This is a genomic window from Staphylococcus caeli (genome assembly GCF_900097965.1).
Lineage (GTDB): Bacteria > Bacillota > Bacilli > Staphylococcales > Staphylococcaceae > Staphylococcus > Staphylococcus caeli.
On record NZ_FMPG01000003.1, the window covers coordinates 1 to 56,845 of the forward strand.

The following is a 56,845-nucleotide window of genomic DNA, read 5'->3' on the forward strand; positions in this document are numbered from 1 at the left end:
GCTCATAAAATACTAATTTGTGTTATCTCTAACACTTGTTTTGAACCAACAATTTAATGTTGCGTTCGGAATTAACGTTGACATATTGCAATTCAGTTTTCAATGTTCATTTTTATAGTTGCTTTAATATTTTATCATTTCGTTAATCTACTGTCAACAAAAACTTAATATATTTAATTAGCAATTAATACTACCTTAATAATATTAAATTATTATTTATATTATTTCAAGTATATTTTTTACACTTTTCAAAATTAATTTCGAATTGTGCTGCCGCCGTTTTTGACGACTTTTATATACTATCAATTCTGCGAAAGAATGTCAATATTTAATTTGATTTCTTTTTTTACTTTGTTAAAAAACTTTATTTCAAATGTTTGCCACAAGAAACTATTCTAACATCATTCTTGAAAATTGCAATAAAAAAATGGATAGAAATTGAATTTATTTCTACCCATTAAAGTTATGATTCTATTTTGTTGTTTTAGCAATGATTTGTTGTGCCATGTTTTGATATATTTCACCTAATCGATCATCTGCCTGATATATAGAAGGTGCAAAATCTTTAGGATTCCATGAAGGCTGCTCAAGTGGTAATTGACCTAATAAATCAGTTTGGAGTTCTTCAGCAAGTTTTTCTCCTCCACCTGTGCCAAATACATATTCTTTATTTCCAGTTTCTTTACTTTGGAAATAAGACATATTTTCAATAACACCTAAAATCGTATGTTCTGTATGTTTAGCCATCGCACCAGCACGTGCTGCAACAAATGCTGCTGTCGGATGAGGCGTTGTAACTATAATTTCTTTACTTGAAGGTAACATTGTATGAACATCTAACGCTATATCCCCTGTACCTGGAGGTAAATCTAAGATTAAGTAATCTAAGTCTCCCCATCTCACTTCTACAAAGAAATTCGTTAACATTTTACCCAGCATAGGGCCTCTCCATATAACTGGCGCATTTTCCTCTACGAAAAATGCCATTGATATAACTTTTACGCCATGACGTTCTACTGGTATGATTTCCTTGCCTTGTACGCCTGGTTTTTCATCGATGCCCATCATATCTGGAACACTAAACCCATATATATCTGCATCAACAAGCCCTACTTTTTTTCCTTCTCTAGCCAAAGAAACTGCAAGATTTACTGCTACCGTGGATTTTCCTACGCCACCTTTACCTGAGGCAATTGCAATAAACTCAACCGGATTATCTTTAGATAATAAACCTTCAATCGTTTGATTTTCATTATCGCTTACGCCACGATATTGTTCTACCACTTCACTAGGTAATTCCTCAAAGCGAATACCTACAGTGTTAGCTCCATTTTCTTTAAGTACTTCTACAATTGCCATTTGTAAATCTAACTGTGGTTGTCCACCTAATTGGGCCATAGCAACTTTAACACTAACATGTTCTTTCTCTTCTTTAATTGAAACTTCAACAATTCCATCCGTTTCTTTTAATGGTACATCTATAATTGGATCTTTTAATTCTCCAACTAGCGCTTTTACTTGCTCTTTCGTTAACACAAAGCGTCCCCCTCTTATTTAAATATCAATATCATTCTAACAAACAAATTTGAAGTTTGCTTTAAATCTTTGTCTATAGTATAAGTTTAATTCTTATAATAAAAAAGCAGTTAGCTCAATTTATTCCCCAAATAGAATAAATGATTAACTGCTTTATTTGACATGCAATTTATATAACTAACTTTTATATTATGAAATTCTGTCATCATCTGTTTTTCTGATTCAAATTTTTGCTATCTGGATAAAAGACTTCTTTGCATATAAATAGCAATCCTATAATTAGTACGATGACCCAAAAATCAATGTTTATATATGCATAATGGATATGCACGATAAAATAAAAAAGCAATGTAGTTACTGTGAATGTTATAAGTTGATATGTTAGCCCTTTAAAATATGGGTTTTCAGGTAGTTTTTTTCTGAAATAATCCATAAGATTTTCAATTATAAATAAATTGAAATATCCCAACACAATATAACTACCATAATAGATGAGATTGTCGTAAAAACTTTTGTTGTAACCAAAGTAAGCTAGGTGAAAGTATATCAATATCCTGCTTAAACCATATAAGCCAAATCCCAAAAAGGTTAAAAATATTGCGCCAGAAATGATAAATACAGAAAGTACAATAAGCGTTGTAAGTAAATATTTTAAATATTTCATTGCTTACTGTCCTCCCTCTTTTTTGGTATTCCACTTTTCACTAATCTCTACCATAATCTAATAGGCATTTTTTATTTTACCATTATAACAACTTACTACCAAATACAGACAATTGATTTGTAAAATTTACATAACAACTATTAAAACTTCACAATATTTAATTTAATGCGAATGTTTTGTTTTATTCTTGAACGCCGAAAACCACAAAATCATTAACAATAGTAAAATGAAAATACTTCCTATAATAACATTATGAATATGCAAATTTGTAAATGTGAAAGTTATAGCATAGATATATCCCATTATAGTCGCACCAATAGAATTACCAAGACTCTTTGTCAAAGTATAAAGTGACATCATGCGTTTCATATTTTTTGGTGAGGTTTCTTCTTGTGTAATCACACTATCTTTTGTATAAACTGTTCCAAAACTAATCCCTGCAAGTAATAAACTAAATGCGATAAACAACGGCGATTGAGTACCTAACATAACTAAAATACCACATAACATTAACGACGCAAACGCACTTATGTATAGCATTTTCCTTGAAAGTTTCGCCTCAATTTTATCTAAAGAAAAGTTAAGTACAAGCCATGCAATTGATATCGGGAAAATTACAAATCCACTTTGTAGCGGAGATAAACCTATGTTTTCTTGTAGGTATATGGGCATATATAAATTATATCCCATTAATATAATTGCATATGCAAAGTCCGTAAAAAATATTAGCACTATAGTTTTATTGAATTCTTCTATTGGAATAAAAGGCGTTTTTAGTTTTTGTTCATATTTAACTAAAAAGACACTTAAAACAATCACCACTAAAATTGCGAATATATTTAAGTATATATGCGTTTTATTCATAACAGCAAAGATCAAACTAAAGACAATACAATAGAATAACGTTAGTCCTTTTACATCTAGTTTTTTAGATGTCGTGGTCTGTTCATGTTCAAAATGGAATGTAAGTATAACGAGTATCACCGCCAAAATCACAATCGGAATATTTACAAAAAATAGCCAATGCCAAGTTGCAAACTCTAAAATACCCCCACCTAATACTGGACCAATAATACTTGAAATACCCCAAACACTTCCTACAACTCCCATTATTTTATATCTAAATGGGATTTCAAAAGCTAGCTTCGGAACAATTTGACTTAATGCCATCATTACACCTGCACCAAGTCCTTGTACAAATCTGGAAATCACAAGCATCGTAAAGGTATTACTAAGCCCTGAAAATAAACTGCCTAACATAAATAACATTAGACCAAATAGCGTAATGTAAATTATTTTAGTACGATCTAACATTTCACCTACGATTGGATTGGCAATCACAATAGCCATAAAATAAACTGCGAAGATGAGTGAAATAGACGTAGTTACATTTAAATTCTCTTTAATTGTCGGCATTGCTAACGACACTATTGACGTTTCTATGGCTGACATAAACATGATTAATATCAGTGCAATGACGATACCTAATGATTTTAAATTCATATCACTTTTCCTACCTTTAATTTTTTCATATCGAATCAATAATAACTTAACCATTATTTTTCTTTAAGTTCAATCATATATCCAAAAATACGACTACTGACCTATTAGTTTTTATAAAAAAACAAAAAATACCGTCAACAAAGTCGATTGACTTTACTGACAGCATTTTCTTTATTACATAAAATACATTATAGCTATGAAATGAAATACTGAAGCAATGACAATGAAGAAATGCCATATCATATGAAAATATGGACGGTTCTTTTGTGCATAAAACCATGCGCCAACAGTATATGAAATTCCACCAAATAATATAAACAACATAAATGTTAGCGAGGAATCAAAGACAATGGTTGGTAAAAACAGAACACCTATCCAACCCATTACTAAGTACATAATTAAACTAAGTTTATGATTCACATTTTTAGCTAATGATTTATATAAAATCCCCCATATCGTAATGCCCCATAATATCACCATTGCAGACCAGCCTAACCATCCACCTACTAGCGTTAGACAAATTGGTGTATATGTACCTGCAATCGCAACATAAATCATACTATGATCTATAATTCTCAAAATAAATTTATGGGAGGAATGGTTTGGCATTGAATGATATACCGTTGAAGAAATAAACATCAAAAATATACTTATCACGTAAATTGATACACTGAATGCGCCTATGACACTAAAGTTCAAGAAACTATGTATCGCTGCATAAGGTAATACGCATAATGCTATAAATGCAGCAACACCATGTGACACTGCATTTCCAATCTCTTCACCAAAAGTTAGTGGAATAATATCTTTAAATGTTTTAGCTACTTTATTATTCTCAGTTTGTACTGAATCAGCCATTCGTGCATCCACCTTCTTATATCATTTTCATTCGTTTCAAATCAGCTGTGGCTGTTTCAACACTATCTTTACCTTCTTTGTTCTTAAGTGGAGAAAATTCCTCATCTCTTAGAACTTGTAATGTCGTAAAGCTATGAGCATATTGGAAAATATCAAAATAAAATAGTTCGAATTTTAACGTAGGTCGCTCTATCACACCAAAATCATCATCCAATTGCTTCAATTGTTTAATTGCCAAATGATATGGTAAGGCGTTATCGACAACATTATTAATAAAAGAAAGTTTAAATGAATGCACGCCTATATTAGCATTGTTAAATTCATTAGCAATTTCCGGCTCTAATTCTGAGTATTCTAACACAGTATCTTTCTGATTCGTATTAACTAATCTACCGACACTTTCTCCAGGCTTAGGTTGTATTGATTTCGTAGTAACATCCACATCATTCTGATATGTGTATCCAGCAAATAATGGATCTAGTACTTTAACAAGTACATTATCGATATTATTTAAAAATATAAATGATACGCCATTATCGGTCATCTCTTTTAAATAACCTGCTTTTTCAAGTGACTTAAATACCCCACCATTACCATTTGGTGTTTCTAAAATATTTCCATCTGTATCTAACACTAATTTACCTTCTTCAGATAATGCCACTATATTATCTTGCATAAAGAAGTGTACACGTTCCTTATCATAGCCAAAGTAATTTTTTGACTCAAAGAAAAGTTGTGTCTCTTTATCATTAATCTTGCTTGTCATAATGTACCAATCGACATATTGTCCAGTTTGTTCTTTAAGTGATAATAACTGTCTCGCTTGAATTTCAAATAAACTTACATCCTCAATTTCAAATGAACCTTTTGGTCCTTTATAACCTAATCTTGTCCCTTGTCCACCAGCCATCAATAGTACTGCGAACTTTCCTTGACGAATTGCATCAAGACCAATTTCTTCATACTGTTCAATAGCTTCGTCTGATAAGGACGCCTTCACATCGTACTTCACTTCATTTACTGAAGAAATATCATCAATCATTTTCTTATTTACATATAAATCATTATATAATTTTTCAATTTCAGCTAAATTCAATTTCGCTAATTTCTCAGATAACTGTTCTTTTTCATTTGTACTCATTAATTTTTCAAATTCAATAAGATGTTCTTGATTAAATTTTTCTAATGTTTTCTTATCTAACATAAACTCTCTCCTCAATATCGCAATGATTAAATAAAAATTATATCTTATTTGAATCTCGGATATATAATTTCACTATATGTACTCTAAATGATTATACTACTTTGTACAACCATGAATGATAACCAATGTGTGAATAATTGATTAAAATATGGTTGAAATAATACATATATAGCACCTATAGATAATGCGCTAGCTAGTGAAATATCCACAAGTCCACCAGTTTTAAAAGTCATAGGAAACCTAACACTGATTGGTATTGGATAAAACAGTTTAACCCCTTTAGGTGTTAACATGTCTAGTATAACATGTGATAGCAAACCAAGAATCATAGTTATTAAATAATGATATGGTGTTTGTATGATATAGAGTAAACATGTAATGATACAAATAAATAACAATGAATGCGTAAATGTCCTGTGTCCAAATAATAATCTGATAAAAAAGCTAATAAGTTTAAATCTTCTACCAATTTTACTATGTGTATGGCAAATATCAGGAAATAAACTTGATATGACTGCCAATGTAATAATTGTAACTGAGGTAAATAAATCAGTATTAAAATATTCAATCGTTAATGAACCGACTAATAAGCCGCATGATGAATGGGTTTTTCCTGTCATTTCTATTTCTCCTTAATCATAAAAATATTTTAGCATATTACCTCACGTTATGCGAACATACTTTCGTAAAACGATTAAGTATGACATATTTTCAAAAAGTATCACATAATTACTTGAAAACGGTTGCAACATGTTGTATGATATAGCTACAAATTATTTAAAGGATGTGTTCTAGTAATGGCAATGACAGTAAAAAAAGATAACAATGAAGTTAGAATTCAATGGAGAGTAGCAGATATTAAGATACCTACAAATGAAATTAAAAACATTACACAAGATCAAAATATCCATGAAGTTCCAAAATTAGATAGAGAAAAAGTTTCAAGAATCGGCTCTACTTTCGGTAAAACAAACCGTGTTATCATCGATACTAATGACCATGAATACATTATCTATACACAAAATGATCAAAAAGTTTATAACGAATTAACTAAATAAATTATCATAAATTTTGACTTTATAGAGCGATAAAGTACACTTACGTACTTTATCGTTTTCTTTTTTTTAATAATAGCTGCATAATTACAAAACACTAATAATTAATAATGGTTATCAATTACTTTTCTTCATTATAGGTGCTATACTAAAATCATAATATAGAAAGTAGGTGTTCCGCATGTACGTTGTGACGAATAGAATAGATGTCAAAAAAGGATTTGCAGAGAAAATGGCACCTAAGTTTACACAAGGTGGCAAAATTCAAGAATTACAAGGCTTTCATAAAATTGAAGTTTGGCTCATTGATGATGAAGAAGATTATGATCAAATGTATATAAATACTTGGTGGCAAACAAAAGAAGACTTTAATGGATGGTTGAATAGCGAGGCATTTAAAGAAGCACATGCTGGTCGCTCTAATTCAAAAAATGAAGAATCACCTGTATTAGGAAATAAAGTAGTAAAAGCAAATATCTTATCAGAACTTTCAAATTAAGTTACTGAATGAACTACAAATCATATTAATTTTTTATAATGCATAATAATAAACCAGAGGTAATTGCGTAAATGCACATTATCTCTGGTTTTAATATTATCTATGAAAAGTTCAACTCATAACAAATTTAAAATTGTATACACACTTTCAACTATAATCTTTAATTATGCATGCTAATTAAAATAAAGATGCGCCATTAAAGCAATAATTGGTAGCGCAATAATAGTTCTGATTAAAAAGATCATAAAGAGTCTAAAAATACTAACCGGTATTTTTGAACCTAAGATTACGCCGCCTACTTCAGATAAGTATATTAATTGCGTAATACTTAATGCTCCAACAACAAATAATGTAATATTGTTACCCACACCTTCTATTAAAATAGATGGTAAGAACATATCAGCAAAACCAATTAAAATTGTTTCAGATGCTTGAGCTGCTTCTGGGATTTGTAATAATTCTAAATATGGAACAAACGGTTTTCCTATGATTGCGAAAAGTGGTGTATAAGTAGCAATGATTGTCGCAAGTGTCCCCACACTCATGACTACCGGTAAAATAACAAACCACATATCGATTACTGTCTTGAATCCAGCTCCAAAAAACGATTTGAATCCAGGTGCTTTGATACCAGTTTCAGTTGCCATATCAAAACCATGCGCCAAAGCTGTTTTATTTTCTGGTAATTTCTCAGTTCTCATTTCTTCTGAAACTTCTTTTGAATATTCATCTTTAATTGACTTTAATGGCCAAATTCTAGGCAATATAAATGCACAAACTAAACATGCAATAATAACCGTTAAGTAAAAATAGAAGAAATGTTTTTGCATATGAACCGTATCTGCAACTACTATCGCAAATGTTAATGAAACAACGCTAAAAGTTGTTGCTATTACAGTAGCTTCACGTCTAGAATAAAACCCTTCCTCATATTGTCTACTGGTAATTAATACACCTACCGTACCATCTCCTATAAATGAAGCGAGGTTATCAACTGTAGATCGACCTGGCAATGTAAATAGCGGTCTCATTATAGGTCTAAATATTGGCCCCAATAATTCCAATAACCCATATTCCATTAACAACGGTAAAAATAATGCTGCAAAGAAAAACACTGTCACTAATGTTGGTAATAAACTTTCAAAGACGAGTCCACCTGTATCTTCAGAATAAATGACTTCTGTTCCCATTTTCAAATACGTCATCCATACAAAGACAACTGCAAGAACCCTTAAGATTAGCCATACCAATTTCACATTAAATGCATTGTACATTAATCCATCAGGTTTTAATTTATTTTTGAAAACTGTAGAACACAAAACAGATAACATACCTGATATTGTAATAATTAAAACGATAATCAGTGGCATTGCATTCCCAATTAAATCTTTTAATAATCCAGCCAAATATGCTACCGGTAAAGAAGTTTGCTTCTCACCGTTTTCAGTCACAGAAATAGGCACTAAAAATAAAATAATACCAATCAAAGACATAATTATAAATTTGAGACGTCCACGCATAATTTGGGATTTGCTATATTTGTTCACAATATTCCCCCCTTAAATATCTAATTTATCAGCACTTTTAAAAATAACAGATATAATTATACCTTAGAGTGTATAATTATGTAAATAAATAATTTACAATTTCCCCCTATGTTTTATTGTAAAAAAAGTAGAATCAATTCCCTTTGCATAGAATTAATTCTACTTTATATGAAAGCGTTTACTTTTGCAATTTTTTTCTGAATTTTCTTTACTTTAATTAAAATAATTTAAATTTTCCGCAATAAAAACAAGAAATATGGTACGCCTATGATTGCTACAATAACACCTACAGGAATATCTATTGGAGGATGAATACCTCGAGCTAAAGCGTCACTGATAGATAGTAGGAGTGCACCAATTAAACCTGACATCATTGTTATATGGATATGTTTATGACCAACAATTCTTCTAGCTATATGTGGTGCAATTAAACCAAGAAAACTTAACCCACCTACTACAGAAATTGAAGCACCAGCCAATATAACTGCCAATAATAATAAAACCATTTTTATTTTTTTAACTTTGGTACCAAGTGCAGTGGCAATATCATCACCAAGCGTTAAAATATCTAGCTGATGACAATAATAATAAATAATTGGTAAAGCAATTATAAACCACGGTAAAATAACCCATACGTGAGACATGCTATGCCCGTAAAGGCTACCAGTTAACCAAACAAGCGCAGTATTCGCATCCATAGGATTACGAATAAGTAAATATTGCACAATCGCTGTACAAATCGCACCAATCGCTAAACCTATTAAAGCTAATTTCGAACCTTTCACATTAAATTTCGAAATGAATATACTTAAGATTACGCTAATAGATAAGGCACCAATAAATGACCCAAACGGTAGCACAAATAATGGTGCTGAAGGGAATAACATGATAATCGTTACTGCCGACAAACTTGCACCTTTAGTAATACCAATCACATCGGGAGAAGCAAGCGCATTGCGAACGACACCTTGTATGAGTGCACCAGATATGGCTAAGCTACTACCAACAATAATTGCCAATATCATCCTTGGAATCCGATATTCATTTAATATGAAATTATCTTGAAATACTAAACTTTTTACCACTTCAATAGGATTCATCCAAACTGCACCAACAGACAGTGAACCAATTGCGGAAATGAGTAATAATATTACAACGATACTATAACGTACTGCTAACCGACGATTCACAGTCTATCTACTCCTTTCACCGTAATGTATAAGAAGTACAGTGCACCAATAAATGATGTGACAATACCTACTGGTGATTCAAATGGAAATGCAATTAAGCGGCTTAAAACATCTGACAACAATAGTAAATCTGCACCTATAATCATTGTTAATGGAATCATTAACTTATAGTCAGCCCGAATATAATGTTTCACAATATGTGGCACAATTAGTCCTACAAAACCTATAGGACCCGCGATAGATACAGATGTCCCAGCAAGCACAATAACTAATAATCCTGTTAAAATTCTAACTAGTTTAACGTTTTGGCCAAGTGATGTTGCTAAATCTTCCCCTAGTTCCATGATAGTCAATTGTTTAGCTATCATGATGACACCTATGAATGCTAGAACAATCCAAGGCATAATGCCAATGACTTGTGGCCATGTTATCGACGATAATGATCCTACTAACCAGAACATTACTGTCGTCGTGGCATCTTCATTCAAGAGTATAATACCTTGAGTCATACTTGAGAAGAATAAATGGATTGCCATACCAGCTAATGCTAATTTAACAGGCGTCATCCCTTTTGTTGAACCTGATAAAGTATAAACAGTTAGTCCTCCAATAAATGCACCTATAAATGCCAGGATAGTCGCATATTCAGTGAGTACAGGTGCAAGCATAGTGATGAATACAATGACAAATGAAGCACCAGCATTCACTCCGAAAATTTGTGGTGATGCTAGCGGATTACGTGTCATTGCCTGCATTAACAGACCTGCAACACCTAAAGCTGCCCCTATAAATAAGGCAGCTAACATTCTAGGCATTCTGACGTTATGTATTAAAAATGTTTGTTTTGTTTGTTCGTGAAACCATGCATAATCTAAAAAATCTTTAAATGTAATGTGAGATGCACCCACACTTAAATTAAAGTATATAATGACAAAAAGCGCACACACACTCACGATAAATGTGAGTGCTGTGCGTTTTTGTATTTGTTTTTCTACTAATTTGGTTGGGTTAATGCTATTTGATTTAGTCATTTACCTGTCACCCTACTTTTGTTGTTGGTCGTTTTTCTCTTTTTTAGAAATTTCTACTAGTCCTTTTGCGATTTCTTCAGAAGAAATAATACCACGCGCGCGTGCCCATGTATTTCTATCCACGACAGATACATGATCTTTTTTCACTGCGTCTAAATCTTTCCATACAGGATTACTTTCTTCTTTTTTAAGGTTTGGATCATTCTCACCTTTATCTGCCATAATAATCATACGACCAGGATTAATTTCAGATAGTACTTCTGAATTCAATTGTAAGTAAGGTCCTTTCAAATATTTAGAAAGATGATCAGTTTTCGTTTTATTTAACGCATTATTAAACCCTAACTCTTTTAATAACTCGCCGACATACGTATTTTCTGGATGAGCTAATAAACCTGACTTAGCTACTACAGCTGGTAAGACTTCTTGAGATTTATCAATTGTAATTTCTTTGCTATATTTATCCATTAAATCGTCATGTTCTTTTAAACGTTCTTTACCTTTATCTTCTTTGCCTACTGCTTTAGCAATTGTTTTAAAAGCTTCTATATTATCGTTATAGTCACTATCAAAACTTGGCAACATGATTGTTGGTGCAATCTTCTCTAAATCTTTTTGAATGCCTTTATGTCTATTACTATCTGCAATAATTAGATCTGGCTTTTGATTACTGATTTCTTCTAAGTTCGGTTGTTTACGTGCACCTACAGATTTATAGTCACCGATTTCTTTACGAATAGGCTCTAAAATTCTATTCTTATCTCCATCATCAGCCACGCCAACTGGTTTTACGTTTAGTGCAGCCAACGCATCAACAAATGAGAACTCTAATGCTACCACACGCTTTGGATTTTTAGCAACTTTCGTTGTACCACCATCATGTTTGATTGATACACCGTCTTTAGCATCACTATCTTTATTTGATTTACTTGAATCTGTATCACTAACACTACCACAAGCTGCTAATAATACCATTGTTAAAGTTAAAAACAGGATACCCATAATTTTGTAACTATGTTTCATCGTTTTCACTCCTTAGATATGTATAAGTACATATCTAATTCTATTGATAATGATTCTCATTGTCAATATTATTTTTAATTATTTTATTAAAATTTATATGCGATTTGTTTTCTTGATATTTATATTGTTAGATAGTTGTTCAATTGCTTCATCATATATGTAGTGTTTTTCTATATTATTCATATACATACTTTGCGCTAATGCTTTATAACCTAAGCTAAATTGAATTCTATCTCCAATTTGATAGTGCTCCTGATTCCATAAATCAATCATGACGTGATCACTTGTAGCACCAATAATTTTAATTCGATGATGTAGTGGAACGATATCTTCAACATGTGTATCCAAATTACCAATATCTACGATTGCTTGTAAATATGGTCGTCCAGTAGTGAGGTCCATACGTGGTTTAATCTCAACTATTTCAGCTTCTAACGTTATTACATTTTGATAAAGTGAGGCAATCGACTGATTTGACGTTGTTTCTACACCTCTAAATAATGTTTCACCCACTCTTAATTCATTTATCTTACCAAAATCACGATATAACATTTGTGGCAACATACTAGAATTTCCACCTGAAATAATTTGAAAACGCATATTTGTTTCATTTTCTACAGAATCTACAAACTGATTAATCAACGTGACGTCTTCCTCAGTCGGAATAATAGATTGAAAACACATGAAATTAAATGATAAACCAATAATGTGTATGTGATGCATGTACAAGATTTCATTAATATAATGAATCACATCATATGTAAGTACACCTTCTCTGCCATCTTTCCAATCAACCATTAACATCACTGAGTGTTTAACACCTAGTCGTCCTGCAATATCATTTAATTCGCGAATTGTTTCTAACTCTGTTTGAATACTGACGTTCGTATGACGAACAACTGACTCAAGTTCGTTTTTACCAGTATTCCTAATCATCGTAAATGATAAATCTTCATCGTTACTTTTCGTCATATTTTCTATACGTGCATCTGCAAAATGTGTAATACCTATGTCTTTTAATATTTCAACGATACGACGGTCTCCACCGACACATTTAATAACAGGTGTAAAGCGCATTTGATGTTGTTGAAATAATAATGACAAAATTTGCGCATTATATTTAATTTTAGATAAATTGATATTTACGTGTGCCATAGCCTACACCTCTTTATATAATGGATTGCTCAAATCAATCGTGACATACTGCTTCACTTTACCTTCCATTCTCATTCTTAACAGTGCTTTAACAGTGAGTTTCTCTCCAAAAAGAACTTTTCTTAATGTCATAGCATGCGCTTTTTCTGAATCAATTGCGTGTTCAACAATCTCACGTACCACATTAAACAATTCATCCTCCGTTATACATTCATATTGCGTAAAATGATGAATGAGTTCAGCAAGTTGATTTTGTATCACTGCATGTTGGAATTTTGCAATAACCGCTTCAATATTTTCAGCAATTAAACTTGTATTCGTAACATTTAAGTTTGGTCGTTGACGCTGCAACGTCTCTAAATCAATTCGAGATCCTCCTAAGTCTCTAACGATAAAACGCATTTGATAATTCGGACCTAAATTAACAATCGTATTCTGCATATGCGCTTCCAATGCCACACCATAGTCTTGTATATAAGCGATTAATGGTTTAATCAATGTTTGGGCATAAACACTTAAAAACCTCACAATATTCTCTTTTGAAACACCATCACTTACCCAATTCAAATAACTATCTACGGTCACCTGATCATCTACAGGATTCTTATTAACTAAACTAGCAGTTACTAACGTAATACCATTATCTGCAATATAAGGTTGATGTCTTACAATACAAGCTAAATGACGCGCATCATCCGCATTTGTATTAGCATGTATACCAAAAGGTTCCATCGCTACTTGTAATTCTGGATAAACATCTAACATATCTTGCAACTCATAACTTAACGTCGGCCCATCGACTGTCGTAACACTGGATACGGTTCTAATGGCACTTGTGGCTTGAACGTTGACTGGCAACTTAATATGAAAAGGTTTATCTATAAGTTGCATTGTTCTAAACGATAATGTTGCTTTAGATTCCACTTCAAAAGGTGTTGGTATTAATCGTTTATCTGCAATCCATTGTGCAAATTTAGTTGGAATAATATGTTCATATTGCCAAGGGTGTACCAATATCAATCGATAGTCTTTCAATTCAAGTTCATGTGGTGCCAAATAAGCCTTTAATTTATATCTATATTCTGGTAATACAGTATCTAACATATAATTTTCATCGGCTTCCATAGATGTCACTACACAATCCTTCTTATGAATAAGCATCAGTTGCAGACTAATAATTTTTTCAAATTCTGGTGCATATCTTTTCACTTCATCTGTGGTTAACGGTAACTTCGTTTTAGACAGTGGATGTGTCGGATGCCCCTCGATGACAAGACTTTCAGAATAACTCAAGTCATTAATATGTTCGCTATCTTCCATATGTTGAAGCCACGAGAAGAAATTAATGGTATCTGGCATTTTCGAAAATTTCAACGTTGCATGAATCAATGCTTGTCTATGTTTAAAATGTTCGTATGTCAACGCAAAGCCTTCCCTACTTGAATTCAATTCATCCGTTAACCTTTGACTTATAGTAATCGCAAATTGTGTATCTAATAACTTAAGTAATAATTCTAATGACGTAACCTCTTCATAGAGGTTCCCTTTGCTATAAATAATAGGTCCGTTAAATGTATACCGTTCCATGGCACTTTTTCTAGTTTTATGAATGGATAGTACTTGACCCTGATACTGCAATTCAACAGAATGATTATTTTCATTAATGTGCATATCTTCTGGAAATATTTGCTCTTTGATGATTGCGTTGAAAATACGATACTGCATATTTCTATCTGCCAATTGCCAAATTGTTTGATTCATATAGTACTGCCTCCACTTTTTCTTTGTTTCATAATTACACTAAATACTAATGCAATCACCAACGTACTTAATCCTATTATAATAAATGTCTCAACTATACCTATCCATTCGGTCAGAAAGCTCATCAGTATAGCGCCTAATGGAATCATTCCTCTATCCATCATAACCACACTAAGTATCTTCCCCCTATGCGCTTCATCTACTCTATGTTGAAAATAAATTCGATTCGCCGTACGTGCCCATTGGCTAAATAATCCTATAAAGAACAGGGTTATAAAGAAAATAATCGTATGGTTCATAACAGTAAATAAGAGTGATACACCAAATAATACTGAACTCAAGTAATACATATGTATCGTTGATATTTTTTCTAAAATATTTGGTAAAATTAACGTAGCTATAATACCACCTATTGCGCAACACGTCATGGCGCTACCAAAGATTGCAACTTGGTTGGGAAAGTTTTCATTTGTCAATACTGGTAATAATGTTGTATATGTAAAACCTGTTGCCATAATTAGTAATGATGTTAAAAATATTCTGCCGCCTGTTTGATTATCTTTAAAATAGTTAATGACATATTTTAAACTGAGCTCCGAATTTTCATTTGTTATTCTATTCCTGTGAAAATGTAATGGTAAACACAGAAGTAGTGCTAATAAATAACATACAGACTGTGCTGCAAAGCTCACTTCGGAGTTGTATACTGCCATGATTAAACCAGCAATTGCCGGTCCTATCGAACGACAGATATTTATTATAAAGGAATGATAGGATACCGCTTGTGTCGTCGTTAACCTATCTGAAATATCTGGTAATACAGCTTGACGTACTGGTGTTTCAATTGCACTTAAAATACCTCTTCCGAGCGCATAAAATAGAAACACAATTATAGGTAACTTTGTACTTTGAAATGTTAAAATACAAAGTAGTGTTGTTAAAATAAATGAACTAAACACGGTTAATTTTAATAATTTTCCCTTTTCGCAACGATCTGCTAAATTTCCTGCCCAGACACTTATGAGTAAAATGGGTACGAGTCGGAAAAAATTGATTAATCCGAGATAAATTGCGTTATGATAAAGACTAAATACATACCAATTTAACGCAATATGTCCAATCCAATTCCCTAAAAACAGTAGGAATGAGCTAGGAAAAAAGTACTTTGCCATGAAATTCCTCCTGTGTTTTTTAATTGATAATAATTATCATTATCGATATTATGGATTATACAAATAACTTATATATTTGTAAAATAATTTTTTTAGAGGTGCATTATGAATTCTATAAAAAAAGATATAGCATTAATTGAAAATCTAACAAATGATGAATCTCAAGCTTTGTCATATTTAAATACACACAACCCTAAGTGGGCGCATTATTTTAAATCTATCTTACTCCAAAGTCGAGACAAGATTACACAACGCCTTATCACCTCTTTACATAGAGAAAATCTAGTGAATCGTCGTGATTATAGCGAGGTTATTGATGCACAAACACTTCCTTTTACGATTGAATCGGATCACACTGAAATTCTTAAAATAGCTTTCCCACAATCACAGAAGACGCTATATGCACCAATTTCTGGTCACCATGCTTTCGATAGAATTGATGTTGAAGGACCATTTTATTTTGAAAATCACAATAAAATACAACGCATATTGCATCCAAATGAAGTATTAGATTGTATTCTTACTGAAGCACCCCATCTTGATAATGCTGCCAGCGCCCAATTTAAAGAAGATATGAATAACAGTTCCGCAAATATGGCAATTGCATTAAGTTATCAAACACTGACACTAGAAGCACAAGACGCACCTATTTTTGATTTGAGTGCCTCTGCATCTGATAGCTACTTAGCTTCAGAACAAAGCGTTGTAGAGGGGCATCCGCTTCATCCCGGGGCAAAATTACGTAAAGGTATGACTCCAGAAACATCTATTGCATACTCATCCGAATTTGCTAATACTGTTAAAATGAAATTTATACTGATTCATGAAAATATTGCTAAAGTTCAAGCAATCGATAAAAGCTATAATGCATTAGTTTATGACCAATTTGAAGGATTATATGATATTGCACAACAAACCGTTGGACATGAGCAAATCAACAACTACTATGTAATGGCAGTACATCCTTGGCAATTTCAAGCAGTTTTATTTCAGGACTATGGCACTGAACTCGAGACACAACAAATCGTTCCTCTCAATTATGAAATAGATTATTTTGCAGGGCTATCATTCAGAACACTAATGCCTATTTATCCAGAACGTTTGCCACATATTAAATTATCTACAAATGTACATATTACTGGTGAAATTCGCACCCTTTCTGAACAAACAACGATTAATGGCCCACAGGTCACTCAAATTTTAAATGACATCCAAGAAAAAGATGCGCTTTTTAAAAATATTAATGCAGCAACGATAGATGAAATGGCAGGCATTCATTTTTATAACCCTGAAGACACAGCGAGCCTTCAACCTAAAAAAAGTGCACAATTAGGTACACTGTTCAGAGAAAACATCTATAATTTCATTGCGCCAAATACAATACCTATGATCCCATCTAGTCTTGTGTCACGTTATTCCAATAATCTTGAGGCACCTATTGTGACATTAATTAAAAAATATGCAGCAACGCAACAAATAGACTGTTATGAAACGGCAACATTAACATGGATTAAATCATATAGCCAAGCTTTAATTGACATCGTCCTACCACTATATACTAAATATGGCATTGCATTAGAAGCACATTTGCAAAATTCTATTGCTACATTTAACGAATCTGGATTAATTCATACATTATATATTCGTGATTTTGAAGGATTGCGCATTGATAACGCTTATTTAAATAAAATGGGCTATCAAACGACTACGTTTCATGAAAAGTCACTTATCCTAACAGACAGCGCACAAACCGTTTTTAACAAAGTATTCTATTCAAGCATTCAAAATCATTTAGGTGAACTCATCGCAACAATTGCAGAATCATCTGAACAAGAATCTTTAGAAACACAAATTTGGACAATGATCCGTGAACTATTAGTTGAAAAATTAGATGAAATTGCCGCTACGATGGATGATAGCGATAGAATTCAACAGATTGCAAATACACTGTTTGCTGCAAAAATAGATTATAAGTGTGTTACTACGATGCGTTTAGAAGATGAGGCAGATTATTATACTTATATTCAAGTAGATAATCCTTTATATCTAGACTCAAATCATTAAACACAAAAATACCGATAAGGCAGATGCCCTATCGGTATTTTTAATTGGTCAGTTAATAATTATTGTAAACCTTTGTTCTCGTTACCTGAGTTTTGGTTTTTTTCATTTTTTTGTGACCATTCTTTTTTAGTCATTACGTCTTCAACGCGCATGTTAACTTCTACAACATCAAGGCCAGTGATGTATTTCACTTGTTCTTTAACTAAGTCAGTAACTTTACGGAAGATTTTCGGTGCAGATTCACCATATTCTAATACAACTTTCAAATCAACAGCTGCTTGTTTTTCACCAACTTCAACGCTAACACCTTGTGTTACGTTGTTGCTGCTTCCGAATGAGTTAGAAATGTTATCAACGAAACCGCCTTTCATTTCTAAAATGCCGTTTACTTCGCGTGCTGCGATTCCAGCGATTTTTTCAATAACTTCATCTGAAAATGATAATGTGTTTGAGAATTGAGGTTCTTGATTTTGTTGTTCTTGTCTTCTTTCTTGTTCTTTCTCATTTACACCTGTTTGGTTGTCATAAGCTTGTTTCGCTTTGTTGTTATCTACTGCCATAATACATTCTCCTTTACTGTATAAAATTTATATTTTTTTAATTTTAATCAAAAATCTTGTCTCCTAATCAACTAACTCCATCGATTAAGGAAATTTAAAAAGTCTTGCTTACGGTCTTTAGTATACCCAATTCCAACTCCAATGAAACATAATACTAAAATTAAAATTGTGCTCCAAAAACCTAATGTTAAGAACAATATTGCAATGATTAAGAATGCTAAGAAACCGATAATTCTCCATTTAAATGTCTTGAAAAATTCAATCACTTCTTGCGTAGAATCTTGTCCATTTTGGTTATTATTGTTAGCCATGATAACCCTCCCTTACAACACACGTTTGCCTGAGGTTTTTTGATCTCTAACATTTACCTCTAATTTAGATACAGGCAATTCTGTAAAATGTTCTACATTCTGCTTGATGTCATTTCTAATTTCTTCCGTTAAAGATTTAACTTGAACATCTCCAGGAACAAAGAAATCTGCTTTTAAAGCAATATGCGATTTCTTTTTCTTGTTATAAAGTTTTGCAATTACGTTCGGTTGACGTATTTGATCATATTTAGTCAATGTATCGTAAGCTGATTTTTCAACCGCTTTTCTCGAAACATAAATATGACCATCTTCAAAATCTTTATAAAGTCCAGGTTTTCTATACGTAGGTTTAAACAAGCTGAATACTAATATAAGACCTATTACAATGAGTAATGCTGCCAAACCAATTAGTGTTGGTTCGAACCAATTAAATTGCGTAAAATAATCTTGGTACTGGCTAATTCTTGAATCTTGTATATACATAAAGAGTAAAAAGCCAACGATTACTACAATTAAAAGGCCAAGGATAAAATTCTTAAGTCGTTTCACCTCGTATGACACCTCCTATGCTTTGATAATATGTACTTGTCATATAGGATTAATACCCCAAAAAAAATTCTTAGAAACATTTTTATTGAATTTTATTTTTAACTTTTTTGGACATACAGATGCCAAGTACTTTTAATTTGATAAATCCTTATTATTCGTGTGAGCACCTTCTTGATGCGATTTGCGATATTGTAAAAATTTGTCATCAGAAACGAATAATTTATTACTAGGTCTGGGCTTCTCTATCGCTAAAGATTTAAAGAGTGACCAAATCATTAAAATAATGACAACAGAGAACGGTAACGCAGCAATGATTAATAAGTTCTGAATCGATTGAGTTCCGCCAGTATAAATCATAATCATTGCAAATAATGCCAAGATAATGCCCCAACTTACTTTTACAATACCTTTAGGATTAATACTTCCTTTAGAACTTAGCATTCCAAGTACATAAGTCGCTGAGTCTGCAGATGTTACAAAGAAAATCATAATAACCACTAGCGTAATGATACTTAATAGAAAACCTAATGGAAAGTGCTCTAAGGTTGCAAATGTTGCTGTTTCTGTCGCTTGTTTTGCAATATTTGCAATTCCGTTTTGCTGTAAGTAAATGGCTGAAGCACCGAATACAGCAAAGAATAAGAAACAAACAACTGCTGGTACAAATAATACGCCAAGGATAAATTCTTTAATCGTTCTACCTCTTGATACACGAGCAATAAAGATACCTACAAATGGCGCCCATGAAATCCACCAAGCCCAATAGAAAATCGTCCACTGTTGTAACCATTGGAATTTTTCACCACCAGATTGTGGAATACGTAAACTCATATTAAAGAAATTAGCAATATAATCACCAAACGAGTTTGTGAACGTATTTAAAATATTCAAAGTTGGTCCAACACAAAATAGCACAATTAATACTACAAAGGCTAAAATCATATTAATATTACTCAAATTTTTAATACCTTTATCAATACCTGACCAAGCTGACCACGTGAATAATATCGTTGCAATCACAATAATAATCACTTGCGTCCCAAAATTCGAAGGTACATTAAATAGGAAATTCAGACCTTCGTTTATTTGAAGTGCACCAAATCCTAGTGTTGCTGCTACACCTGTTACAGTAGCTATTATCGCTAACACGTCAATTGAGCCACCTATTGGACCACGCATCATTTTAGTGCCGAGAATTGGCGTTAATGTTGCACTGACTAAACCTGGATAACCTTTATGGAAATTGAAATAGGCAAATACAAGTCCAACAATGCCATAGACTGCCCAAGCATGAACACCCCAATGGAAAAATGAAAACTGCATCGCTTCATTAATCGCCGTTTGCGTTCCTGCTTTATGTAATGGCGTTAATGTAAATGCATGACTTATCGGTTCAGCAGTTGTCCAAAATACTAAACCAATACCCATACCTGCACTAAATAACATTGCAAACCACGATTTTAATGAGAATTCAGGATCTTCTCCTTCTTCACCTAATGTAATTGACGCGTATCTTGAGAATAAGAGATACACACAAACAATTAAAATAAATAGTACAAGCAATAAATAATACCAGCCAAAATTGACTGCAATAAAATTAGTGATGTTTTGAGTTACAGTTTCTAACTGTTTTGGCAAAATCGCTCCATAAATGACAAATAATGTACAGATTGATAATGCTACCCAAAATACGACTGTTAACTTATTTAATCGCATAACAAATATACACTCTCCCTTAGTTTATGTAACACACATACCCTATCTTAATGTTATTAAGCGTTTCACCAGCATATGAGCTCAGTCTGTTATATTTCAAGCAACTTTTTACAGCCTAATATAAACTAAAACACCTTCTAACTACCTAGGATTATACTAGCGTTAGAAGATGTTTTTCGTGTTTTTTTATTTATAGTTATGTTAAGCAATTGTGCTTATAGTTTAATCACTAATTTACCAATCATACTTTGATTTTCTAATTTAACATGCGCTTCGTATAAATGGTCAACAGTAAGACCATTAACAACTTCAGTGACCGTGGGTTTATAAATACCTGCTTCAACCTTTTCTGTCATATCTGTTAAATAGTCCCTGTGTATGTGCATATCTTCAGTTTCGTGCAGTGGACGTACCGACATAAACTCATGTGTAAAGGTGATACTTTTTGGTTTTAATAAATTGAGATCCTGTTTCTCTTTAAACGCCACAATGGTAGCAATCGTTCCTCTTGGTTTAACGAGCTCAATCATTTTTTCATAATACATATCCGTATCAAATGTACAAAAGACATAATCGACTTCACTTATTTCATACTTTTTGAATTCCTCTGCTAAATCATTTTTATGATTAAGTACAATTTCTGCCCCCATCTTTTTAGACCATTCTAACGTTTCTTCACGACCAGCAGTTGTAATTACATGTAATCCATAATGCTTAGCAATTTGTGTCGCAATACTACCGACTCCACCAGCACCATTGATAATTAATATTGATTTACCAGTATTATCTTCAGGATTTTTTGAAATTTTGAATACATCAAATAGTGTTTCATAGGCAGTCAATCCTGTTAACGGCAAGCTTACCGCTTCAACATCTGTCAAATTATGTGGTTTTTTAGCAACTAATCGTTCATCAACCATTTGTATTTCTTGATTAGAACCTTGATATTTGGGAGAGCCAGAATAATAGACTTCATCACCAATGTTAAAGTGACTCACGTCTGGGCCAACAGCTTCAACAACACCCACACCGTCATAGCCAAGTACACGTGGCGCTTGTTCAACGGGCGTTTTCCTTATTTTGGTGTCAACTGGATTAACGCTAATTGCATGTACTCGAATACGTAACTCGTGTGCTTTCGGCTCTTGTATAGCTGTTTCAAATTCATAAAATAAATTTCCATCATCTAGATTAAAATTGCTATCTGCACCAATCGCTTTCATGGTATGCATCTCCTTTAGTTATCACACATTATCTGACACTTTTACAACTTGTTTTCCAAAATTATCACCAGTAAATAAATTACTAAATGCGTTTGGCAGTCGTTCAAAACCTTCCTCAACAGAAGTTTTAGTCTTAATCTTACCTTCTTGAACCCATTGAGCCAGCATTTGACTTGCATTCGCAAAATCATCGGCATAATTTGCCACAATAAATCCTTGCATTAACGCTTGTGCCTTTATTATGGTAGGTTGAATACGTGGACCATATTCGATTTCAGTATCATTATAGTTAGAAATTGTGCCACATACCGGAATACGTGCAAATTGATTTAAGTGTTGCATCACTTCATCCGCAATATCTCCACCTACATTTTCAAAGTAAACATCTACACCGTTAGGCACTGCTTCAGCCAATAGTTCTGAAAAATCTTCCGCTTTATAATCAACGCCTACATCAAATCCAAGCGTCTCAGTTAAATATTGCGTCTTCGTTGGGCCACCAGCAATACCAACAACGTATGCACCTTTTAATTTGGCGATTTGCCCTACCACTGATCCTACTGCACCTGAGGCAGCTGATACCACAACTGTTTCACCAGCTTGTGGTTGACCAATTTTCAATAAACCATGATAAGCTGTTTGGCCAGTCATACCTAATACACTGAGATATAGATATAGTGGAATATCCGTTTGAGTCACTTTAATTGCATGTTTTGCTTCAATATTCACGACTTTTTGCCATGGAAACATCCCTGTGACAATATCGCCTTGTTCAAATCCATTTGCCTTAGATTCTGTAACACGTGCAACTACATGCCCTACGAGTGGTTCGTCAATTTGGAATGGCGTAACATACGATTTGGAATCACTCATACGTCCACGCATATACGGATCGACCGATATATATAACGCTTCTACTTGAATTTCATTCTCTTCTGGATGTGTCACTGCTACATCTTCATATCTGAATATATCTGCTGTTGGCATACCTTCAGGTCTCTTTGCTAATACGACACGTTCTGTTTTCATTATATTACCTCCATTCACTCTTTGTTATCATTCTATATCTATCCATATGTGCAAGCAATCAAATCGCTTATATAATGATAAACCTCCGTGTTATGCTATATTTATAAATTTTGAAAATGTTTACCGTAAGATTGGGGATAGTTACGTGAAATTAAGTATATTAGATTATGTACCTATATTTGAAGGGCGTGATGCAACACAGGCCTTAAACCACTCTATAGAATTAGCTCAATTAGCAGAACGCTTAAACTATTATCGTTACTGGGTCGCTGAACACCATCAAGTATTTTCCGTGGCATCTAGTGCTCCTGAAATGGTCATGATGTCACTTTTAGAGAATACCAATAATATACAAATCGGTAGTGGTGGCGTGATGTTGCCGCATTATAGTGCCTATAAAGTGGCCGAAATGTTTAAAATTATGGAAGCACGTCACCCTCATCGTGTTAATCTTGGTACAGGTCACTCTCCAAGTTTTAAAAATGTGAATCAAGCTTTAAACGAATATAAAACGGAAAAAGTAGATTATCCTACCCAAATAAATGATTTAATACATTACTTTAATGATACTGGACACATGCACCACCGACACAAAGACTTGCATGCTACACCACGTATAGATACTAAGCCAAATATGTTTATATTAGGGACAAGTAAATCCAGTGCATCTCTGGCAGCGGAACAAGGGTTACCATTTGTTATTGCAAATATGGGGCAAAGCAAATCGCACCTTCAATCGGTAATTTCACATTATCGCAATGCATTTAGTCAACAACATCCTGAGTTACAATCATATGTGATAATGAGTACGTTTGTTATTACAGCGGATAATGATGAGCAACTAAAAGGTTTATCCCGTGCCTTTCATTTATGGCTATTGCGCATTGGCTACTTAAATCAACCTAAATACTATCCATCCATTGATTATTCAGCACACAGAGACTATTCAACACGTGAATTAGAAAAAATAAAGCAACAACATAACCGTGTCATCATTGGTGCTCCTAATGCTGTATTAAAAGATTTGAAATCAATGGTGACAATGTATGAAGTCGATGAAATTATGATTCAACCACATGTCTATGGTGAGTACAATCGGAAACAATTATTAACATTAGTAGCCCAAGCAAATTCATAAGTGACTAATAAAAAACCAGTGTCACTCATTCAAATAGAACGGTGAACACTGGTTTGTTTGTTGTATTTAATTATTTTTCAGTTCCCCATAAAAATGAATTAATTTTATTTATAACAACTGGATTATCATGCAGTTCGCTATGCTCCGCCTTTGGACCTGTCACCTTATATGTTTCGTAACTCGCAATGTTGTCACCTAATAAATACTCAAGTGATCTAGATGAGACATTCGTCACGCGACCATCTGAATACGTACCATCTTTTAAATCACCATATATATTCAAGACTTGTGCAGTGTTCGGATAATGCGATTTCATGTCTAATAATCCACGATAGTCACTTAGCATTTCGCTCGGTTTACCTTCATTATCTAATGCAATATCCAAATCAAGACCATTGATACTTACTTCCCCATTGAAATTCCCTGCCAGACTTACTTGCTTATTCAAAAGTGGCAAATGCGAATCTAAACCATACTTTAGCATATAATAACTAAATGATTGATTTCCCATTGAATGTGCAACAATATTAAACTTATCAAAATGATACTCCGCCATCGTAGCAACAATGACATTTCGAATCCATTGTCCATTTTTTTCCAAATCTTTATTTGAATTGTCTTCAAGTATAATATCAACGACTGGATGTTTAGAGTGTGTATCTAACTGACCATCCAATGTCACCATTCCGTTCTTATCAACCTTTGCCTTTACAACTTGATCAGCCGATTTCGTATCAAGTGCAGACTCCACCATAGATTTCATGGAGTTTTCCGTGCCTACAAAACCATGTAGGTAAAAAGTCGGAATCGAAACATCATTCGTTTGCGTCAACTTTGCTTTATTATTTGCAATTAAAAATGCAAAGGTGACAGTCAGTATTGCAATAGCGATAAATAGTACCAAAGTTAGATAACGCTTCCCAATTTTCCGTTTCATAATCACATTCCCCAATTTTATAATTACGTATACTTATTATATGTTAAATGTGTAAGATTGCCACCTTTAAGTACTTTTTAAATTAGCTGTGGTGTTAAATAAACAAAAAAACGCCCCAGCCAATGCTGGAGCGTTGAAACGTTATTTCGATTAAACACAAATCTGAAAGCGAAAGAATTTCGCAACAGTTTGATAATATTAACGTTTTGAAAAATAACCTTGTTCAATTTCATGTAATTTCAATACTTTATAATACAGATAAATACATAAAATTATATGATTTATAAGTATTTAATTCCTTTTTAAGTTATTGATATGTATGTGTATTACTACTTTTTACACCAAAACACTTGTTTTATTAGAATCTATATGATATATTCATATTTTATAACGTAGTCAATCATTACGACAAAAAGGTAGGGCTTAATTATGAGAGATTATATAAATGTCAGATTATCATATGAAACAAAATATTTTATAGAATCTATTCAATTTCAACTTCAAGAATCATTACAATCAACTATCTCAGAAAGTGAAATACCATTAATTGAGAAAAATATTAAGTCTTTTATAAATCATGAATTTAAGGAATATGATCCAAAAACTATTGATGCAATTTCAATTACTACAATTTTGAAAATTTCATCTTCCAGTATTATAGAGGGAGCATTTAAATACTCTTCAAATTTTTCATTAGATGAATGGAAAAAGATCGAACACGAAATGAATACTTTCAAAATTGATAGAAATATAGAAGTTGGATCATTAACACCTAAACTATATTTAGAAAGGGATGTTATCACCGGATTAAATCAATACCAAAAAAATTTTATGAAAGAATCTATGGTCAGAGTTGTAAGATTATCATATGTAATAGGCATTGTTGTTTTTGCTTATTACAAATATATTTTTGAAATTGAGAGTTAATCTCTCAATATTTTTTCAACTATTTGTCGTAAAGAGTTAGACAATTAAACAAAAAACATTGAAAGGAAAATTATATGAATTATTCTCGTCCCCCTCCATTTAAAAAGGCCTACTAAACAAAACAATAATCGGAGGTAAGAAATGAATACATTAAATATAGGATGTTGGAATAACAATCAACGAGCTGGATCAAGAAATACTCTTATCCCTAGTTTAGTATTTGAAGAAATCATGAAAAAAGAACTACATGTATTAGCATTTACAGAATTCTATGAAACAACTAATTCAAAAGAATTAGTTTCCAATCTAAATAATGCTGGTTATACAGTAAAAATGTCTGAATACGAATTAAATTCAAACCAAATTTTAGTAGCTATTAAAAATGAACTGGTAAATACCGACATAGATTTTCATTGCTTCAATAAGAATGATACTCTACCAAATCTATTACATTTAAGAATAAATGATTTGAATATCATAGGTACCCGTATAAAAATTGGTCCCTATTCTAACAACCAAGAAATAGTTAATCACGACTTTATGGACCGTAGGAATCAGTTATATAAATTAATTGATTATGCTTCAAATTTGGAGGGTCAAATAATAATTCTTGGAGATTTTAATAATGGTAAACACTGTGATAAAGATATTGATAAAAATTTTAAAGGTCTTGCTAGAGAATACTTTAATTACTATTTAATGAAAGATGACTTTGAGGTTAATGAATTTTTAATCCATATACCAACAGATAAAGAATCTTATTCTTGGAGAGGAAATTCAAATAAAAATAAGTGTAAATTAGATCATATTATTACTAAAAATATCTCTGTAATAGAAAATCTCGCTTATGATTGGTCATTCGTTAATCAATCTGATTATTTAATGAAAATTGGATATCCAGACCATGCGATTTTAACTGCAACTATAAAAATATAAAAATAATACAGTAGCTATTGCCTCTCGCTAAAATTTGAAAAGAAAGGAAATAAAAATAAAAATAAAAATGAAAATGCATAATGTGTATCAACTAATAGTTATTAACATTTTTTTAATACTAACTGTAATTAGTGGAGTAAACTTGCAACCTCAGATAGATTTCAATGTAACAGAACATACTGGATCTTACAGGTATCTATATATTGGTTACGATTTACAACGTACTTTATAACCGGCATTTTACTAGGTTTCATATATATTTTAATTGAGTTATCCATTTTTTAAAAAAGAAAGTAGGTAATTGTACACTGCAACTATAAAAATTTAAAGGAGATGCTTAATTTGAGTTTAAAAATCAAATTGATTATATCATCAATCATTACTGTTTTACTTTGCTATATAACAACCATTATTACGAATAATGCATTTTTCTACACGGTTACATCAATTTCTATATTTACCACTTTGTATTATTTGTTTAAGTTGAAAATTGTAGAGTGGATAACTCGTTTTACTAGGTAATGACTATGAAGAAGATATTATATTTTTTTAAAAATAAAAAACCGATTGTCAGTATGTACGATAAAGACTTATTTTTCCTAACAATACCGAAATATATCAAGTACCTAAGATTAATCATTCTATACTTAATACTTGCTCTTTTCGTTATTTCGTTCATGTTAGACAATGCTATATTTACTTTTCTACTCTGGATTATAGGTATGATATTGATTGTAAAACAGTTTAAATGGTTTAAAAACTTAAAGAACCTTTATAGTGACAAATATTTTTTGCACTATGACTTACTGGAGTTCATCATGGACAATAAGTTATTTAATGAAGATTCAAATGGCATTATCACCTCATCCCGATTTTCTTACTCTATCACTAATGATGAAATAGTTATCTTGGCATTGATGACTGGGTATTACTTTGATGTCAAAATACAAAATTTAGATGTGGAACTACAAGGTTTATTGGATTTACCTATGGATGAAAAAATAATACGTCATAATGCTGTTGAATACCACTTTAGAATTAATAAGCCACAAAGGTTAAATGTTACTTCTCAAGAGACAGCATACAATAATTCTAATGAAATTAATATTGGTTATGGTGTGACGTATAACCCAGCTAAATCACCTCATATTTTAATTTCGGGTGGTACTGGTAGTGGTAAGAGCATGTTTATGAGTTTCTTGTTAATCGAATTCTTAAAGCAAAAATCTACCACCTACTTATGTGATCCTAAGAACAGTGATTTAGGCTCATTATCAAATTATTTCGGCGATAAATATGTTGCAACCACTCCAAATAATATTGCTCGTGTTATACGCCTAGCAGTAGATGAAATGAAAAGTAGATATGACTACATGAATGAAAACTTCATCTACGGATCAAATTTTGAAACTCATGGATTTAAACCAGTATGGATATTGTTTGATGAAATCGGAGCTTTTCAGGCATATGGCACAGATAAAAAGTCTAAAGAGATAATTAATGAAACAATGGATAGAATTAAGCAAATCATCTTATTATGTCGCCAAGCCGGATGTTTCATTCTTATAGCTGGGCAGCAAATCAATTCTAATGTTCTAAACACCGAACTAAGAGATAACTTTTCACTAAGAATATCGCTTGGTTTTAACAGTTCTGAGGGGCTAAGGATGATGTTCGGCTCTGCTACCCCAGATGTAACTATTCCAATTGAGGTGAAAGGTGCTGGACTACTCTATTTACATGGCAGTGGCAAAGAACAAGCTTCTTAACACTTACAACAAAAGAGAATGTCACTAACAGATCTAAATTTAATAACATGTTCGATAAATTTGTAACACGTTTAAACTATCATGTATTAGGCACAAAAAAGCGACAAATTAAATACATCGCCGTATTAGAAAAGCAAAAACGTGGTGCATGGCATGTACACATGATGTTATTTAACATTCCATTTGTACCTCACAGCAAACTATTAAAAATTTGGCGACATGGTGCTGTTAGAATTAATAAAATACATGAAATAGATGACGCTGCTAATGCAGGAATATATGTTGCAAAATATATGGAAAAGGTATGTCACAAGAGTTGCTTGAAAGTATGGGAAAGAAATCTTACTATTCTTCAAGAAATCTAAAAAAAGTTGAAGAATATAAAGTATTGTCTGATGAAAAATTTTTTGAAAAACAGCAAGTGGTTTATGAGAAAAATTACAATTCAAAAGCATATAAAAACGGAAAGCTAATTAATAACAAAGTCAAATACAAAAAAATCAAATTATAACATTGATAAAATTAAAGGAGTGATTTTATGGAAGATTTAAAATTACCTTTTTTACTAACAAGAGAGCAAGCATCAAAATTTTTAGGTGTAGATCCAAAATCATTTGATAAATACATTAGAAGTTCTGATAAATTAAAAAGATTTATGGTTGGAAAGCATGAACGATACACAATAAAAGAATTGGAAAACTTCATTCTTGAACAATCAATAAATTAAGAATTGAGGTATTACTATTATGGCAACAATAACAAAACGAGGTAAATCATACAGAGTACAAATATCTAACTATAAAAATGGTATAAACAATCGTATTTCAAAGACATTTAAAACACTTACAGAAGCAAAACGTTGGGCAATGCAAAATGAAATTGCTAAAGGAAATGGAGTTGATCTAGCTAGTAGGAATGAATCATTTGCTACCTTTTTTGAAAACTGGGTTCATTTAGTTAAAAAGAATGATGTTAGACCTTCTACATTTATAAACTATACTAGAACGATACCTATTGTAAAACAACTATTTCGAGATACAAAGTTAAGTGATTTAAATGATATTGTTGTCCAAATGAAGATAGATGAATACGGTAAAACTCATTCAAGAAAAACTACTACTGAGGTACTATTAAAAATTAGAACTTCCCTACGTTATGCATATGGCCGTGGGTTACTTTCATCTGACTTTGCTGGACTTGTAAAAACTAGAGGTAAAGAATTAGACAAAAGAAATAAAGCACTATCTATAACTGATTTTAAAAGGCTAAGATCTTACTTACTTAACAATCCGAAAAATGATTTTCATATTTTAGTACTACTTGCATTAGAAACAGGTGCACGTCGAGGCGAATTACTAGGAATTAAGAAAGAGGATATTTATGAATATGGTATACGTATTAAACGCTCAATAAGTCCTCATAGTGATGATATATTATTAAAAACAAAGCACTCTAAACGCGATGTTAGTATCAATAAAGAAGTCCATGATCTTTTAATAACAGTTCAAGAGAAAAAGAACGGCTATATATTTGGAAGAGACGGTTTTAAGCAATCTGAAATATTGGCTAAAATGCTTGATGAACTTAAAATTGAACATACAACTTTTCATGGATTACGTGATACACATGCATCATTTTTGTTTTCAAACGATAATTTGAGGTTAGACTATATCTCAAAACGTTTAGGACATAGTTCAATAATAACAACTCAAAATTATTATTTAGAATTAATGCCCGAAAAAAAACACCAGCAAGATGCTGATGCATTAGATTTATTAAATTCATTAAAGTAATAATATCTAATTACTTGGAGATTACCTATGAATAATATTACATTTGTTTTTGGATTAAACACGATTATATATAGACTTAATGCACATACAATGGAATTTCAACAAATACCAATTTCACGAGAAAACTTCGAAACTTTAACCGAAGAATATTTTTCGAGTGAATTTGACTTTTACTTTCAAGATAATGTTTTGATTGTTCTGCCAACTAAACTAGAACCTAATCAGTCTTGGAATAAATCGTTAATAGTTAATAATCAAGTTATTGAATTCAATGGAAAGTATATTTTCTTCTTTAACTTTAGAGATTTAAAAAATGATATATTCTTTATTACACCACTGACCTTACCACAAATTCAGTTAATTAAAAATACCCTTTATTTAACAAATAGAGAGTAAATATTTTTCTACACTTTATAGAACTACTAGTATTTTTATAAACGAAACAAGGTGGCTTATATTGATATCAATAAATTCTAACACTATTTTTAATAAATATATATTGTCATTCGAGCGATGTGAAGATATTTATAATCAAATTATTTCAGAAATTAATGTTAAAGACAATGAAGAAATGGAATATTGGCAAGATTTTATTTTGAATTGTATTGAATACACCAAGATTAGAAGTAAATGGCTTATATCAAATTCATCTGCAAGAATTGAACAAGATGCATACAGAAATATTGTTCATAGCCGATTAATTGTAAAACTTAAAATTATTAAGAGATTGATTGAACAAAAGAATACCACTGTGACGGTTTGAAATTTTTAAGCTCATTAGTGAATTCGGAGAAGAAAATATGTGATTTATCTAATTATGTTGTCTAAATATACGCATTGAAAGAGAGAAATTTATGGAAAAAAATATCTAGAATTAAAATAAAATATAAACACTAACAATAAAAAGGAAATCATAAATTAAGATTATTATTTCCTTTACTTAAGTTATTAAAATATTATCTGAGTACAAGAATAAATATTTACTGTTTCAAATACAATAAATTAAAATAATTAGTGCAAAGTTAAATTTTAGTAAAAACTTAATTTATTTTCATACCATTCAACAATATTTTTCATAATTATTTTTTTTAGGGCAGTTACATAGTTATTCATAAAATCATAATCAATTTTATTGTCGCCAATAACTGGCAAAAGAATATATTTATATTTAACGATATTCCAGCCCCCTAATTTATTCTTATAAGAATATGTTGGAAGATCGGTAACTTTATTTATACACTGAACAGCAAATAAATATTGATTTTCATTCATATTTTGACCATCAAATTTCCATTCTATGGCATAAGCATCAGATAAAATCGTAAAGTCCATAGACTGAAAATAGGCTCTATATACATCACTATTAGATGGTAAGGAAATTACATTATTTAAAATTGTAACATTTTCACTTTTCACAAAATAATTTAAACCTTGATTTATAAAACTTGATGTTAGACATGGTAAATTGTAATCTTCACTTTTTACTGTCGGTAATTCTTTAGCTTTAAAAGGAACTTTTTTTGTATTTACTTTCATAAACAAATCATTCAATTGAAATTCTGACCATTTAATTTCGTCGAACTTTGTAATAGCATTTTGCTCTTCATAAGTCAAATTCAATTCAGTCAAATCTTTGCTTTCTAGATAACCCTTTAAATCAAGTAGTTTTGATTTTTCCAATTCAATCATAATTTTTTCAATAAATTGATAATCTATTTCATTATCCTTAATAGGTATTTGTAATTTATAATTTTTTAATTCTTCTAATTTATAGCCTGATTGTTGGTTATCATAAAGTGAAACAAATTTTTGTATTTGTGATACAAAATAATTAGCAATGTGAGCATTCCATTTTTTTATAATATCTTTAGGAGTTAATTTATTAATATTTTGTGAACAGTAATACGGTTCTTTTTGAAACTTCACATATTTATAATTTCCAATAACAGTAGCTGTTATTGTATTAGATTCATTAGGTTTAAATACTTGTTCTTTTATTTTCCCTTGAATACCGTTATTTTCAGAGGTTCTACCAACAAAATTAATACCTTCATCTAGGAATTTTATTGCATTTCTATCTAATGGTTTTGTCCCTTTTACTGTAAATAAATCATCAATTCTAAAATCACCCCATTCAATAGTCTCACTCATACTATTAAATAGGGAATCTACTTTCCCATATTATAATCTGTCCATTTTGTATTTTTGATTTGAGTAGTTAATTCCCAAGATAAATAATCAGAAATGGTCTTCTTAAATTCTTCTAATTGTGGTTTTATGTCTATAGGAGCAGTTTGATTCCAATCAGATCCATTTTTTGGATCAATTGTACCTTCATAATATTGATTTTCAGTAAATAAATTTAATTTACTTTTACCAAACCTAACTAAATTAACTACTTCATCATATCTTTCTTTTGCAAAATCTGTATCTTTTAAATTTATACTTGATTTTTTTCGGTTACTTCTTGTATAACCATCTATTGAAAAGTCAATAAATTTTACAGTTTCATCCTTATGATGCGGTTCACCAACTCTAAAAACATAGATATTGGTTTGAACACTTGACTTACCAATAAATATATCCATTGGCATTTTTATACTAGCAATAAGTGTATTGGTCTTCAAAATTCTCTTATTTATTTCTTTAGCTTTACCATTTCCGGCAGAACTCTGAATAATTATTGAACCATACCCACTTTTCATCATAGAAAAAGCTTTCTCAACAAATATCATTCCATTTCCTTCTACCGAATAAGGCGGATTTAAAACTAAGGCATTTGCTGGAAAAAACTCATTTTCTTTTCCATAAGCATATTTACCATCAAAATCACGTAAAGAATCTTCATTTAGTATGTTTGAACTTCCATCCCCCATCAAAATCATATTAAGAATTGCTAACATATAAACATTTGATAATACCTCTAATCCAAGTAATTGTTCACCTTTTATTTGAGCAACTTTTTCTTCATACTCTTTTGGAGATTTAATCTTTTCTTTTGCATCGTCAAGCATTTCATTCATTGCTGAAACTAACAAACCTGCACTACCCGTTGCGAAATCCCAAACATATGAATTCATGTCTACTCTAGATAAGTTTACTAATAACCTTGCTACATATGGAGGGGTTAAAACTACATCGTTTAATTTATCTTGTGTAAATCCTAGCCACGAATACATTTCATTGAAAAGCTTACCTGTAAAATCAGTGGTTAAACCAATTTTATAATAAATGCCAAGATCATCTACTATTTTAGAAAATACTCTTTTAAGTTGACTTTCTCCATCCTTTGATTTATTAATATTATCTGCTAAAAGAGTGTTTTTTAGATTCCTAATAATCATTTGTTTTTTATTAAGAGGCAAATTTTTATGGCTTAAAAAAGCATTAATTTTTCTAACGATAATATCTCCATCTCGTTCTCCTTCTTCAATAGAAGATTTTAAGTCTACTTTTTCAAGTGGCCTTACTTTACCAGGGACTCCAAGAGTAGCAATGATTGATGAAACAACTAAATAGACTCTATCTGTTTCACTAAGCCCTTTTTCATTATTATATATATCATTATTTAATTTAGTTAAACTATTATTAATTTCTTTCTCTCTTTTTTCTCTTAAAACTTCTAAATCTTTTGCTGTTAAAGAAAGCTTTTTTACTTGTTTAATAAAAGCGTTGAAATTATTTTTTTGTAAGAAAGATAAATCAGTATATTGGTCAACTTCTTGACCTACTCCCAAGTTATCTTTTGATACGTAATATACACCTATAGAATGTTTAAGACTACCGTCAAACTCTTTATAACCTGTAATCCCTATTGCAATAACATCTGTATAACTTGTATAATGTAAAATCGCATTTGCATAATGTACTGCACCATTCACAGCATACGAATTAATATTTTTATAATTTGGTTCGCTATTAGCTTTAACGTTTTCAACTTTGTCGTATTTATCTAATTTAACCAATTTATCCTTATATCCTTTATATTCAATTAAGACCGGATAAAAGTTTAAATCCTTATCTTGAATAATTAATTTTGCATCAGGACGATTGCCTCCAGTGCCTCCTCCTTTTGATGCATATTCATTTAGTGCCTTATCTATTTCAAAATTCAAACTTTCTTGTTCTAATTTATAATCTAATTTATATTCTTTTAACCAACTGTTAACCAGGTCAGCTATGTTGGGTTCAACTGATTTAGCCATTTTTCCACCTTCTTCTTAATGATAATTATAATTAAATAAATAAAATTAATATTTGAAAAAAGCACCAGCAAATATGCTGATGCTTTTCTTAATTTATAGATGATTAATTGATAGTTACACCAATTTTCACCATATATTCGCCCAAAACGATGATATATTTGAAAAAATATTAACGTTTTGAGAACTGTGGAGAACGACGAGCTTTTTTAAGACCTGGTTTTTTACGTTCTTTCATACGTGGGTCACGAGTAAGTAATCCAGCACGTTTTAAAGAACCTCTATATTCAGGATCTGCTTCTAATAATGCACGAGAGATACCGTGACGAATTGCTTGCGCTTGTCCAGTGAATCCTCCACCATGAACGTTAACTAATACATCGTAGTTACCTTTAGTTTCTGTAACATCAAATGCTTGGTTAATGTCTAAAATTAATGATTCGAATGGTAAGTAGCTACGTACATCACGTCCGTTAACTGTGATGTTACCTTCACCTGGTACTAAACGTACACGTGCTACTGAGTTTTTACGACGGCCTGTGCCTCTATATTCAACTTGTGCCAATGTAATTTCCTCCTTTTAATTAACCACGTAACTCGTAGTTTTCTGGTTGTTGTGCAGCGTGTGGATGTTCAGCGCCACCATATACAAATAATTTTTTACCTTGTTTTTCGCCTAAACGAGTGCTTGGTAGCATTCCTTTAATTGAGTTTTCAAGTAAACGTTCTGGGTTTGTAGCTTTTAACTCACCAGCAGAAATTGATTTGATTCCGCCTGGGTGGTTTGAGTGACGATAGTACATTTTATCGCGCTCTTTGTTACCAGTAAAATGGATTTTTGAAGCGTTGATTACGATTACGTAATCACCTGTATCAACATGTGGTGTGTAAGTTACTTTATTTTTACCGCGTAAAATAGCTGCTACTTCTGATGATAAACGACCAAGTGTTTTACCTTCAGCATCAATAACATACCATTTGCGCTCAATGTTTGATTCATTAGCCATAAATGTTTGACGCATATAATTGTCCTCCTAGAATAAATAAATGTTTCTCGTTTAATAGTTGTATACTGTTTAAAGCATAGATTTCATTTATTTTGTTAATTGTTTGTTTCTACGTGCTTCTATATCGTGTTACACAATAAGATTCCGGGGCTTATCGTGGGTGATATAAAACAATACCGTTAGTTATCGTATAATTTTTCTGTCGTTTTGTCAATGTAATTTAGTGATTTTGTGATGATTTTTTTTGATGTATTTTTATATCTTCACCAAAGTCTTGGATTAGCTCAGACGGAGTTAAATAAATCTTCTCTAAATAAAGTCCTTCTGCCGGTGCTGTAAAGGGAACTTGATTACGATCTTTCGCTTCTAATAGTGTTGGTACCTCTTTTGGTAGACGCTTCCCTTTTCCCACTTCTATTAAAAATGCGATCAGTACACGCACCATATTATATAAAAAACCAGAACCCGTAACGATATAATCAAAACCGGATTCTGTGCGTTCTATACGACTTTCATAAAGTGTCCTTACTTTACTTTCAACTTCTGTTTTTTGCGAACAAAATCCTGTGAAATCATGTGTACCAATAAAATGTTGCGCTGCCTCATTCATTGCTTCCAAATCTAATTCATCACTCATAAAAGTCTTTAAACCACTTAAAAATGGATCTTTATGCGCAGCTTGATATATTTTATAGCGATAAGATTTACCTACGCAATCATAGCGACAGTGAAAATCATCATCTACAAAGCGAACATCATTGACATATACATCATCAGGTAAAGCACGATTCATAGCATACTGCCATTGTTGTGCAGGGATGTTGAGTTCCGTATCAAAATGAAAATACTGCTCTAGAGCATGTACGCCCCTATCCGTTCTACTACTTGGATGGATACGAATATCGCGTTTATGCATACGTTTCAGAATCTTTTCAAATTGTTGTTGAACGGTCCTACCATTTTGCTGAATTTGAAAACCAAGGAACTGACTTCCTTGATATGAAATATTTACTAAAACACGCATACTTATTACACTCCCATATATTTTAAGCCAAATAATATGATTGCGATTGGAATTAATAATAACAAGATTAAGCTATCCTGCCATTTCCACTGCAATCTTCGATAATTTGTTCGTTCATGTTTCGTATCATAACCTCTTACCTCCATCGCAATGGCTAAATCTTCAGCTCTCTGAAAAGCAGAAATAAATAGTGGTATAAAAAGCGGTATAAATGCTTTAAATCTATTGATTAGACCACCAGAGCTAATCTCAGAGCCACGAGACTTCTGAGCAAGTATAATCTTATCTAATTCATTCATTAGCGTTGGAATGAATCGTAACGCAATAGACATCATCATACTTAATTGATGCACTGGAATTTTTATAATTTTAAGTGGTGATAGTAGTTTCTCAAACGCATCAGTTAAGTCAATAGGGCTCGTGCTCAATGTCATAATAGTTGATACCATTATAATAAACATTAATCTCAATATAATATAAATGCCTTCTAATACACCATTCGTATCAATCGTGATAAAATTCAATTCGAATAACGTGGTTCCACCTTTAGTAAAAAATAAATGCATGAGAAATGTAAACACTAAGAAAATCCATATCGGTGTAAGTCCTTTGACTAAAAACCACAATTTAATATGTGCCAGTTTCATAAACGTAAGAATTAATAGTAATAGCCATAAATATGTGCCAAATGAATGCGCAAAAAATATTAAAATAATAAAAACAAAGACAAAAATTAATTTCGCACGAGGATCTCGTTGGTGTATTTTAGAATCTAGTGGCAAGTAGCGGCCAATGATAAATTTATCTTTCATCTCTTTGCCACTCCTTATACATTTCAATAAATTCAGCTTCAGTCAACGCAACCTTCTCAAATTCAAATTGATGTTTATGTTCAATATCACGTTGCAGTTTAACAATATCTGGGACATCTAAATGCAAATGACTCACATATTGCGTATCCTTAAATAACGTTCTAGGTGTACAAGTTTCCACAAGTTGCCCTTGATTCATTATTTTAATTTCATCAACATATGTTGCGACATCATTCATTTCATGTGTCACCAAAATAATTGTTTTATTTTGTTCTACTTGTAGTTTTTTAATCATTTCCATGATTTGTTTTCTACTTTTTGGATCAAGACCTGCCGTAGGTTCATCTAATATTACAATATCAGGATCCATCGCTAAAATGGATGTGATTGCAATCTTTCTCATTTGTCCACCTGACATTTGAAATGGTGATTGCTGAAATATATCTCTATTGAAACCTAAATCCATCAATAATTGAAATGCCCTCTCTTTTACTTGTTCAACTGGCATACCAAAATTTTTAGGTCCAAATAATATTTCTCGTTCTACAGAATCCTCAAATAATTGCGATTCTGGAAATTGAAATACCATTCCTATACGCTTACGCACTTCTTTTAATGCTTTATCTTTAGTTTTATGCGTGATTGTAATATCATCTATTGTTAAGTGACCTTCTGAAGGTTTCAGTAGTCCATTCAAATGTTGGATAAGTGTTGATTTACCAGAACCTGTTTGACCAATAATGGCATAATATTTTCCTTGTTCAAATGATGTAATTATATTCTGAATTGCTAAGTGTTCAAAAGGTGTGCCTTTTTGGTAAGTAAAGCTTACTTGGCTAAATTTAACTGTCATAGTTTATTTACCAACCCTTCATACGTTATGTAGTCTACACACCCTACTAATGCTCTATGCATTCTTATTGAAAAAGGTAAATCTAATCCAATTTGTGCTAATTGATTACCATCATTAAAAATTTCATGTGGTAATCCTGTTTGATATACTTGTCCTTCATTTAATACGACTAAGTAATCGGCTTCTGCTGCTTCTGTAAGATCATGCGTTATGGAAATAATTGTGACTTCTTTTTCATCTTTTAAACGATGTATTAACGCTATAAGTTCTTTTCTGCCTTCAGGGTCTAACATAGAGGTTGCTTCATCTAAAATGATAATATCCGTGTTTAGTGCAAGTACACCAGCAATTGCAACTCGTTGTTTTTGGCCACCTGAAAGCGATTGTGGTTCATAGTCCAATCTATCCAACATTTCAACGTCTTCAAGTGCTTTAGGTACTAAGGCATGCATATCTTCATATGAAACACTGTTATTTTCTAATCCGAATGCCACATCAAATTCAACAGTTGAACCTACAAATTGATTCTCAGGATTTTGAAATACAATCCCTATATGTTTACGTATTTTGCTTTTATTTTCCTCTGTAATCATTTTATCGTGTAAGTTAACTGAGCCTTCTAATGGTGATTCAATCCCAACCATTAATTTAGCAATGGTAGACTTACCTGAACCATTATGACCGACTATAGATGTCCACTTGCCTTTTGGAATGTCAAACGACACATCGTTTAGTGCAAGAGATTCATCACTATTATATTTAAAAGAAACTTGTTTAAATGTAATAATATTTTCTTGCACATCCATATCATTTGCCTCCAAAATTTTATCAACTTTAATAATATACCTTATCTATTTTACATGAAATCACTCCCATAAGAAACACTTCTAAACAAAGTTTAGTTAGTGTTTCTTAGGTATTCGCTTTAGCGAAGGTGTTCCTCTATTCACTTCTAAACAAAGTTTAGTATAGACCTTAGGGATTACTATTGCTCCGCAATTGCATAAGACCCCCTAAATCCTAAAGAATTAAGGCTTTTGGGATTACTATTGCTCCGCAATTGCATAAGACCCCCTAAATCCTAAAGAATTAAGGGGGTCTAACAATATAAAAAAGCGCGCACCCCATCACAATTTTGAGTTCACGCTTTAAATTTTATTAAGTTTTGATGGGGTACTCTGAGCTAGACAATATTTGTATGTGGCAAACATTATCGTTGCACTCATTTGCTTTATATATAGTAGTACGCATATTTAAATTAAACTAATTCAATAATTACTGACTCAGCACCGTCTCCGCGACGAGGACCGACTTTAAGAATACGAGTGTAACCGCCTTGACGTTCTGTATAACGTTCAGCAACTTCACCGAATAATTTTTGTAATGCAGTTTGAATAGTTTCATCTTCGTTTAAGATTTCAACGTTACGTAACGTTTTAGCAGCTTGACGACGAGAAGCTAAATCTCCCTTTTTACCTAAAGTGATTAATTTTTCAACAACACTACGTAATTCTTTTGCACGCGCTTCTGTTGTTTCAACACGTTCACTAACGATAAGTGAAGTAGCTAAATCACGTAACATTGCTTTACGTTGATCAGAAGTACGACCTAATTTTCTGTAACCCATGAGTTAACCTCCTTTATATTAATCTTCTTTTCTTAAACCTAAACCTAAGTCTTCAAGTTTATATTTAACTTCTTCTAAAGATTTACGGCCTAAATTACGCACTTTCATCATATCTGCTTCAGATTTATCAGCTAATTCTTGAACAGAATTAATTCCTGCACGTTTTAAACAGTTATAAGAACGTACTGATAAGTCTAATTCTTCAATAGACATTTCAAGCACTTTTTCTTTTTGATCTTCTTCTTTTTCAATCATGATTTCAGCATTTTGCGCTTCATCAGTTAATCCAACGAAGATATTTAAATGTTCAGTTAAGATTTTTGCAGCTAATGATACAGACTCTTGAGGTGTGATTGAACCATTAGTCCAAACATCCAAAGTCAATTTATCAAATTCACTACTTTGACCCACACGTGTATTTTCTACAGTGTAGTTTACACGTTCAACAGGTGAATAAAGTGAGTCCACTGGAATTACACCAATTGGTAAATCACTAGTTTTATTTTGTTCTGCTAATGCGTAACCTCTACCCTTATTAGCAACTAGACGGATTTTTAAGTGTCCACCTTTTGAAACTGTTGCAATTTTAATATCAGGATTTAAAATCTCAACATCACTATCATGAGTAATGTCACTTGCAGTTACATCGCCTTCATCTTTAACATCAATTTCCAAAGTTTTGTCTTCTTCAGAATAGATTTTTAATGCTAGTTTTTTGATGTTCATGATAATAGTAGAAACATCTTCAACAACATTATCTATAGCTGAGAATTCGTGTAATACACCTTCGATTTCAATGTACTTAACGGCTGCACCTGGTAATGAAGATAGTAGGATACGACGTAAGGAGTTTCCTAGTGTAGTACCGTAGCCACGTTCTAGTGGTTCAACAACGAACTTACCGAATTTAGCATCATCACTAATTTCAATTGTTTCAATTCTAGGTTTTTCGATTTCAATCATTTACAAATATCCTCCTTGATTACGTCGACTTGATTTGTACTGTATTTCTCAGTGACCTGCGACAATAACAATAAAATTATACGCGACGACGTTTTGGTGGACGACAACCATTATGTGGTACTGGAGTAACGTCACGGATTGCAGTTACTTCTAATCCAGCTGATTGTAACGCACGGATAGCTGATTCACGACCTGGACCTGGACCTTTTACAGTAACTTCAACAGTTTTCAAGCCATGTTCCATAGCTGATTTTGAAGCAGTTTCTGATGCCATTTGAGCTGCAAATGGAGTTGATTTTTTAGATCCTTTAAATCCTAGTGCACCTGCTGATGACCATGATAACGCATTACCAAATTCATCAGTAATAGTTACGATTGTATTGTTGAATGTTGAACGGATGTGAGCCACACCATTTTCAATATTCTTTTTCACTCTACGTTTACGAGATACTTGTTTACGTGCCATTTAAATTTTGCCTCCTTTACCTATTATTTTTTCTTGTTAGCTACAGTTTTAACTGGGCCTTTACGAGTACGAGCATTGTTCTTAGTTTTTTGTCCGCGAACTGGTAAGCCACGACGGTGACGGATACCACGGTAAGATGAGATTTCCATTAAACGTTTAATGTTTAAGTTTTGCTCACGACGCAAGTCACCTTCTACTTTATAGCTGTCAACAACTTCACGGATACGACCTAATTCATCATCAGTTAAGTCTTTAACACGAGTTTCTGGTGATACGTTAGCTGCTTCAGCAATTTTGTTAGCTGTAGTAGTACCGATACCATACACATAAGTTAAAGAAATAACAATACGTTTTTCACGTGGAATATCTACTCCTGCAATACGTGCCATAATTATTTACACCTCTCTTTATTAGCCTTGTCTTTGTTTATGTTTTGGGTTGCTACAAATTACCATTACTTTACCTTTACGTTTAATGACTTTACATTTTTCGCAAATTGGTTTTACTGATGGTCTTACTTTCATTTTTAAACCTCCCTATATTATGGAGTGACGATTATTTAGAACGATACGTAATTCTTCCGCGTGTTAAATCATACGGAGACATTTCTACTGTTACTTTGTCGCCAGGTAGAATACGAATATAGTTCATTCTAATTTTACCACTAACGTGAGCTAAAATCTCGTGACCATTTTCTAATTCTACTTTAAACATTGCATTTGGTAAAGTATCTAATACAGTACCTTCTAATTCAATTACATCTTGTTTAGCCATTAATTAACTTCCCCCTTTATGAAATAGTTGGTTATCGTCAAAAATCAACTCTAACCATACGTGTCTATAAGTGTTGTTAATCAGTCTAACTAATATAATGAATTACGTAATCGCATTGTCACTCTTATTTAATTATACCTTTGGCATTACATAGACCGTACAAAGTTGATCTTATTTTAAATCTTCTAAAATATCGATGACGTCTTTTGTAACGACTTTAATATCTCTAGAACCATCAATGTTAATTAACACATCTTTAGTATCATAGAACTCTAAGATAGGTTTAGATTGTTTAACATTGACATTTAAACGATTTGCAACTGTCTCTGGGTTGTCATCTTCACGTTGATATAATTTACCGCCGTCAAGATCACAAATACCATCAACTTTTGGAGGATTGAATACAAGATGATAAGTTGTTCCGCATTTTTCACAGATTCTACGACCTGTAAGGCGGTTCATTAATTCTTCTTCAGGTACCTCTATATTGATAACTGCATCAATTTTTCTATCTAATTCTTGCATGATATTATTTAATGCTTCAGCTTGTTCAATAGTACGAGGGAAGCCGTCAAGTAAGAATCCTTTTTTCGCATCGTCTTCAGATATTCTATCTTTAACAATGCCCACAGTAACTTCATCAGGGACTAATTCTCCACGATCCATGTATGATTTAGCTTCTTTGCCTAAATCAGTCTCATCTTTAATCGCTTTTCTGAACATGTCGCCAGTAGATATGTGTGGAATTGGGAATTTCTTAACAATTTCACTCGCTTGAGTTCCTTTACCTGCGCCAGGTAAACCCATTAAAATGATATTCATAAATGCCCTCCTACAATTTATCTACCACCAAAGCCTCTATAATCTTTTTGGCTCACTTGAGCTTCTAGACTTTTCATTGTTTCAATCGCTACACCAATTACAATTAGTAAACTTGTACCACCAACCTGAATAGATTGAGGTAAGCCCATTACTTTAGTTGCAAAAATTGGAAGAATCGCTATTACAGCTAAGAATATTGATCCTACAAAAGTTAAACGATAGAGAACTCTAGTAATATATTTTTTTGTTTGTTCACCAGGTCTAATACCCGGGACATAACTTCCTTGTTTTTTTAGGTTTTCTGCCATCTTTTCGGGATTCACTTGGACAAACGCATAGAAATATGCAAATGCTATGATAAGCACTACATATACAATCATACCGATATTGTTCGATGGGTTTGCCACGTCTGAAACTTTTTGCGCCCAACTTGCGTCAGGGAAAAACAATGTCAATGTTCTTGGTAACAAGAAGAATGCCATTGCAAAGATAACAGGAATAACACCTGCAGAGTTAACTTTTAAAGGTAAATAAGTTGCTTGTGAACCTAATCTCTGTGCTGATTGTTTCTTCGCATACTGAATTGGAATTTTACGAATAGCTTGTAATACGTATATCGCACCTACTGTCAATAGTATCATTCCAATAATTAAGCCGATTACTTTCAACCAAGCCATAGACGTATCATCTTGACCTACAAAGGCCTGTTGATAGAACTGGATTAAGGATGAAGGTAATGAAGACAAAATACCTGCGAAGATAATGATAGAAATACCATTACCAACACCAAATTGAGTGATTTGTTCACCTAACCAAATTAGGAATGCAGTTCCAGCTGTTAAAACAACAGCAATTAATAAATAACTTAAAATTGATTGATCCATGATCAATTGTCCTTTTAAGTAGTTATTAAATTGGAAAGCCATACCAATTGATTGGACAAACGCAAGTATAATCGCAAAATAACGTGTAACGTTATTTAATTTCTTTCTACCTGCTTCACCTTGTTTTGCCCACTCTGAAAACTTCGGAACAATATCCATTTGTAATAACTGCATAACGATTGAAGCAGTTATATAAGGCATTATACCCATGGCAAAGATAGAAAAGTTCTTCAAGGCTCCGCCACCAAATGTATTTAACAAGTCAGTGACACCTTGAGAACCTTGTTGACTGTCAAAAGCAGCTGGGTTCACACCAGGTGCGGGAATATAAGTACCTATTTTAAAAATTACTAACATTGCGAGAGTAAAAAAGATCTTATTACGAACTTCTTTTGTTTTAAAGAAGCTCACAAGCGTTTCAAACATTAGATCACCTCGTGTGCTCCGCCTTTTGCATCAATAGCTTCTGCTGCAGATGCAGAGAATTTGCTAGCTTTAACTGTTAGTTTTTTATCAAGTGAACCATTACCTAGTACCTTAATACCAGCTTTTTCACTCTTAACTACACCAGATTCTACTAATAAAGCAGGAGTTACTTCAGTACCATCTTCAAATTTATTAAGTTGGTCTAAGTTAACAATAGCATATTCCTTACGGTTAATGTTAGTAAAACCTCGTTTTGGTAAGCGACGGAATAATGGTAATTGACCACCTTCGAAGCCTGGTCTTACACTACCACCTGAACGCGCTTTTTGACCTTTTTGTCCACGACCACTAGTTTTACCGTTACCAGTAGCAGCACCACGTCCAACGCGGTTACGAACTTTACGAGAACCTTCTGCTGGTTTTAACTCATGTAATTTCATTTCGGCACCTCCTTAAATTTATTTTTCTTCTACTGTCACTAAGTGACTTACTTTGTTGATTTGCCCACGAATAGCAGGGTTATCTTCAACAACTACTGAAGAGTTTGTTTTTTTCAAACCTAAAGCTTCAACAGTTTTACGTTGTGTTTCTGGACGACCTATAACACTACGAGTGAGGGTAATTTGTAATTTAGCCATAACTTATTTTCCCTCCTTCTTAATTGTATAATTCTTCTACTGATTTGCCACGTAACTTCGCAACATCTTCAGCATTTTTAAGGTTTTTTAATCCGTTGATTGTAGCACGAACCATGTTAATTGGTGTATTTGAACCTAATGACTTACTTAGGATATCAGTGATACCTGCTAATTCTAATACCGCACGAACAGGGCCACCTGCAATAACACCAGTACCAGGTGCAGCTGGTTTCATAAATACGCTACCTGAACTGAAACGTCCAGTAATTGTGTGAGGTGTAGTACCTTCAACACGTGGAACAACAACTAAATCTTTCTTAGCTGCTTCAACTGCTTTTTTGATTGCTTCAGGTACCTCTTGTGCTTTACCAGTACCGAAACCAACGCGACCGTTTTTATCTCCAACTACTACTAATGCAGTGAAACGGAAACGACGACCACCTTTTACAACTTTCGCAACACGGTTAATTGTAACAACGCGTTCTTCAAATTCTTTCGCTTCTTCTCTACGAGCCATGTAAATGTCCCTCCTTTAAATTAAAATTCTAAACCATTTTCACGAGCTGCATCTGCTAAAGCTTTCACACGGCCATGGTATAAATATCCTCCACGGTCAAATACGATAGTTTTAACGCCTTTTTCGCTAGCTCTTTTAGCTACAGTTTCGCCAACTTTAGCTGATAATTCAACTTTTGAACCAGATTCATTTGCTAAATCTTTTTCTTGTGTTGATGCTTGTGCTAATGTTTTACCACTTACGTCATCTATAACTTGTGCATAGATGTGCTTGTTTGAACGATAGATGTTTAAACGTGGTTTCTCAGCTGTACCAGCTAATTTATTACGTACACGTGCATGTCTTTTTAGACGCACTTTATTTTTATCAATTTTGCTGATCATCTTAATACTCCTTTCTTCTGAAAGTTATTTATTATTTACCAGTTTTACCTTCTTTACGGCGAACGTATTCACCTTGGTAACGAATTCCTTTACCTTTATAAGGCTCTGGAGGTCTTACTGAACGAATGTTAGAAGCGATTGCTCCAACTTGTTCTTTAGAAATACCAGCAACTGTTACTGTTGTATTTTTCTCAACACCGAAAGTAATACCTTCATCAGCTTTGATTTCAACTGGATGAGAGTAACCAACGTTTAAGATTAGGTCTTTACCTTGCATTTGTGCACGGTAACCTACACCAACAAGCTCAAGTGTTTTTTGGTATCCATCTTTAACACCTAAAATCATATTGTTAATTAAAGCACGAGTTGTACCATGTACTGTTCTATCATCTTTAGAATCAGTTGGTCTTACAACTTCTAAAGTGCCTTCTTCTTGTTTATATGTCATTCTTTCATTCATTGTTCTTGATAATTCACCTTTAGGACCTTTAACAGTGATTGTGTTACCTTCAACACTTACTGTTACGTCGCTAGGGATGTCAATAATTTTTTTACCAACACGACTCATGTTATCGCACCTCCTTATTATTTATTATTACCAAATGTAACCTAAGATTTCTCCACCGATATTACGTTTTCTAGCTTCTTTATCAGTTATAACACCTTCAGAAGTTGAAACTAATGCAATTCCTAAACCGTTAAGTACTTTAGGTACTTCGTTAGCTTTTGCATAAACACGTAAACCAGGTTTTGAGATACGTTTTAAACCAGTGATAACACGTTCATTGTTTTGACCATATTTAAGGAATAAACGGATAACCCCTTGTTTATCGTCTTCAACGTATTCTACGTTTTTAATGAAACCTTCACTCTTTAAAATTTCAGCAATTTCTTTTTTAATGTTTGATGCAGGTAATTCTAATTTATCGTGACGCACCATGTTAGCGTTTCTTACACGAGTTAGCATATCTGCAATTGGATCGTTGATTGTCATTGATTGTTGCCTCCTTTCAGACTATTTTCTATTACCAGCTAGCTTTACGAACGCCAGGGATTTGGCCTTTATAAGCTAATTCACGGAAACAAATACGGCATAATTTAAATTTACGATATACAGAATGTGGACGACCACAGCGTTCACAACGCGTATATTCACGTACTTGGAACTTTTGTTTTTTTTGTTGCTTAGCAACCATTGAAGTTTTAGCCACTTAATTAGCCTCCTTTAGAGATTATTTGTGAAATGGCATACCGAATTGTGATAACAATTCACGAGCTTCCTCGTCAGTGTTAGCAGTCGTTACGATAACGATATCCATTCCTCGTACTTTACTTACTCGGTCATAGTCAATTTCTGGGAAAATTAATTGTTCTTTAACACCTAAAGTGTAGTTACCTCTACCATCGAATGCAGTTTTAGATACACCTTGGAAGTCACGTACACGTGGAAGTGATACAGCAATTAATTTATCTAAAAAGTCATACATTCTTTCACCACGAAGTGTAACTTTCGCACCGATAGGCATACCTTCACGTAAACGGAATGTTGCTACTGATTTTTTAGCTTTTGTGATTAATGGTTTTTGTCCAGTGATAGCTTGTAACTCTTCTACAGCATCATCTAATACTTTAGTATTTTGTACAGCGTCACCGACACCCATATTTACAACAATTTTTTCTATTTTTGGTACTTCCATTACTGAACTATAGTTAAATTGTTTAACTAAGTTTTGAGTAACTTCAGAGTTGAATTTTTCTTTTAAACGGTTCACAGTGGATCCTCCTTTCAATTAATTATTAATTATTAGATTTAATTTCTTCGCCTGATTTTTTAGCGATACGAACTTTTTTACCATCTTCGAATTTATAACCAACGCGAGTAGGTTCATTCGTTTTAGGATCTAATAACTGTACGTTAGAAACATGGATTGCTGCCTCTGTCTCTAAGATTCCACCTTCAGGATTAAATTGAGTTGGTTTTTGGTGCTTTTTGATAACATTGACACCTTCCACAACGACACGGTCTTTTTTAGGTTCAGTTGAAACAACTTTACCTTCTTTACCTTTGTCTTTACCTGCGATAACTTTTACGTTGTCACCTTTTTTGATATGCATGTGTGGCACCTCCTTAAATTTATATATATTTATAAATGTTTTATTAAAGTACTTCTGGAGCTAATGATACAATTTTCATGAAGTTTCCTTCACGTAGTTCACGAGCGACAGGTCCAAAAATACGAGTACCACGTGGGCCTTTGTCATCACGGATAATGACACATGCATTTTCATCAAATTTGATATATGAACCATCGTTACGACGTACGCCAGATTTAGTACGTACTACAACAGCTTTAACTACTTCACCTTTTTTGACAACGCCACCTGGTGTAGCATTTTTAACACTTACTACGATAACGTCACCGATGTTAGCTGTTTTACGACCAGATCCACCTAATACTTTAATTGTAAGAACTTCACGTGCACCAGAGTTATCTGCTACTTTTAATCGTGTTTCTTGTTGGATCATGAGTTAAACCTCCTTTATCTTCACTATTTAATTAAATAATTACTGATTCTTCAACAATTTCTACCAAACGGAAACGTTTAGTTGCTGATAAAGGACGTGTTTCTTGAATTTTAACTGTGTCCCCTAATTTAGCTGAGTTGTTTTCATCATGAGTTTTGTATTTTTTAGAGTATTTTACTCGTTTACCATATAACTTGTGCGTTTTGTATGTTTCAACAAGTACAGTTATCGTTTTATCCATTTTATCGGAAACGACTCTACCTACATAAACTTTACGATCATTTCTTTCGCTCACTTTAGTAACCTCCTCTTTCAATTGAATTATTGATTCGCTTTACCTTGTTCAATTTCTCTTTCACGAGCAACAGTTTTTAGACGTGCAATCGTTTTTCTTACTGTGCGAATACGTGCAGTTTCCTCTAATTGACCTGTAGCTAACTGAAAGCGTAGGTTAAAAAGCTCTTCTTTTGAAGATTTGATTTGCTCTTCGATTTCTGAAGTGGTTAAGTCTCTAATTTCCTTAGCTTTCATTTTGTTCACCACCCAATTCTTCACGTTTTACAAACTTAGTTTTAACTGGAAGTTTGTGACTTGCTAAACGTAATGCTTCACGCGCAACTTCTTCGTTAACGCCTGCGACTTCAAATAAAATTCTACCTGGTTTTGCAACTGCAATCCAGCCTTCTACTGCACCTTTACCAGCACCCATACGTACTTCTAAAGGTTTTTTAGTGTAAGGTGTATGTGGGAAGATTTTAATCCAAACTTTCCCGCCACGTTTCATATAACGAGTCATTGCAATACGAGCTGATTCGATTTGACGAGATGTGATCCAAGAAGTTGTAGTTGCTTGTAAACCATACTCACCAAATGTTACATAGTTACCGCCTTTAGAACGACCAGTTGTTTTAGGACGATGTTGACGACGATATTTTACACGTTTTGGTAGTAACATTATTATTTTCCTCCTTCACTAGTGTTCTTAGTAGGAAGAACTTCTCCACGATAAATCCATACTTTGACACCTAATTTACCGTAAGTAGTGTCAGCTTCTGCATGCGCATAACCGATGTCAGCACGTAGTGTATGAAGTGGAACAGTTCCTTCTGAATATTGTTCAGCACGAGCGATGTCAGCTCCGCCTAAACGGCCTGATACTTGAGTTTTGATACCTTTAGCACCAATTTTCATTGCTCTTGTAATAGCTTGTTTTTGTACACGACGGAATGAAGCACGGTTTTCTAACTGGCTTGCAATATTCTCAGCAACTAATTTTGCATCTAAATCAACTTTTTTGATTTCGATTACGTTGATGTGTACTTTTTTGCTTGTTAAAGCGTTTAATTTGTTACGAAGTTTTTCAATTTCTGAACCGCCTTTACCGATTACCATACCTGGTTTACCAGTATGAATAGCGATGTTGATACGATTAGCAGCACGTTCGATTTCTACATGAGAAACTGATGCTTCTTTTAATGCGTTATCAATAAATTTACGGATTTTTAAATCTTCGTGTAATAATGATGCGAAGTCTTTTTCTGCATACCATTTAGCTTCCCAATCACGGATTACACCAACACGAAGTCCGATTGGATTAATTTTTTGACCCACAGTGTTCCCTCCTTAAAAATATATTAAGCTTCTTTAGCTTCTTCTTTACCGTCACTTACGACGATTGTAATGTGGCTTGTACGTTTGTTGATCGCACTTGCACGTCCTTGTGCACGTGGACGGAAACGTTTTAACGTTGGTCCTTCATTAGCATATGCTTCTTTAACTATTAATTCATCAGTGTTCATGTCATAGTTATGTTCAGCATTCGCTAAAGCGGACATTAATAATTTTTCAACTACTGGTGATGAAGCTTTGTTTTTTAATTTTAAAATTGCAATAGCTTCTCCAGCACTCTTGCCTCTAATTAGATCTAATACTAATCTAACTTTACGAGGTGCGATTCTTATTGTTTTAGCAACCGCTTTTGCTTCCATTGGAATTTCCTCCTCTACCTGTTAGAAATTATCTTCTAGTTTTTTTGTCGTCTGCAGCGTGACCTTTGAATGTACGCGTTGGTGCAAATTCTCCTAATTTGTGACCAACCATATCTTCAGTTACGAATACAGGCACATGTTTACGTCCATCATATACAGCGAATGTATGTCCGATAAAATCAGGGAAAATAGTTGAACGACGTGACCAAGTTTTGATTACTTGTTTTTTCTCGCTTCCGCTTTGTGCTTCAACTTTTTTCATAAGATGATCATCAGCGAAAGGTCCTTTTTTAATACTACGAGCCATAGTGGCGCCTCCCTTCTTATTGTATGCGTGCAGCTATTTAAGCCGCACACGTAAATAAGTTATTTTTATTTTTTCTTACGTCCACGAACGATAAGTTTGTCTGAAGATTTTTTACCACGACGAGTTTTCTTACCAAGCGTAGGTTTACCCCAAGGTGACATTGGAGATGGTCTACCGATAGGTGCACGACCTTCACCACCACCGTGTGGGTGATCGTTAGGGTTCATTACAGAACCACGAACTGTTGGGCGAATGCCTTTCCATCTAGAACGTCCTGCTTTACCAACGTTTACAAGTTCATGTTGGATGTTACCAACTTGACCAATAGTAGCACGGCAAGTTGAAAGAATCATACGAACTTCACCAGATCTCAATCTGATTAAAACGTATTTACCTTCTTTACCAAGTACTTGTGCACTAGCACCAGCTGAACGAGCAATTTGCCCACCTTTACCAGGTTTTAACTCGATATTGTGGATTACAGTACCTACTGGAATGAATTGTAATGGTAATGCATTACCTAATTTGATATCTGCATTTTCACCGCTTTCAAGTACTTGACCTACTTTAAGGTTTTTTGGAGCGATGATATAACGTTTTTCACCATCAGCATAAACTAATAATGCAATGTTTGCTGAACGGTTTGGATCATATTGGATTGAATCAACTTTAGCATTGATACCATCTTTATTACGTTTGAAATCAATAACACGGTATTGACGTTTGTGTCCTCCACCGTGATGGCGAACTGTCAATTTACCTTGGTTATTTCGTCCCGCTTTTTTCGGTAGCGGTTGTAATAATGACTTTTCAGGTGTAGTTTTCGTAATTTCAGCGAAATCTAAACTAGTCATATTACGACGACCATTAGTAATTGGCTTATATTTTTTTAGAGCCATTGTCGTTTACCTCCTTATTGGTAATTGTATTTTAGTTGAATAGATCGATTGATCCTTCTTTTAATTTAACGATTGCTACGCGTCTTTTGTTTGTATAGCCTTGGTAACGGCCCATGCGTTTTTTCTTAGGTTTGTAGTTAATGATGTTTACATTAGCTACTTTTACATCAAAGATTTCTTCAACGGCAATTTTAACTTGTGTTTTATTTGCACGAGTATCAACGTCGAATGTGTATTTGTCTTCAGCCATAGCAACTGAAGATTTTTCAGTGATTACGGGGCGCTTAAGAACGTCTCTTGCTTCCATTATCCGAGCACCTCCTCAACTTTTTTAGCAGCTGCTTCTGTGATTACTACACTGTCAGCGCTTGTAATATCTAGAACGTTTAACCCTTGAGCTGTAGTTACTTGAACACCAGGAATGTTACGTGCTGATAATGCAACGTTTACATCTTCTGATTCTGTTACTACTAATACTTTTTTTGGTTGTTCTAAATTAGAAAGTACAGTTTTGAATTCTTTTGTTTTAGGAGCATCTAAGTTTAATGCATCTACAACAGTTAAGCCTTTTTCTTGTACTTTGAAAGATAATGCTGAACGTAATGCTAAACGACGCATTTTCTTAGGCATCTTGTATGAGTAGCTTCTTGGTGTTGGACCGAATACGATACCACCACCACGCCATTGTGGCGCACGAATTGTACCTTGACGCGCACGTCCTGTACCTTTTTGTCTCCATGGTTTGCGTCCACCACCACGTACTGCTGAACGATTCTTAACAGCATGAGTACCTTGGCGTAATGAAGCACGTTGTAAGTTAATTGCTTCAAAAAGAACGCTATTGTTTGGTTCGATTGCAAATACTGCATCGCTTAGTTCAGCTGAACCTGATTTAGTTCCATCTACTTTTAATACATCATAATTAGCCATTATGCAATTCCTCCTTTCGTCGTAAATTATTTATTACCTTTGATTGATGATGTGATTTCTACAAATCCTTTTTTAGGACCTGGTACATTACCTTTAACTAAAATAACATTGTTTTCAGTGTCAACTTGAACTACTTCTAAGTTTTGTACTGTTACAGTGTTACCGCCCATACGTCCAGGCATTTTTTGTCCTTTAAAGACTCTTGAAGCATCTGATGCCATACCTACTGAACCTGGTGCTCTATGGAAATGAGAACCATGTGACATTGGACCACGTGCTTGATTATGACGTTTAATGGCACCTTGGAAACCTTTACCTTTAGATACGCCTGTTACATCAATTACGTCTCCAGCTTCAAATGTATTAACTGAGACTTCTTGACCTACTTCGTATTCATCAACGTTAACGTTTCTGAATTCACGAATGAAGCGCTTAGGTGCTGTGCCTGCTTTTTTAGCATGGCCTTCAGCTGGTTTGTTAGCATACTTGCTTGATCTGCTATCTTTTTTATAAGCTTTTTTATCTTCATAGCCTACTTGGATAGCGTTATATCCATCAATCTCTTCAGATTTCTTTTGTAATACAACGTTTTGGCTTGCTTCTACTACTGTTACTGGGATTAAATCACCGTTTTCTCCGAAAACTTGTGTCATCCCGATTTTTCTTCCTAAGATTCCTTTGGTCATCGAAAGTCCACCTCCTAATTTTTTTCTATTATAATTTGATTTCGATGTCTACGCCAGATGGTAAGTTTAAGCCCATAAGAGCATCAACTGTTTTTGGTGTAGGGTTAACAATATCGATTAAACGTTTATGTGTACGTTGTTCGAATTGCTCACGTGAATCTTTGTACTTATGCACGGCACGAATGATCGTGTAAACTGATCTTTCAGTCGGTAACGGAATTGGTCCAGATACATCTGCACCAGAACGTTTCGCTGTTTCAACAATTTTTTCTGCTGATTGATCAATAACTCTGTGATCATAAGCTTTTAATCTGATTCTGATTTTTTGTTTTGCCATAATTTTCCCTCCTTATTCGTCTACATTTAAGTGATAGACTTCTCCACGAAAACTATCTCACACAGCGCCATGGCAAAGCGGCCGGGTGTGTCAGTAACCTTTCGCTTCATCGCGTGTTCTTAAAGTCCAACATTAGATATGATACATGATAAACAGTGATTTATCAAGCTTTTATACAAAAGTTTTGAAACTTTTTGTCTAACACATACTTTGTTATTGTACTTTATTCAGTTATTCACTTCAACCACTTTCGAAAATTTTTTCATATAAATGTATTTTTTATTTCTACATATTCCAAATTATTATTCTAAATTTGTTTTATCCTATATAATAGTAACTGATAGGTGGTGACTTTAATGAAAAGTAGTATTCGCACTGTGTTATTAATATTGAGTTTAATTTTAATTATTAGTGAATTGATTTATGGTATTCCCTTCTTAGGTGGAAGTATTATATTAGGCTTTGGTTGGCAGCCTTTATTAATCAATGCATTTTTATATTTTGTAATGGTAATCATTTTAATAGTAGATAATCAAAATTCTATAAAACCAATGTTGTTTATTCCATTAATTGGTATCGTAGGTTCTTTCATTGCATTTATACCTTTAGTTGGCATGGTCGTACACTGGGCTTTATTCTTTTTAATGTTATTTTTTATATTTATTGTATTGTCTGCTCCACTATATGTACCCAATAAAAATGCTAAAGTAATTTATACTGAAGACAGACGCAACAAAAATTAATTTCTTTAGACTTAAATTTAATTTGTCATATTTTTATCAAGTACAAATCACAATTATAATAGTAGAAATAATTTTTTAAACATAGTGAATACGGGATAAAATATTAAATTAGCATATGCATACAAACAAAAGCACACTGTTAAATCGTCAATGGGCGACATAACAGCGTGCTTTTTATTATCCGTGAACAAAGATAAAATACAATATAAATAAAATCATGAGTGCGTACATTATTGGATGTACTTCTTTATGACGTTTTGAAATTAACATCGTTATTGGATAAAAGATAAATCCACAAGCAATACCAGTCGCAATTGAATATGATAATGGCATCATGATAATTGTTACGAATGCTGGTACAGCTACTTCAAATTTCTTCCAATCAATTTCAGCGAAGTTTGCAGCCATTAACACACCAACCACAACAAGTGCTGGTGTCGTCACCGCACTTGTAACGACCTCCATAAGTGGACTAAAGAAAATTGCCAGTAAGAAACAGAAACCGGTAACGACACTTGCAAATCCTGTTCTCGCTCCGACAGCTACACCTGAACTTGATTCAATATATGAAGTCGTAGTTGTAGTACCAAAAATTGCACCTACAATTGTAGCTAATGAATCTGAGAATAATGCACGACCTGCGCGTGGCATTTTATTATCTTTGATAAATCCAGCTTGAGTAGCAACTGCTACTAACGTTCCTGCAGTATCAAAGAAATCAATGAATAAAAATGTGAGAATAACAATTAAAAATTGTACAGTAAATAATTGACCTGGATCTTTAAAAGCTTCAAATGCTGCTCCAAATGTTGGTTCAATACTTGGAATTTGTCCTACAATTGCATTCGGTGTATGTATAAGACCTGTTAACATACCAACAATTGATGTTAAAACCATACCAATAAATATTGCACCTGGCACTCTAATTGCATATAAAATCACTGTACTTATAATCCCAAAAATGGCTAATAGTACGGGACCATCAGTAATATGGCCCAACGTTACAAGTGTTGAATCATTTTTAATAATGATACCTGAACTTTGTAAACCAACAAATGTGATAAATAATCCTATACCTGCTGATACAGCCATTTTCATCTGATATGGTATCGCATTAATGATGGTTTCTCGTAAACCAGTCATTGTTAATATGGCGAAAACTACCCCTGAAAATAGTACACCTGTTAAACCAACTTGCCACGGTATACCCATTGTTAAAACTACAGTAAATGCAAAGAACGCATTTAACCCCATACCTGGTGCTAATGCTATGGGATATCTCGCAATTAATCCCATAAATAATGAACCAATAAATGCTGCTAATGCAGTAGCAACGAAAATTGCGCCTTGATCCATTTTCATATTTTCAGAAACACCATCAACACCAGCCAAACTTAGTACTTGAGGGTTAACAGCTAAAATATAAGCCATAGACAAGAAAGTTGTAAGCCCACCAAGTATCTCTTTCTTATAGTTTGTGTCATGCTTTTCAAACTTGAAATACTTTTTCACGGTTAGTTCTCCTTTTTTTAAAATACTTACATATTCTAATACCAAATGAACTTTTTTACAATAGCAAACACGAACTTTGATTATAAATCCTTGCTATATGTTCGATTATTTAAAACTTCAACCCTTTTAAAGCGTCTTGGAATGGATTATTCTCCAATCCTTCATTATTATTCATATATTTTTTGAGATCTTTTTTGTTTACTTTATCTGATTTTTTATTTTTATGGCGTTTGTCCATTTGTGCTTGTGTTTCTGTGTGACCACATACACAACGATATACCGCTTCTTTGCCTCTTCCAAATAGCGTCATCTTCTTATGACAATTAGGACAACGGGCATTGGTTTTGCGTTGCACATTTTTCTTGGTT

73 protein-coding genes (1 of these 73 cut by a window edge) are annotated in these 56,845 nt (G+C 33.0%); 14 read left to right on the forward strand and 59 right to left on the reverse strand.

Annotation, left to right across the window (positions count from 1 at the left end):
* Window positions 1–471 precede the first annotated feature (471 nt).
* The 6 genes from salA to BJS11_RS04830 all read right to left on the reverse strand — a co-directional run bounded on the left by salA (window position 472) and on the right by BJS11_RS04830 (window position 6,385).
* Complete coding sequence (gene salA, locus BJS11_RS04805) at window positions 472–1,536, reverse strand: iron-sulfur carrier protein/transcriptional regulator SalA (protein ID WP_069995298.1); 1,065 nt, start codon at window positions 1,534–1,536, stop codon at window positions 472–474.
* 205 nt (window positions 1,537–1,741) lie between these two features.
* On the reverse strand, window positions 1,742–2,200 hold the full coding sequence (locus tag BJS11_RS04810; RefSeq protein WP_069995297.1) for a SepA family multidrug efflux transporter: 459 nt from the start codon (window positions 2,198–2,200) through the stop codon (window positions 1,742–1,744).
* Between the two features lie 162 nt (window positions 2,201–2,362).
* Complete coding sequence (sdrM, locus tag BJS11_RS04815) at window positions 2,363–3,703, reverse strand: multidrug efflux MFS transporter SdrM (protein WP_069995301.1); 1,341 nt, start codon at window positions 3,701–3,703, stop codon at window positions 2,363–2,365.
* A 174-nt stretch (window positions 3,704–3,877) separates the two neighbouring features.
* Complete coding sequence (gene trhA / locus BJS11_RS04820) at window positions 3,878–4,561, reverse strand: PAQR family membrane homeostasis protein TrhA (RefSeq protein ID WP_069995296.1); 684 nt, start codon at window positions 4,559–4,561, stop codon at window positions 3,878–3,880.
* A gap of 16 nt (window positions 4,562–4,577) precedes the next feature.
* Window positions 4,578–5,765: a UTP--glucose-1-phosphate uridylyltransferase gene (locus tag BJS11_RS04825; RefSeq protein WP_069995295.1), complete on the reverse strand. Its 1,188-nt coding sequence runs from the start codon at window positions 5,763–5,765 to the stop codon at window positions 4,578–4,580.
* 83 nt (window positions 5,766–5,848) lie between these two features.
* Window positions 5,849–6,385: a metal-dependent hydrolase gene (locus tag BJS11_RS04830; RefSeq protein WP_069995294.1), complete on the reverse strand. Its 537-nt coding sequence runs from the start codon at window positions 6,383–6,385 to the stop codon at window positions 5,849–5,851.
* Between the two features lie 177 nt (window positions 6,386–6,562).
* On the opposite strand from BJS11_RS04830, the gene BJS11_RS04835 reads away from it, so the two are divergent.
* Both BJS11_RS04835 and BJS11_RS04840 read left to right on the forward strand, forming a co-directional pair.
* Entirely contained in the window at window positions 6,563–6,823 is a 261-nt protein-coding gene (locus BJS11_RS04835; RefSeq protein ID WP_069995293.1) for a SunI/YnzG family protein, read from the forward strand.
* Between the two features lie 178 nt (window positions 6,824–7,001).
* Window positions 7,002–7,319: a heme oxygenase gene (locus BJS11_RS04840; protein ID WP_069995292.1), complete on the forward strand. Its 318-nt coding sequence runs from the start codon at window positions 7,002–7,004 to the stop codon at window positions 7,317–7,319.
* Between the two features lie 173 nt (window positions 7,320–7,492).
* On the opposite strand, the gene BJS11_RS04845 is transcribed toward BJS11_RS04840, so the two are convergent.
* The 7 genes from BJS11_RS04845 to BJS11_RS04875 all read right to left on the reverse strand — a co-directional run bounded on the left by BJS11_RS04845 (window position 7,493) and on the right by BJS11_RS04875 (window position 16,198).
* Window positions 7,493–8,866 carry a YjiH family protein gene (locus BJS11_RS04845; protein ID WP_069995291.1) on the reverse strand — a complete coding sequence of 458 codons (1,374 nt, stop codon included), beginning with the start codon at window positions 8,864–8,866 and terminating at the stop codon, window positions 7,493–7,495.
* Between the two features lie 227 nt (window positions 8,867–9,093).
* Window positions 9,094–10,056 carry a FecCD family ABC transporter permease gene (locus tag BJS11_RS04850; protein WP_069995290.1) on the reverse strand — a complete coding sequence of 321 codons (963 nt, stop codon included), beginning with the start codon at window positions 10,054–10,056 and terminating at the stop codon, window positions 9,094–9,096.
* Window positions 10,053–11,087, reverse strand: coding sequence for a FecCD family ABC transporter permease (locus BJS11_RS04855; protein WP_069995289.1), 1,035 nt, complete (start codon window positions 11,085–11,087; stop codon window positions 10,053–10,055). Before BJS11_RS04855 ends, BJS11_RS04850 begins: the two co-directional genes overlap by 4 nt.
* A 12-nt stretch (window positions 11,088–11,099) precedes the next feature.
* Window positions 11,100–12,110, reverse strand: coding sequence for an ABC transporter substrate-binding protein (locus BJS11_RS04860; RefSeq protein WP_069995288.1), 1,011 nt, complete (start codon window positions 12,108–12,110; stop codon window positions 11,100–11,102).
* A 93-nt stretch (window positions 12,111–12,203) separates the two neighbouring features.
* On the reverse strand, window positions 12,204–13,265 hold the full coding sequence (locus tag BJS11_RS04865; protein ID WP_069995287.1) for an alanine/ornithine racemase family PLP-dependent enzyme: 1,062 nt from the start codon (window positions 13,263–13,265) through the stop codon (window positions 12,204–12,206).
* Window positions 13,266–13,268: 3 nt separating this feature from the next.
* Window positions 13,269–15,026, reverse strand: coding sequence for an IucA/IucC family protein (locus tag BJS11_RS04870; RefSeq protein WP_069995286.1), 1,758 nt, complete (start codon window positions 15,024–15,026; stop codon window positions 13,269–13,271).
* Complete coding sequence (locus BJS11_RS04875; protein ID WP_069995285.1) at window positions 15,023–16,198, reverse strand: MFS transporter; 1,176 nt, start codon at window positions 16,196–16,198, stop codon at window positions 15,023–15,025. The genes BJS11_RS04870 and BJS11_RS04875 overlap by 4 nt, the downstream gene beginning before the upstream one ends.
* Window positions 16,199–16,303: 105 nt before the next feature.
* On the opposite strand from BJS11_RS04875, the gene BJS11_RS04880 reads away from it, so the two are divergent.
* On the forward strand, window positions 16,304–18,262 hold the full coding sequence (locus tag BJS11_RS04880) for an IucA/IucC family protein (protein ID WP_069995284.1): 1,959 nt from the start codon (window positions 16,304–16,306) through the stop codon (window positions 18,260–18,262).
* Between the two features lie 59 nt (window positions 18,263–18,321).
* Here the strand turns inward: BJS11_RS04880 and BJS11_RS04885 are convergent, their stop codons facing one another.
* From BJS11_RS04885 to BJS11_RS04910, 6 genes are all read right to left on the reverse strand, one after another.
* Window positions 18,322–18,822 carry an Asp23/Gls24 family envelope stress response protein gene (locus tag BJS11_RS04885; protein WP_069995283.1) on the reverse strand — a complete coding sequence of 167 codons (501 nt, stop codon included), beginning with the start codon at window positions 18,820–18,822 and terminating at the stop codon, window positions 18,322–18,324.
* Window positions 18,823–18,893: 71 nt separating this feature from the next.
* Window positions 18,894–19,133 carry a DUF2273 domain-containing protein gene (locus tag BJS11_RS04890; RefSeq protein ID WP_069995282.1) on the reverse strand — a complete coding sequence of 80 codons (240 nt, stop codon included), beginning with the start codon at window positions 19,131–19,133 and terminating at the stop codon, window positions 18,894–18,896.
* 12 nt (window positions 19,134–19,145) lie between these two features.
* Window positions 19,146–19,682: an alkaline shock response membrane anchor protein AmaP gene (gene amaP / locus BJS11_RS04895; protein ID WP_069995281.1), complete on the reverse strand. Its 537-nt coding sequence runs from the start codon at window positions 19,680–19,682 to the stop codon at window positions 19,146–19,148.
* A gap of 132 nt (window positions 19,683–19,814) precedes the next feature.
* Window positions 19,815–21,398, reverse strand: a complete 1,584-nt coding sequence (locus BJS11_RS04900; RefSeq protein ID WP_069995280.1) for a BCCT family transporter — start codon at window positions 21,396–21,398, stop codon at window positions 19,815–19,817.
* A gap of 215 nt (window positions 21,399–21,613) precedes the next feature.
* Entirely contained in the window at window positions 21,614–22,621 is a 1,008-nt protein-coding gene (locus BJS11_RS04905; RefSeq protein ID WP_069995279.1) for a zinc-binding alcohol dehydrogenase family protein, read from the reverse strand.
* A 21-nt stretch (window positions 22,622–22,642) separates the two neighbouring features.
* Window positions 22,643–23,650 (reverse strand): NADP-dependent oxidoreductase, encoded by a 1,008-nt coding sequence (locus tag BJS11_RS04910; RefSeq protein ID WP_069995278.1) that lies wholly within the window; start codon window positions 23,648–23,650, stop codon window positions 22,643–22,645.
* 145 nt (window positions 23,651–23,795) lie between these two features.
* Here BJS11_RS04910 and BJS11_RS04915 point away from each other — a divergent pair, with 145 nt between their 5' ends.
* Window positions 23,796–24,788: an LLM class flavin-dependent oxidoreductase gene (locus BJS11_RS04915; RefSeq protein ID WP_069995277.1), complete on the forward strand. Its 993-nt coding sequence runs from the start codon at window positions 23,796–23,798 to the stop codon at window positions 24,786–24,788.
* A gap of 70 nt (window positions 24,789–24,858) precedes the next feature.
* Here the strand turns inward: BJS11_RS04915 and BJS11_RS04920 are convergent, their stop codons facing one another.
* On the reverse strand, window positions 24,859–25,725 hold the full coding sequence (locus BJS11_RS04920) for an alpha/beta hydrolase (RefSeq protein ID WP_069995276.1): 867 nt from the start codon (window positions 25,723–25,725) through the stop codon (window positions 24,859–24,861).
* A gap of 429 nt (window positions 25,726–26,154) precedes the next feature.
* Between BJS11_RS04920 and BJS11_RS04925 the strand changes: the two genes are divergently transcribed.
* From BJS11_RS04925 to BJS11_RS04965, 9 genes are all read left to right on the forward strand, one after another.
* On the forward strand, window positions 26,155–26,652 hold the full coding sequence (locus BJS11_RS04925; RefSeq protein WP_069995275.1) for a hypothetical protein: 498 nt from the start codon (window positions 26,155–26,157) through the stop codon (window positions 26,650–26,652).
* 141 nt (window positions 26,653–26,793) lie between these two features.
* Window positions 26,794–27,588 (forward strand): endonuclease/exonuclease/phosphatase family protein, encoded by a 795-nt coding sequence (locus tag BJS11_RS04930; RefSeq protein ID WP_069995274.1) that lies wholly within the window; start codon window positions 26,794–26,796, stop codon window positions 27,586–27,588.
* Between the two features lie 818 nt (window positions 27,589–28,406).
* A complete protein-coding gene (locus BJS11_RS04935) occupies window positions 28,407–29,357 on the forward strand; it encodes an FtsK/SpoIIIE domain-containing protein (protein WP_245167076.1) in 951 nt (316 codons plus the stop codon).
* A gap of 47 nt (window positions 29,358–29,404) precedes the next feature.
* Entirely contained in the window at window positions 29,405–29,722 is a 318-nt protein-coding gene (locus BJS11_RS14150; protein ID WP_069995273.1) for a rolling circle replication-associated protein, read from the forward strand.
* Entirely contained in the window at window positions 29,662–29,868 is a 207-nt protein-coding gene (locus tag BJS11_RS13840) for a hypothetical protein (RefSeq protein WP_180365212.1), read from the forward strand. The genes BJS11_RS14150 and BJS11_RS13840 overlap by 61 nt, the downstream gene beginning before the upstream one ends.
* Window positions 29,869–29,895: 27 nt before the next feature.
* The gene (locus tag BJS11_RS04950) at window positions 29,896–30,084 is read left to right on the forward strand and encodes a helix-turn-helix domain-containing protein (RefSeq protein WP_003757092.1); all 189 of its coding nucleotides are present in this window, start codon (window positions 29,896–29,898) and stop codon (window positions 30,082–30,084) included.
* A gap of 19 nt (window positions 30,085–30,103) precedes the next feature.
* Window positions 30,104–31,150: a tyrosine-type recombinase/integrase gene (locus tag BJS11_RS04955; RefSeq protein WP_069995271.1), complete on the forward strand. Its 1,047-nt coding sequence runs from the start codon at window positions 30,104–30,106 to the stop codon at window positions 31,148–31,150.
* A 27-nt stretch (window positions 31,151–31,177) separates the two neighbouring features.
* Window positions 31,178–31,546: a hypothetical protein gene (locus tag BJS11_RS04960; RefSeq protein WP_069995270.1), complete on the forward strand. Its 369-nt coding sequence runs from the start codon at window positions 31,178–31,180 to the stop codon at window positions 31,544–31,546.
* 61 nt (window positions 31,547–31,607) lie between these two features.
* Window positions 31,608–31,913: a hypothetical protein gene (locus BJS11_RS04965; RefSeq protein WP_069995269.1), complete on the forward strand. Its 306-nt coding sequence runs from the start codon at window positions 31,608–31,610 to the stop codon at window positions 31,911–31,913.
* 266 nt (window positions 31,914–32,179) lie between these two features.
* Here the strand turns inward: BJS11_RS04965 and BJS11_RS04970 are convergent, their stop codons facing one another.
* The 37 genes from BJS11_RS04970 to rpsJ form a co-directional block, all read right to left on the reverse strand.
* Window positions 32,180–33,301, reverse strand: coding sequence for a restriction endonuclease subunit S (locus BJS11_RS04970; RefSeq protein ID WP_069995268.1), 1,122 nt, complete (start codon window positions 33,299–33,301; stop codon window positions 32,180–32,182).
* Window positions 33,302–33,318: 17 nt separating this feature from the next.
* Window positions 33,319–35,355 (reverse strand): HsdM family class I SAM-dependent methyltransferase, encoded by a 2,037-nt coding sequence (locus tag BJS11_RS04975; protein ID WP_069995267.1) that lies wholly within the window; start codon window positions 35,353–35,355, stop codon window positions 33,319–33,321.
* Window positions 35,356–35,524: 169 nt separating this feature from the next.
* Entirely contained in the window at window positions 35,525–35,917 is a 393-nt protein-coding gene (rpsI, locus tag BJS11_RS04980) for a 30S ribosomal protein S9 (RefSeq protein WP_069995266.1), read from the reverse strand.
* A 19-nt stretch (window positions 35,918–35,936) separates the two neighbouring features.
* Window positions 35,937–36,374, reverse strand: coding sequence for a 50S ribosomal protein L13 (gene rplM / locus BJS11_RS04985; RefSeq protein WP_069995265.1), 438 nt, complete (start codon window positions 36,372–36,374; stop codon window positions 35,937–35,939).
* Window positions 36,375–36,579: 205 nt separating this feature from the next.
* Window positions 36,580–37,383, reverse strand: a complete 804-nt coding sequence (gene truA, locus BJS11_RS04990) for a tRNA pseudouridine(38-40) synthase TruA (RefSeq protein ID WP_069995264.1) — start codon at window positions 37,381–37,383, stop codon at window positions 36,580–36,582.
* A 5-nt stretch (window positions 37,384–37,388) separates the two neighbouring features.
* The gene (locus BJS11_RS04995) at window positions 37,389–38,195 is read right to left on the reverse strand and encodes an energy-coupling factor transporter transmembrane component T family protein (RefSeq protein ID WP_069995263.1); all 807 of its coding nucleotides are present in this window, start codon (window positions 38,193–38,195) and stop codon (window positions 37,389–37,391) included.
* Complete coding sequence (locus BJS11_RS05000; protein ID WP_069995262.1) at window positions 38,185–39,048, reverse strand: energy-coupling factor transporter ATPase; 864 nt, start codon at window positions 39,046–39,048, stop codon at window positions 38,185–38,187. The genes BJS11_RS04995 and BJS11_RS05000 overlap by 11 nt, the downstream gene beginning before the upstream one ends.
* Window positions 39,045–39,854, reverse strand: coding sequence for an energy-coupling factor transporter ATPase (locus tag BJS11_RS05005; protein ID WP_069995261.1), 810 nt, complete (start codon window positions 39,852–39,854; stop codon window positions 39,045–39,047). Before BJS11_RS05005 ends, BJS11_RS05000 begins: the two co-directional genes overlap by 4 nt.
* Before the next feature lie 452 nt (window positions 39,855–40,306).
* Complete coding sequence (gene rplQ / locus BJS11_RS05010; protein ID WP_069995260.1) at window positions 40,307–40,675, reverse strand: 50S ribosomal protein L17; 369 nt, start codon at window positions 40,673–40,675, stop codon at window positions 40,307–40,309.
* Window positions 40,676–40,693: 18 nt separating this feature from the next.
* Entirely contained in the window at window positions 40,694–41,638 is a 945-nt protein-coding gene (locus tag BJS11_RS05015) for a DNA-directed RNA polymerase subunit alpha (protein WP_069995259.1), read from the reverse strand.
* 76 nt (window positions 41,639–41,714) lie between these two features.
* The gene (rpsK, locus tag BJS11_RS05020) at window positions 41,715–42,104 is read right to left on the reverse strand and encodes a 30S ribosomal protein S11 (RefSeq protein ID WP_000101625.1); all 390 of its coding nucleotides are present in this window, start codon (window positions 42,102–42,104) and stop codon (window positions 41,715–41,717) included.
* 23 nt (window positions 42,105–42,127) lie between these two features.
* On the reverse strand, window positions 42,128–42,493 hold the full coding sequence (gene rpsM, locus BJS11_RS05025; protein WP_069995258.1) for a 30S ribosomal protein S13: 366 nt from the start codon (window positions 42,491–42,493) through the stop codon (window positions 42,128–42,130).
* Window positions 42,494–42,514: 21 nt separating this feature from the next.
* Window positions 42,515–42,628, reverse strand: coding sequence for a 50S ribosomal protein L36 (rpmJ, locus tag BJS11_RS05030; RefSeq protein ID WP_002482634.1), 114 nt, complete (start codon window positions 42,626–42,628; stop codon window positions 42,515–42,517).
* Between the two features lie 31 nt (window positions 42,629–42,659).
* Window positions 42,660–42,878, reverse strand: coding sequence for a translation initiation factor IF-1 (gene infA / locus BJS11_RS05035; protein WP_069995257.1), 219 nt, complete (start codon window positions 42,876–42,878; stop codon window positions 42,660–42,662).
* 171 nt (window positions 42,879–43,049) lie between these two features.
* The gene (locus BJS11_RS05040) at window positions 43,050–43,700 is read right to left on the reverse strand and encodes an adenylate kinase (protein ID WP_069995256.1); all 651 of its coding nucleotides are present in this window, start codon (window positions 43,698–43,700) and stop codon (window positions 43,050–43,052) included.
* A gap of 17 nt (window positions 43,701–43,717) precedes the next feature.
* Window positions 43,718–45,010 (reverse strand): preprotein translocase subunit SecY, encoded by a 1,293-nt coding sequence (gene secY / locus BJS11_RS05045; protein WP_069995255.1) that lies wholly within the window; start codon window positions 45,008–45,010, stop codon window positions 43,718–43,720.
* Entirely contained in the window at window positions 45,010–45,450 is a 441-nt protein-coding gene (gene rplO / locus BJS11_RS05050) for a 50S ribosomal protein L15 (protein WP_069995254.1), read from the reverse strand. The genes secY and rplO overlap by 1 nt, the downstream gene beginning before the upstream one ends.
* Window positions 45,451–45,468: 18 nt before the next feature.
* On the reverse strand, window positions 45,469–45,648 hold the full coding sequence (gene rpmD / locus BJS11_RS13575) for a 50S ribosomal protein L30 (RefSeq protein WP_002482630.1): 180 nt from the start codon (window positions 45,646–45,648) through the stop codon (window positions 45,469–45,471).
* 19 nt (window positions 45,649–45,667) lie between these two features.
* Window positions 45,668–46,165 (reverse strand): 30S ribosomal protein S5, encoded by a 498-nt coding sequence (gene rpsE / locus BJS11_RS05060; protein WP_011302602.1) that lies wholly within the window; start codon window positions 46,163–46,165, stop codon window positions 45,668–45,670.
* A gap of 20 nt (window positions 46,166–46,185) precedes the next feature.
* Window positions 46,186–46,548: a 50S ribosomal protein L18 gene (gene rplR / locus BJS11_RS05065; protein ID WP_011302601.1), complete on the reverse strand. Its 363-nt coding sequence runs from the start codon at window positions 46,546–46,548 to the stop codon at window positions 46,186–46,188.
* Between the two features lie 31 nt (window positions 46,549–46,579).
* Entirely contained in the window at window positions 46,580–47,116 is a 537-nt protein-coding gene (gene rplF, locus BJS11_RS05070) for a 50S ribosomal protein L6 (RefSeq protein WP_069995253.1), read from the reverse strand.
* Between the two features lie 27 nt (window positions 47,117–47,143).
* Window positions 47,144–47,542: a 30S ribosomal protein S8 gene (gene rpsH, locus BJS11_RS05075; RefSeq protein WP_017722932.1), complete on the reverse strand. Its 399-nt coding sequence runs from the start codon at window positions 47,540–47,542 to the stop codon at window positions 47,144–47,146.
* Window positions 47,543–47,573: 31 nt separating this feature from the next.
* Entirely contained in the window at window positions 47,574–47,759 is a 186-nt protein-coding gene (locus tag BJS11_RS05080; RefSeq protein ID WP_002482625.1) for a type Z 30S ribosomal protein S14, read from the reverse strand.
* Between the two features lie 21 nt (window positions 47,760–47,780).
* Complete coding sequence (gene rplE, locus BJS11_RS05085) at window positions 47,781–48,320, reverse strand: 50S ribosomal protein L5 (RefSeq protein WP_069995252.1); 540 nt, start codon at window positions 48,318–48,320, stop codon at window positions 47,781–47,783.
* A 25-nt stretch (window positions 48,321–48,345) separates the two neighbouring features.
* Window positions 48,346–48,663, reverse strand: coding sequence for a 50S ribosomal protein L24 (rplX, locus tag BJS11_RS05090; protein WP_048792964.1), 318 nt, complete (start codon window positions 48,661–48,663; stop codon window positions 48,346–48,348).
* A 43-nt stretch (window positions 48,664–48,706) separates the two neighbouring features.
* Window positions 48,707–49,075 carry a 50S ribosomal protein L14 gene (gene rplN / locus BJS11_RS05095; RefSeq protein ID WP_002482622.1) on the reverse strand — a complete coding sequence of 123 codons (369 nt, stop codon included), beginning with the start codon at window positions 49,073–49,075 and terminating at the stop codon, window positions 48,707–48,709.
* A 31-nt stretch (window positions 49,076–49,106) separates the two neighbouring features.
* Complete coding sequence (rpsQ, locus tag BJS11_RS05100; protein ID WP_002482621.1) at window positions 49,107–49,370, reverse strand: 30S ribosomal protein S17; 264 nt, start codon at window positions 49,368–49,370, stop codon at window positions 49,107–49,109.
* A 26-nt stretch (window positions 49,371–49,396) separates the two neighbouring features.
* The gene (gene rpmC, locus BJS11_RS05105; protein WP_002482620.1) at window positions 49,397–49,606 is read right to left on the reverse strand and encodes a 50S ribosomal protein L29; all 210 of its coding nucleotides are present in this window, start codon (window positions 49,604–49,606) and stop codon (window positions 49,397–49,399) included.
* On the reverse strand, window positions 49,596–50,030 hold the full coding sequence (gene rplP, locus BJS11_RS05110; protein WP_069995251.1) for a 50S ribosomal protein L16: 435 nt from the start codon (window positions 50,028–50,030) through the stop codon (window positions 49,596–49,598). Before rplP ends, rpmC begins: the two co-directional genes overlap by 11 nt.
* A gap of 2 nt (window positions 50,031–50,032) precedes the next feature.
* Window positions 50,033–50,686 (reverse strand): 30S ribosomal protein S3, encoded by a 654-nt coding sequence (gene rpsC / locus BJS11_RS05115; protein ID WP_069995250.1) that lies wholly within the window; start codon window positions 50,684–50,686, stop codon window positions 50,033–50,035.
* Window positions 50,687–50,709: 23 nt separating this feature from the next.
* Window positions 50,710–51,063, reverse strand: coding sequence for a 50S ribosomal protein L22 (gene rplV, locus BJS11_RS05120; protein ID WP_002482617.1), 354 nt, complete (start codon window positions 51,061–51,063; stop codon window positions 50,710–50,712).
* Between the two features lie 28 nt (window positions 51,064–51,091).
* Entirely contained in the window at window positions 51,092–51,370 is a 279-nt protein-coding gene (gene rpsS / locus BJS11_RS05125) for a 30S ribosomal protein S19 (RefSeq protein ID WP_069995249.1), read from the reverse strand.
* 65 nt (window positions 51,371–51,435) lie between these two features.
* A complete protein-coding gene (rplB, locus tag BJS11_RS05130) occupies window positions 51,436–52,269 on the reverse strand; it encodes a 50S ribosomal protein L2 (protein WP_069995248.1) in 834 nt (277 codons plus the stop codon).
* 31 nt (window positions 52,270–52,300) lie between these two features.
* The gene (gene rplW / locus BJS11_RS05135) at window positions 52,301–52,576 is read right to left on the reverse strand and encodes a 50S ribosomal protein L23 (protein ID WP_002506966.1); all 276 of its coding nucleotides are present in this window, start codon (window positions 52,574–52,576) and stop codon (window positions 52,301–52,303) included.
* Entirely contained in the window at window positions 52,576–53,199 is a 624-nt protein-coding gene (rplD, locus tag BJS11_RS05140) for a 50S ribosomal protein L4 (protein WP_069995247.1), read from the reverse strand. Before rplD ends, rplW begins: the two co-directional genes overlap by 1 nt.
* A gap of 26 nt (window positions 53,200–53,225) precedes the next feature.
* Window positions 53,226–53,885, reverse strand: a complete 660-nt coding sequence (rplC, locus tag BJS11_RS05145; RefSeq protein WP_069995246.1) for a 50S ribosomal protein L3 — start codon at window positions 53,883–53,885, stop codon at window positions 53,226–53,228.
* 28 nt (window positions 53,886–53,913) lie between these two features.
* On the reverse strand, window positions 53,914–54,222 hold the full coding sequence (gene rpsJ, locus BJS11_RS05150) for a 30S ribosomal protein S10 (protein WP_002471362.1): 309 nt from the start codon (window positions 54,220–54,222) through the stop codon (window positions 53,914–53,916).
* 356 nt (window positions 54,223–54,578) lie between these two features.
* On the opposite strand from rpsJ, the gene BJS11_RS05155 reads away from it, so the two are divergent.
* The gene (locus BJS11_RS05155) at window positions 54,579–54,965 is read left to right on the forward strand and encodes a hypothetical protein (protein WP_069995245.1); all 387 of its coding nucleotides are present in this window, start codon (window positions 54,579–54,581) and stop codon (window positions 54,963–54,965) included.
* A 177-nt stretch (window positions 54,966–55,142) separates the two neighbouring features.
* Here BJS11_RS05155 and BJS11_RS05160 read toward each other — a convergent pair whose 3' ends face one another.
* Together BJS11_RS05160 and BJS11_RS05165 are read right to left on the reverse strand one after the other, a co-directional pair.
* The gene (locus BJS11_RS05160; protein ID WP_069995244.1) at window positions 55,143–56,477 is read right to left on the reverse strand and encodes an NCS2 family permease; all 1,335 of its coding nucleotides are present in this window, start codon (window positions 56,475–56,477) and stop codon (window positions 55,143–55,145) included.
* A 109-nt stretch (window positions 56,478–56,586) separates the two neighbouring features.
* On the reverse strand, window positions 56,587–56,845 hold the 3' end of the coding sequence (locus tag BJS11_RS05165; protein WP_069995243.1) for a DNA topoisomerase III. 1,880 nt of this gene lie beyond the right edge of the window; the window shows 259 of its 2,139 coding nt (coding positions 1,881–2,139); its start codon lies off the right edge, out of view; its stop codon occupies window positions 56,587–56,589.

What these genes read in the sequence shown, in the direction of transcription:
- BJS11_RS04825 (WP_069995295.1), bottom strand. Translation starts at nt 5,765, where the DNA reads ATGTTAGATAAGAAAACATTAGAAAAATTTAATCAAGAACATCTTATT.
- BJS11_RS04930 (WP_069995274.1), top strand. Translation starts at nt 26,794, where the DNA reads ATGAATACATTAAATATAGGATGTTGGAATAACAATCAACGAGCTGGA.
- BJS11_RS05005 (WP_069995261.1), bottom strand. Translation starts at nt 39,854, where the DNA reads ATGGATGTGCAAGAAAATATTATTACATTTAAACAAGTTTCTTTTAAA.
- BJS11_RS04890 (WP_069995282.1), bottom strand. Translation starts at nt 19,133, where the DNA reads ATGGCTAACAATAATAACCAAAATGGACAAGATTCTACGCAAGAAGTG.
- BJS11_RS04885 (WP_069995283.1), bottom strand. Translation starts at nt 18,822, where the DNA reads ATGGCAGTAGATAACAACAAAGCGAAACAAGCTTATGACAACCAAACA.
- rpmJ (WP_002482634.1), bottom strand. Translation starts at nt 42,628, where the DNA reads ATGAAAGTAAGACCATCAGTAAAACCAATTTGCGAAAAATGTAAAGTC.
- rpmD (WP_002482630.1), bottom strand. Translation starts at nt 45,648, where the DNA reads ATGGCTAAATTACAAATTACCCTCACTCGTAGTGTTATAGGTCGTCCA.
- rpsK (WP_000101625.1), bottom strand. Translation starts at nt 42,104, where the DNA reads ATGGCACGTAAACAAGTATCTCGTAAACGTAGAGTGAAAAAGAATATT.
- truA (WP_069995264.1), bottom strand. Translation starts at nt 37,383, where the DNA reads ATGCGTGTTTTAGTAAATATTTCATATCAAGGAAGTCAGTTCCTTGGT.
- rpsH (WP_017722932.1), bottom strand. Translation starts at nt 47,542, where the DNA reads ATGACAATCAACGATCCAATTGCAGATATGCTAACTCGTGTAAGAAAC.
- rplR (WP_011302601.1), bottom strand. Translation starts at nt 46,548, where the DNA reads ATGATCAGCAAAATTGATAAAAATAAAGTGCGTCTAAAAAGACATGCA.
- BJS11_RS04950 (WP_003757092.1), top strand. Translation starts at nt 29,896, where the DNA reads ATGGAAGATTTAAAATTACCTTTTTTACTAACAAGAGAGCAAGCATCA.
- BJS11_RS04935 (WP_245167076.1), top strand. Translation starts at nt 28,407, where the DNA reads ATGGACAATAAGTTATTTAATGAAGATTCAAATGGCATTATCACCTCA.
- rplO (WP_069995254.1), bottom strand. Translation starts at nt 45,450, where the DNA reads ATGAAATTACATGAGTTAAAACCAGCAGAAGGTTCTCGTAAAGTTCGT.
- rplF (WP_069995253.1), bottom strand. Translation starts at nt 47,116, where the DNA reads ATGAGTCGTGTTGGTAAAAAAATTATTGACATCCCTAGCGACGTAACA.
- rplN (WP_002482622.1), bottom strand. Translation starts at nt 49,075, where the DNA reads ATGATCCAACAAGAAACACGATTAAAAGTAGCAGATAACTCTGGTGCA.
- BJS11_RS04970 (WP_069995268.1), bottom strand. Translation starts at nt 33,301, where the DNA reads ATGAGTGAGACTATTGAATGGGGTGATTTTAGAATTGATGATTTATTT.
- BJS11_RS04835 (WP_069995293.1), top strand. Translation starts at nt 6,563, where the DNA reads ATGGCAATGACAGTAAAAAAAGATAACAATGAAGTTAGAATTCAATGG.
- rplQ (WP_069995260.1), bottom strand. Translation starts at nt 40,675, where the DNA reads ATGGGTTACAGAAAATTAGGTCGTACTTCTGATCAACGTAAAGCAATG.
- BJS11_RS05040 (WP_069995256.1), bottom strand. Translation starts at nt 43,700, where the DNA reads ATGAATATCATTTTAATGGGTTTACCTGGCGCAGGTAAAGGAACTCAA.
- BJS11_RS04960 (WP_069995270.1), top strand. Translation starts at nt 31,178, where the DNA reads ATGAATAATATTACATTTGTTTTTGGATTAAACACGATTATATATAGA.
- secY (WP_069995255.1), bottom strand. Translation starts at nt 45,010, where the DNA reads ATGTTTGAAACGCTTGTGAGCTTCTTTAAAACAAAAGAAGTTCGTAAT.
- BJS11_RS04910 (WP_069995278.1), bottom strand. Translation starts at nt 23,650, where the DNA reads ATGAAAACAGAACGTGTCGTATTAGCAAAGAGACCTGAAGGTATGCCA.
- BJS11_RS05000 (WP_069995262.1), bottom strand. Translation starts at nt 39,048, where the DNA reads ATGACAGTTAAATTTAGCCAAGTAAGCTTTACTTACCAAAAAGGCACA.
- rplX (WP_048792964.1), bottom strand. Translation starts at nt 48,663, where the DNA reads ATGCATATCAAAAAAGGTGACAACGTAAAAGTTATCGCAGGTAAAGAC.
- BJS11_RS04870 (WP_069995286.1), bottom strand. Translation starts at nt 15,026, where the DNA reads ATGAATCAAACAATTTGGCAATTGGCAGATAGAAATATGCAGTATCGT.
- BJS11_RS04975 (WP_069995267.1), bottom strand. Translation starts at nt 35,355, where the DNA reads ATGGCTAAATCAGTTGAACCCAACATAGCTGACCTGGTTAACAGTTGG.
- BJS11_RS04840 (WP_069995292.1), top strand. Translation starts at nt 7,002, where the DNA reads ATGTACGTTGTGACGAATAGAATAGATGTCAAAAAAGGATTTGCAGAG.
- BJS11_RS04810 (WP_069995297.1), bottom strand. Translation starts at nt 2,200, where the DNA reads ATGAAATATTTAAAATATTTACTTACAACGCTTATTGTACTTTCTGTA.
- rplM (WP_069995265.1), bottom strand. Translation starts at nt 36,374, where the DNA reads ATGCGTCAAACATTTATGGCTAATGAATCAAACATTGAGCGCAAATGG.
- BJS11_RS04925 (WP_069995275.1), top strand. Translation starts at nt 26,155, where the DNA reads ATGAGAGATTATATAAATGTCAGATTATCATATGAAACAAAATATTTT.
- BJS11_RS04995 (WP_069995263.1), bottom strand. Translation starts at nt 38,195, where the DNA reads ATGAAAGATAAATTTATCATTGGCCGCTACTTGCCACTAGATTCTAAA.
- BJS11_RS04865 (WP_069995287.1), bottom strand. Translation starts at nt 13,265, where the DNA reads ATGGCACACGTAAATATCAATTTATCTAAAATTAAATATAATGCGCAA.
- BJS11_RS13840 (WP_180365212.1), top strand. Translation starts at nt 29,662, where the DNA reads ATGTCACAAGAGTTGCTTGAAAGTATGGGAAAGAAATCTTACTATTCT.
- rplD (WP_069995247.1), bottom strand. Translation starts at nt 53,199, where the DNA reads ATGGCTAATTATGATGTATTAAAAGTAGATGGAACTAAATCAGGTTCA.
- rplB (WP_069995248.1), bottom strand. Translation starts at nt 52,269, where the DNA reads ATGGCTCTAAAAAAATATAAGCCAATTACTAATGGTCGTCGTAATATG.
- rplC (WP_069995246.1), bottom strand. Translation starts at nt 53,885, where the DNA reads ATGACCAAAGGAATCTTAGGAAGAAAAATCGGGATGACACAAGTTTTC.
- BJS11_RS04860 (WP_069995288.1), bottom strand. Translation starts at nt 12,110, where the DNA reads ATGAAACATAGTTACAAAATTATGGGTATCCTGTTTTTAACTTTAACA.
- BJS11_RS04875 (WP_069995285.1), bottom strand. Translation starts at nt 16,198, where the DNA reads ATGGCAAAGTACTTTTTTCCTAGCTCATTCCTACTGTTTTTAGGGAAT.
- infA (WP_069995257.1), bottom strand. Translation starts at nt 42,878, where the DNA reads ATGGCTAAACAAGATGTAATTGAATTAGAAGGTACTGTATTAGATACT.
- BJS11_RS05155 (WP_069995245.1), top strand. Translation starts at nt 54,579, where the DNA reads ATGAAAAGTAGTATTCGCACTGTGTTATTAATATTGAGTTTAATTTTA.
- trhA (WP_069995296.1), bottom strand. Translation starts at nt 4,561, where the DNA reads ATGGCTGATTCAGTACAAACTGAGAATAATAAAGTAGCTAAAACATTT.
- BJS11_RS04920 (WP_069995276.1), bottom strand. Translation starts at nt 25,725, where the DNA reads ATGAAACGGAAAATTGGGAAGCGTTATCTAACTTTGGTACTATTTATC.
- rplP (WP_069995251.1), bottom strand. Translation starts at nt 50,030, where the DNA reads ATGTTACTACCAAAACGTGTAAAATATCGTCGTCAACATCGTCCTAAA.
- rplV (WP_002482617.1), bottom strand. Translation starts at nt 51,063, where the DNA reads ATGGAAGCAAAAGCGGTTGCTAAAACAATAAGAATCGCACCTCGTAAA.
- BJS11_RS05015 (WP_069995259.1), bottom strand. Translation starts at nt 41,638, where the DNA reads ATGATTGAAATCGAAAAACCTAGAATTGAAACAATTGAAATTAGTGAT.
- rplW (WP_002506966.1), bottom strand. Translation starts at nt 52,576, where the DNA reads ATGGAAGCAAGAGACGTTCTTAAGCGCCCCGTAATCACTGAAAAATCT.
- rpsS (WP_069995249.1), bottom strand. Translation starts at nt 51,370, where the DNA reads ATGGCTCGTAGTATTAAAAAAGGACCTTTCGCTGATGATCATCTTATG.
- BJS11_RS14150 (WP_069995273.1), top strand. Translation starts at nt 29,405, where the DNA reads ATGTTCGATAAATTTGTAACACGTTTAAACTATCATGTATTAGGCACA.
- rpmC (WP_002482620.1), bottom strand. Translation starts at nt 49,606, where the DNA reads ATGAAAGCTAAGGAAATTAGAGACTTAACCACTTCAGAAATCGAAGAG.
- BJS11_RS04855 (WP_069995289.1), bottom strand. Translation starts at nt 11,087, where the DNA reads ATGACTAAATCAAATAGCATTAACCCAACCAAATTAGTAGAAAAACAA.
- rpsM (WP_069995258.1), bottom strand. Translation starts at nt 42,493, where the DNA reads ATGGCACGTATTGCAGGAGTAGATATTCCACGTGAAAAACGTATTGTT.
- BJS11_RS04955 (WP_069995271.1), top strand. Translation starts at nt 30,104, where the DNA reads ATGGCAACAATAACAAAACGAGGTAAATCATACAGAGTACAAATATCT.
- rpsE (WP_011302602.1), bottom strand. Translation starts at nt 46,165, where the DNA reads ATGGCTCGTAGAGAAGAAGCGAAAGAATTTGAAGAACGCGTTGTTACA.
- BJS11_RS04830 (WP_069995294.1), bottom strand. Translation starts at nt 6,385, where the DNA reads ATGACAGGAAAAACCCATTCATCATGCGGCTTATTAGTCGGTTCATTA.
- sdrM (WP_069995301.1), bottom strand. Translation starts at nt 3,703, where the DNA reads ATGAATTTAAAATCATTAGGTATCGTCATTGCACTGATATTAATCATG.
- BJS11_RS04900 (WP_069995280.1), bottom strand. Translation starts at nt 21,398, where the DNA reads ATGCGATTAAATAAGTTAACAGTCGTATTTTGGGTAGCATTATCAATC.
- rpsJ (WP_002471362.1), bottom strand. Translation starts at nt 54,222, where the DNA reads ATGGCAAAACAAAAAATCAGAATCAGATTAAAAGCTTATGATCACAGA.
- BJS11_RS04905 (WP_069995279.1), bottom strand. Translation starts at nt 22,621, where the DNA reads ATGAAAGCGATTGGTGCAGATAGCAATTTTAATCTAGATGATGGAAAT.
- BJS11_RS04880 (WP_069995284.1), top strand. Translation starts at nt 16,304, where the DNA reads ATGAATTCTATAAAAAAAGATATAGCATTAATTGAAAATCTAACAAAT.